Origin of the sequence: Saccharothrix sp. CCNWYY140 (genome assembly GCF_037401995.1) — a bacterium.
In the GTDB taxonomy this organism is placed as follows: Bacteria; Actinomycetota; Actinomycetes; order Mycobacteriales; family Pseudonocardiaceae; genus Actinosynnema.
This window is the reverse complement of record NZ_JBBEGC010000029.1, coordinates 1-56,823: the sequence shown is the minus strand read 5'-3', so window position 1 is coordinate 56,823 and position 56,823 is coordinate 1. Positions and strand designations below refer to the sequence as shown.

At 72.0% G+C, this 56,823-nt stretch carries 51 protein-coding genes and 1 pseudogene (1 of these 52 only partly in view); 26 read left to right on the top strand and 26 right to left on the bottom strand.

Features of this window, described 5'->3' with window-relative positions; all coding sequences use genetic code 11:
* From WBN91_RS16160 to WBN91_RS39175, 3 genes and pseudogenes are all read right to left on the bottom strand, one after another.
* Nucleotides 1-280, bottom strand: partial view of a hypothetical protein gene (locus WBN91_RS16160; RefSeq protein ID WP_337724529.1) — the 5' portion only. It extends 161 nt beyond the left edge of the window; the window shows 280 of its 441 coding nt (coding positions 1-280); the start codon lies at nucleotides 278-280; its stop codon lies off the left edge, out of view.
* A 48-nt stretch (nucleotides 281-328) separates the two neighbouring features.
* Complete coding sequence (locus WBN91_RS16155; RefSeq protein ID WP_337724528.1) at nucleotides 329-1,393, bottom strand: leucine-rich repeat domain-containing protein; 1,065 nt, start codon at nucleotides 1,391-1,393, stop codon at nucleotides 329-331.
* Between the two features lie 682 nt (nucleotides 1,394-2,075).
* Nucleotides 2,076-3,176 (bottom strand): annotated as a pseudogene (locus WBN91_RS39175) (NACHT domain-containing protein); the annotation flags it as partial.
* A gap of 663 nt (nucleotides 3,177-3,839) precedes the next feature.
* On the opposite strand from WBN91_RS39175, the gene WBN91_RS16145 reads away from it, so the two are divergent.
* Entirely contained in the window at nucleotides 3,840-4,445 is a 606-nt protein-coding gene (locus tag WBN91_RS16145) for a Maf family protein (protein WP_337724526.1), read from the top strand.
* Between the two features lie 171 nt (nucleotides 4,446-4,616).
* Nucleotides 4,617-5,936 carry a dicarboxylate/amino acid:cation symporter gene (locus WBN91_RS16140; protein WP_337724525.1) on the top strand — a complete coding sequence of 440 codons (1,320 nt, stop codon included), beginning with the start codon at nucleotides 4,617-4,619 and terminating at the stop codon, nucleotides 5,934-5,936.
* A gap of 493 nt (nucleotides 5,937-6,429) precedes the next feature.
* On the opposite strand, the gene WBN91_RS16135 is transcribed toward WBN91_RS16140, so the two are convergent.
* Entirely contained in the window at nucleotides 6,430-7,101 is a 672-nt protein-coding gene (locus WBN91_RS16135) for a hypothetical protein (RefSeq protein ID WP_337724524.1), read from the bottom strand.
* Nucleotides 7,102-7,215: 114 nt separating this feature from the next.
* On the opposite strand from WBN91_RS16135, the gene WBN91_RS16130 reads away from it, so the two are divergent.
* The 9 genes from WBN91_RS16130 to WBN91_RS16090 all read left to right on the top strand — a co-directional run bounded on the left by WBN91_RS16130 (nucleotide 7,216) and on the right by WBN91_RS16090 (nucleotide 13,805).
* A complete protein-coding gene (locus WBN91_RS16130) occupies nucleotides 7,216-8,982 on the top strand; it encodes an acetyl/propionyl/methylcrotonyl-CoA carboxylase subunit alpha (protein ID WP_337724523.1) in 1,767 nt (588 codons plus the stop codon).
* A gap of 10 nt (nucleotides 8,983-8,992) precedes the next feature.
* Nucleotides 8,993-9,373, top strand: a complete 381-nt coding sequence (locus tag WBN91_RS16125) for a DUF1707 SHOCT-like domain-containing protein (protein ID WP_337724522.1) — start codon at nucleotides 8,993-8,995, stop codon at nucleotides 9,371-9,373.
* Nucleotides 9,370-9,606, top strand: a complete 237-nt coding sequence (locus WBN91_RS16120; RefSeq protein ID WP_337724521.1) for a hypothetical protein — start codon at nucleotides 9,370-9,372, stop codon at nucleotides 9,604-9,606. The genes WBN91_RS16125 and WBN91_RS16120 overlap by 4 nt, the downstream gene beginning before the upstream one ends.
* A 54-nt stretch (nucleotides 9,607-9,660) precedes the next feature.
* The gene (locus WBN91_RS16115; protein ID WP_337724520.1) at nucleotides 9,661-10,191 is read left to right on the top strand and encodes a GNAT family N-acetyltransferase; all 531 of its coding nucleotides are present in this window, start codon (nucleotides 9,661-9,663) and stop codon (nucleotides 10,189-10,191) included.
* A gap of 10 nt (nucleotides 10,192-10,201) precedes the next feature.
* On the top strand, nucleotides 10,202-10,633 hold the full coding sequence (locus WBN91_RS16110) for a GNAT family N-acetyltransferase (protein WP_337724519.1): 432 nt from the start codon (nucleotides 10,202-10,204) through the stop codon (nucleotides 10,631-10,633).
* 6 nt (nucleotides 10,634-10,639) lie between these two features.
* Complete coding sequence (locus WBN91_RS16105; RefSeq protein ID WP_337724518.1) at nucleotides 10,640-11,224, top strand: DUF3558 domain-containing protein; 585 nt, start codon at nucleotides 10,640-10,642, stop codon at nucleotides 11,222-11,224.
* A 102-nt stretch (nucleotides 11,225-11,326) separates the two neighbouring features.
* The gene (locus tag WBN91_RS16100; protein WP_337724517.1) at nucleotides 11,327-11,707 is read left to right on the top strand and encodes a transcriptional regulator; all 381 of its coding nucleotides are present in this window, start codon (nucleotides 11,327-11,329) and stop codon (nucleotides 11,705-11,707) included.
* Nucleotides 11,708-11,733: 26 nt separating this feature from the next.
* Entirely contained in the window at nucleotides 11,734-13,008 is a 1,275-nt protein-coding gene (locus WBN91_RS16095; protein ID WP_337724516.1) for a PPE domain-containing protein, read from the top strand.
* Entirely contained in the window at nucleotides 13,008-13,805 is a 798-nt protein-coding gene (locus WBN91_RS16090; protein ID WP_337724515.1) for an ESX secretion-associated protein EspG, read from the top strand. Before WBN91_RS16095 ends, WBN91_RS16090 begins: the two co-directional genes overlap by 1 nt.
* A gap of 485 nt (nucleotides 13,806-14,290) precedes the next feature.
* On the opposite strand, the gene WBN91_RS16085 is transcribed toward WBN91_RS16090, so the two are convergent.
* On the bottom strand, nucleotides 14,291-14,434 hold the full coding sequence (locus WBN91_RS16085; RefSeq protein WP_337724514.1) for a hypothetical protein: 144 nt from the start codon (nucleotides 14,432-14,434) through the stop codon (nucleotides 14,291-14,293).
* 66 nt (nucleotides 14,435-14,500) lie between these two features.
* Nucleotides 14,501-14,950 carry a gamma-glutamylcyclotransferase family protein gene (locus WBN91_RS16080; RefSeq protein ID WP_337724513.1) on the bottom strand — a complete coding sequence of 150 codons (450 nt, stop codon included), beginning with the start codon at nucleotides 14,948-14,950 and terminating at the stop codon, nucleotides 14,501-14,503.
* 118 nt (nucleotides 14,951-15,068) lie between these two features.
* On the opposite strand from WBN91_RS16080, the gene WBN91_RS16075 reads away from it, so the two are divergent.
* Entirely contained in the window at nucleotides 15,069-16,472 is a 1,404-nt protein-coding gene (locus WBN91_RS16075) for an NAD(P)H-quinone dehydrogenase (RefSeq protein WP_337724512.1), read from the top strand.
* Nucleotides 16,473-16,531: 59 nt separating this feature from the next.
* Here the strand turns inward: WBN91_RS16075 and WBN91_RS16070 are convergent, their stop codons facing one another.
* Nucleotides 16,532-18,034: a carboxylesterase/lipase family protein gene (locus WBN91_RS16070; RefSeq protein ID WP_337724511.1), complete on the bottom strand. Its 1,503-nt coding sequence runs from the start codon at nucleotides 18,032-18,034 to the stop codon at nucleotides 16,532-16,534.
* A 162-nt stretch (nucleotides 18,035-18,196) separates the two neighbouring features.
* Between WBN91_RS16070 and WBN91_RS16065 the strand changes: the two genes are divergently transcribed.
* The gene (locus WBN91_RS16065; protein WP_337724510.1) at nucleotides 18,197-18,805 is read left to right on the top strand and encodes a class F sortase; all 609 of its coding nucleotides are present in this window, start codon (nucleotides 18,197-18,199) and stop codon (nucleotides 18,803-18,805) included.
* A 9-nt stretch (nucleotides 18,806-18,814) separates the two neighbouring features.
* Nucleotides 18,815-19,528 carry a hypothetical protein gene (locus WBN91_RS16060; protein WP_337724509.1) on the top strand — a complete coding sequence of 238 codons (714 nt, stop codon included), beginning with the start codon at nucleotides 18,815-18,817 and terminating at the stop codon, nucleotides 19,526-19,528.
* Between the two features lie 64 nt (nucleotides 19,529-19,592).
* Here WBN91_RS16060 and glpK read toward each other — a convergent pair whose 3' ends face one another.
* Nucleotides 19,593-21,098 (bottom strand): glycerol kinase GlpK, encoded by a 1,506-nt coding sequence (gene glpK, locus WBN91_RS16055; protein ID WP_337724508.1) that lies wholly within the window; start codon nucleotides 21,096-21,098, stop codon nucleotides 19,593-19,595.
* 23 nt (nucleotides 21,099-21,121) lie between these two features.
* On the bottom strand, nucleotides 21,122-21,862 hold the full coding sequence (locus tag WBN91_RS16050) for an MIP/aquaporin family protein (RefSeq protein WP_337724507.1): 741 nt from the start codon (nucleotides 21,860-21,862) through the stop codon (nucleotides 21,122-21,124).
* 189 nt (nucleotides 21,863-22,051) lie between these two features.
* Between WBN91_RS16050 and WBN91_RS16045 the strand changes: the two genes are divergently transcribed.
* Nucleotides 22,052-23,788: a glycerol-3-phosphate dehydrogenase/oxidase gene (locus tag WBN91_RS16045; RefSeq protein WP_337724506.1), complete on the top strand. Its 1,737-nt coding sequence runs from the start codon at nucleotides 22,052-22,054 to the stop codon at nucleotides 23,786-23,788.
* 313 nt (nucleotides 23,789-24,101) lie between these two features.
* Here WBN91_RS16045 and WBN91_RS16040 read toward each other — a convergent pair whose 3' ends face one another.
* The 6 genes from WBN91_RS16040 to WBN91_RS16015 form a co-directional block, all read right to left on the bottom strand.
* Entirely contained in the window at nucleotides 24,102-25,370 is a 1,269-nt protein-coding gene (locus tag WBN91_RS16040) for an amidohydrolase (protein ID WP_337724505.1), read from the bottom strand.
* Nucleotides 25,367-26,533: a M20 family metallopeptidase gene (locus WBN91_RS16035; RefSeq protein ID WP_337724504.1), complete on the bottom strand. Its 1,167-nt coding sequence runs from the start codon at nucleotides 26,531-26,533 to the stop codon at nucleotides 25,367-25,369. Before WBN91_RS16035 ends, WBN91_RS16040 begins: the two co-directional genes overlap by 4 nt.
* Before the next feature lie 245 nt (nucleotides 26,534-26,778).
* Entirely contained in the window at nucleotides 26,779-27,063 is a 285-nt protein-coding gene (locus WBN91_RS16030) for a hypothetical protein (protein WP_147459378.1), read from the bottom strand.
* A gap of 31 nt (nucleotides 27,064-27,094) precedes the next feature.
* Complete coding sequence (gene meaB / locus WBN91_RS16025) at nucleotides 27,095-28,108, bottom strand: methylmalonyl Co-A mutase-associated GTPase MeaB (protein ID WP_337724503.1); 1,014 nt, start codon at nucleotides 28,106-28,108, stop codon at nucleotides 27,095-27,097.
* Complete coding sequence (gene scpA, locus WBN91_RS16020) at nucleotides 28,101-30,272, bottom strand: methylmalonyl-CoA mutase (protein WP_337724502.1); 2,172 nt, start codon at nucleotides 30,270-30,272, stop codon at nucleotides 28,101-28,103. Before scpA ends, meaB begins: the two co-directional genes overlap by 8 nt.
* A complete protein-coding gene (locus tag WBN91_RS16015; RefSeq protein ID WP_337724544.1) occupies nucleotides 30,269-32,038 on the bottom strand; it encodes a methylmalonyl-CoA mutase family protein in 1,770 nt (589 codons plus the stop codon). The genes scpA and WBN91_RS16015 overlap by 4 nt, the downstream gene beginning before the upstream one ends.
* Nucleotides 32,039-32,151: 113 nt before the next feature.
* On the opposite strand from WBN91_RS16015, the gene WBN91_RS16010 reads away from it, so the two are divergent.
* The 3 genes from WBN91_RS16010 to WBN91_RS16000 all read left to right on the top strand — a co-directional run bounded on the left by WBN91_RS16010 (nucleotide 32,152) and on the right by WBN91_RS16000 (nucleotide 37,226).
* Nucleotides 32,152-33,867: a serine/threonine-protein kinase gene (locus WBN91_RS16010; RefSeq protein WP_337724501.1), complete on the top strand. Its 1,716-nt coding sequence runs from the start codon at nucleotides 32,152-32,154 to the stop codon at nucleotides 33,865-33,867.
* 930 nt (nucleotides 33,868-34,797) lie between these two features.
* On the top strand, nucleotides 34,798-35,613 hold the full coding sequence (locus WBN91_RS16005) for a purine-nucleoside phosphorylase (RefSeq protein ID WP_337724500.1): 816 nt from the start codon (nucleotides 34,798-34,800) through the stop codon (nucleotides 35,611-35,613).
* Nucleotides 35,610-37,226, top strand: a complete 1,617-nt coding sequence (locus WBN91_RS16000) for a phospho-sugar mutase (RefSeq protein WP_337724499.1) — start codon at nucleotides 35,610-35,612, stop codon at nucleotides 37,224-37,226. The genes WBN91_RS16005 and WBN91_RS16000 overlap by 4 nt, the downstream gene beginning before the upstream one ends.
* Here WBN91_RS16000 and WBN91_RS15995 read toward each other — a convergent pair.
* A complete protein-coding gene (locus WBN91_RS15995) occupies nucleotides 37,216-37,515 on the bottom strand; it encodes a hypothetical protein (protein ID WP_337724498.1) in 300 nt (99 codons plus the stop codon). The two genes, WBN91_RS16000 and WBN91_RS15995, sit on opposite strands and share 11 nt — an antisense overlap.
* Before the next feature lie 163 nt (nucleotides 37,516-37,678).
* On the opposite strand from WBN91_RS15995, the gene WBN91_RS15990 reads away from it, so the two are divergent.
* Together WBN91_RS15990 and WBN91_RS15985 are read left to right on the top strand one after the other, a co-directional pair.
* Nucleotides 37,679-38,131, top strand: coding sequence for a flavodoxin family protein (locus WBN91_RS15990; protein WP_337724497.1), 453 nt, complete (start codon nucleotides 37,679-37,681; stop codon nucleotides 38,129-38,131).
* A gap of 7 nt (nucleotides 38,132-38,138) precedes the next feature.
* Nucleotides 38,139-38,480 (top strand): RBBP9/YdeN family alpha/beta hydrolase, encoded by a 342-nt coding sequence (locus WBN91_RS15985; protein WP_337724496.1) that lies wholly within the window; start codon nucleotides 38,139-38,141, stop codon nucleotides 38,478-38,480.
* 4 nt (nucleotides 38,481-38,484) lie between these two features.
* On the opposite strand, the gene WBN91_RS15980 is transcribed toward WBN91_RS15985, so the two are convergent.
* The 8 genes from WBN91_RS15980 to WBN91_RS15945 all read right to left on the bottom strand — a co-directional run bounded on the left by WBN91_RS15980 (nucleotide 38,485) and on the right by WBN91_RS15945 (nucleotide 44,273).
* Complete coding sequence (locus tag WBN91_RS15980) at nucleotides 38,485-39,390, bottom strand: aldo/keto reductase (protein WP_337724543.1); 906 nt, start codon at nucleotides 39,388-39,390, stop codon at nucleotides 38,485-38,487.
* A 44-nt stretch (nucleotides 39,391-39,434) separates the two neighbouring features.
* The gene (locus WBN91_RS15975; RefSeq protein WP_121225280.1) at nucleotides 39,435-39,818 is read right to left on the bottom strand and encodes a MerR family transcriptional regulator; all 384 of its coding nucleotides are present in this window, start codon (nucleotides 39,816-39,818) and stop codon (nucleotides 39,435-39,437) included.
* 73 nt (nucleotides 39,819-39,891) lie between these two features.
* Nucleotides 39,892-41,034, bottom strand: a complete 1,143-nt coding sequence (locus tag WBN91_RS15970; RefSeq protein WP_337724495.1) for a serine hydrolase domain-containing protein — start codon at nucleotides 41,032-41,034, stop codon at nucleotides 39,892-39,894.
* Nucleotides 41,034-42,014, bottom strand: a complete 981-nt coding sequence (locus tag WBN91_RS15965) for a DUF6895 family protein (protein ID WP_337724494.1) — start codon at nucleotides 42,012-42,014, stop codon at nucleotides 41,034-41,036. Before WBN91_RS15965 ends, WBN91_RS15970 begins: the two co-directional genes overlap by 1 nt.
* Nucleotides 42,011-42,727, bottom strand: coding sequence for a hypothetical protein (locus WBN91_RS15960; protein ID WP_337724493.1), 717 nt, complete (start codon nucleotides 42,725-42,727; stop codon nucleotides 42,011-42,013). Before WBN91_RS15960 ends, WBN91_RS15965 begins: the two co-directional genes overlap by 4 nt.
* A 34-nt stretch (nucleotides 42,728-42,761) precedes the next feature.
* Nucleotides 42,762-42,947 carry a hypothetical protein gene (locus WBN91_RS15955; RefSeq protein WP_337724492.1) on the bottom strand — a complete coding sequence of 62 codons (186 nt, stop codon included), beginning with the start codon at nucleotides 42,945-42,947 and terminating at the stop codon, nucleotides 42,762-42,764.
* Between the two features lie 307 nt (nucleotides 42,948-43,254).
* The gene (locus WBN91_RS15950; protein WP_337724491.1) at nucleotides 43,255-43,638 is read right to left on the bottom strand and encodes a type II toxin-antitoxin system death-on-curing family toxin; all 384 of its coding nucleotides are present in this window, start codon (nucleotides 43,636-43,638) and stop codon (nucleotides 43,255-43,257) included.
* A gap of 428 nt (nucleotides 43,639-44,066) precedes the next feature.
* On the bottom strand, nucleotides 44,067-44,273 hold the full coding sequence (locus tag WBN91_RS15945) for a type II toxin-antitoxin system VapB family antitoxin (protein ID WP_015105038.1): 207 nt from the start codon (nucleotides 44,271-44,273) through the stop codon (nucleotides 44,067-44,069).
* A 74-nt stretch (nucleotides 44,274-44,347) separates the two neighbouring features.
* On the opposite strand from WBN91_RS15945, the gene WBN91_RS15940 reads away from it, so the two are divergent.
* On the top strand, nucleotides 44,348-44,944 hold the full coding sequence (locus WBN91_RS15940; protein ID WP_337724490.1) for a TetR/AcrR family transcriptional regulator: 597 nt from the start codon (nucleotides 44,348-44,350) through the stop codon (nucleotides 44,942-44,944).
* 67 nt (nucleotides 44,945-45,011) lie between these two features.
* On the opposite strand, the gene WBN91_RS15935 is transcribed toward WBN91_RS15940, so the two are convergent.
* Nucleotides 45,012-46,289, bottom strand: coding sequence for a glycoside hydrolase family 18 protein (locus WBN91_RS15935; RefSeq protein ID WP_337724489.1), 1,278 nt, complete (start codon nucleotides 46,287-46,289; stop codon nucleotides 45,012-45,014).
* Nucleotides 46,290-46,511: 222 nt separating this feature from the next.
* Between WBN91_RS15935 and WBN91_RS15930 the strand changes: the two genes are divergently transcribed.
* A complete protein-coding gene (locus WBN91_RS15930) occupies nucleotides 46,512-47,351 on the top strand; it encodes an SDR family oxidoreductase (protein WP_337724488.1) in 840 nt (279 codons plus the stop codon).
* Between the two features lie 47 nt (nucleotides 47,352-47,398).
* On the opposite strand, the gene upp is transcribed toward WBN91_RS15930, so the two are convergent.
* A complete protein-coding gene (upp, locus tag WBN91_RS15925) occupies nucleotides 47,399-48,022 on the bottom strand; it encodes a uracil phosphoribosyltransferase (protein WP_337724487.1) in 624 nt (207 codons plus the stop codon).
* A gap of 29 nt (nucleotides 48,023-48,051) precedes the next feature.
* On the opposite strand from upp, the gene WBN91_RS15920 reads away from it, so the two are divergent.
* From WBN91_RS15920 to WBN91_RS15905, 4 genes are all read left to right on the top strand, one after another.
* A complete protein-coding gene (locus WBN91_RS15920; protein WP_337724486.1) occupies nucleotides 48,052-53,364 on the top strand; it encodes a trypsin-like peptidase domain-containing protein in 5,313 nt (1,770 codons plus the stop codon).
* 52 nt (nucleotides 53,365-53,416) lie between these two features.
* Complete coding sequence (locus WBN91_RS15915; RefSeq protein ID WP_337724485.1) at nucleotides 53,417-54,076, top strand: DUF1707 SHOCT-like domain-containing protein; 660 nt, start codon at nucleotides 53,417-53,419, stop codon at nucleotides 54,074-54,076.
* A gap of 71 nt (nucleotides 54,077-54,147) precedes the next feature.
* A complete protein-coding gene (locus WBN91_RS15910; protein WP_337724484.1) occupies nucleotides 54,148-54,549 on the top strand; it encodes a hypothetical protein in 402 nt (133 codons plus the stop codon).
* Nucleotides 54,549-56,675 (top strand): bifunctional polysaccharide deacetylase/glycosyltransferase family 2 protein, encoded by a 2,127-nt coding sequence (locus WBN91_RS15905; protein ID WP_337724483.1) that lies wholly within the window; start codon nucleotides 54,549-54,551, stop codon nucleotides 56,673-56,675. Before WBN91_RS15910 ends, WBN91_RS15905 begins: the two co-directional genes overlap by 1 nt.
* The last annotated feature ends 148 nt before the right edge of the window (nucleotides 56,676-56,823 follow it).

Genomic DNA, 56,823 nt, shown 5'->3' with positions numbered 1-56,823 from the left:
CCGCCAACGGCACCCGCGCCGGGTCTCCCTGCGCGCGCGCCGCGCCGGTCACCATCTCCATGACCCGCAGGTCGTCGCGGTCGGACCGGCTCAGGAACGGCCAGAACGCCACCCCGTACCCGACCGGGTCGGTCGACACCACCACCGCCGCCACCGCGACCACCAGGGCCACGGGCGCGGCCAGCCACCACCGCCGACCGCGAGCCCGGTCGGTCCGGCGGACCACCAGAGCCCAGCGCTGCACGTCTTCGAGGTTGCCCAACCCCGGCCGCACGCGCATCGGTAGTTCTACGCAGCGCCGGCGGGACGCGACCGCCGCTCCAGCCGGCTAGCCGACCACCTCGACGACCACCCGGTCGGGTAGTCCCAGGCCGGCCGGGTCCACCGGGGACTCCGGCTGCCGGATCACCAGCCGTTCCAGCGCGGGCAACTCGGCCAGTTCGGCCAGCTCAGCCGGGTGCGGGATGCCGTAGCACTCGACCGTCTTCAGTCCCGGCCAGCGGGACACGCCCAGCAGCGACCGGCCCGGCGGCCGGTTGTCCACGGCCAGCACGCGCAGCGGCAGGTCCGCCGGGATCGCCCCGAGACCGGTCTCCAGCGCCGGGTGCCGCACGTGCAGGGTGTGCAGGCCCGTGCCCTTGAGGGTGCGCAGGTCGGCGGGCGTGAAGTGCAGGGACAGCTCCTCCACGCCGGTGCGCGCCAACGGCGACAGGTCCCGTATCAGCGGGCACTGGGTGAGGTGCAGGGACCGCAGGGAACGCAGGTGCACCAGCGGTTCCAGCGACTTCAGCACGTCGTTCTGCATCAGCTCCAACCGGCGCAGGCCGGGTGCGGCGGCGACCGGGTCGAGCGGCTTCCAGCCGCCCAGGCAACGCAGGTGGTGCAGGTGCTTGAGGTGGTGGACGTGCCGGATGCGGTGCCAGCCGCGCAGGTCCACGCGCTGGTCGCCGAAGTCCACCTCGGCCAGCACGGTCCGGGCGTAGTCCTCGGGGTCGGGCGAGAGCCGCCACGCGCGCAGCAGCTCGTCCAGCACCACGGACTCGTCCAGCTCGGCGAACGGCTTGATCTTCTCCAGCGCGCCCTCGCCGCCGATCATGGCGATCACCCGCACCACGCACGCCGCCTCGATGTCGGTCAGGCCCTCGGGCGTGTCCGGCAGCAGGTCGCGCACGAACGCGCCGGCCGAGGCCAGGGTCTCGGCGTCGGTCATGGTGGTCGGCGGGATGAGCCGGGCCACCGCGCGCCGCACCTCGTCGCGCACGTCGGGCCGCTTGTCGACCCGGCCGACGACGTCGGCGTGCTCGACGGCCGCCGCCGCGAGCAGGTGCAGCAGGTCGGCCACGCGCGGGTCGTGGCGGGCGGCCTCGTTGCCGTCGAGCAGGCCCGCCAGCACCTCGCCGCTCGGCCGGGCGGGCGTGGGCTATGGCCATCACCACCACGTCGTGCCAGTCGTCGCGGTGGGCGTGGTCGATCAGGGGGTCGAGGTCGCCGGAGTCCACGACCTCCTTGGCGGCCAGGTAGTCGCGGAACGTGCGGTGCACGAACTGGACGTCGCCGTGCAGGGACTCGCGCAGCAGCCCGGTGCGTTCCAGGAACCGTTGCAGCACTTGGGAGGGCTCGGCGTCGTGGGGACGCAGACCGCGCATGGCGCTGCCGATCCACTGGTGCGCCTTGGACTTGGACACGAGCTGGCGGCTGTTGCGCACCAGCGAGTACGCGAACCGTTGCAGGACAACGAGTTGCTCCTCCTTGGAAAACCCGTACCGGTCGTGGTCCACGTGCACGCCGCGCTGCTCGTCCCAGCGGACCAGCAGCAGGTCCAGGGCGGCGTCGTAGAGGGACTTGCGGTCGCGGGGCAGGTGCATGCCGCCGTCCTGGTGCAGCGCGCACAGCAGCCCGCACAGCAGCGGGCTGGACGCGAGCCTGCGCAGATCCGCCCGCGTGGCAAGGGTTTCGGCCAGGCGGTGCTCGCAGGAGGTCAGCCACTCGGCGACCTCCGGCTGCTCGGCGCGGGCGGCGTCGTGCCAGGCGGTGAGGAAGTCCCGGACGCCCTTCGCGGACATCGGGAGCAGGTCGTAGGTGGTGAACCCGGCTTCGCCGAGCCAGTTCTCGTCCACCGCCGAGGGCCGGGTGGACACGACGTAACGGGCCTGCGGGTAGACGGCGACGAGGTCCTCCAGCCACTGCTGGGCTTCCGCGCGGCGCTCCGACCCGAGTTCGTCGATGCCGTCCACCAGCAGCAACGCGGCGCCCCCGCGGAACTGCCCGACGATCCACCGGTCGGGTTTCTCCTCGGCGAGGACGGGCGCGGTGGTGTCCAGGATGCGCTCGGGGGTGGGCAGCGGACCTTCGGCGAACTGCCGCAACGGCACGAAGAACGGAACGAGCCCGTCCCGCGCGGCGGTGAGGGCGAGCCACCGCAGGAACGTCGTCTTCCCCGCCCCCGCCGACCCGCGCAGCAGGACACGGCCCGCGTCCTCGAACGCGGTCGCCGCACCGACCCCGGCACCGGTCAAGGCCTCGTCGTCCCGCCCACCACGCCGTGCCACGGCGAGGCTCACGTACGACCGGTCGAACGAGTGCCGCCCCGGCCCCCGGCCGCGCGCGACGCCGAACAGCTCGAAGGAGCTGGTGGTCCGGATGACGTAGTCGGTGTACCGCAGGGCGAAGTCGGAGGCCTCACGCGAGTCGCGCTCCAGCAACTCGACAACCCCGTCACTGACCCCGACGTGCACATCGCGCATGATCCGATCCACGGACCGCGCCAACTCGGCCAACCCCGCACAACACCCGGCCAACAACAACTCGTAGGCCGCCCGCCCGCCCGCGGTGAACTCCTGGTCAGTGGCCGGCACCCTCTTCGCCAACCTCTCCCCGTTGACCAGATCGGCGGGCTCCTTGGCCAACCGCTCCCACGACACGGCGTCCAGCCCATCCCGAACCGCCTCAACCGCCCGCAACCACTCCTGGTCGGACACCCCGGGAAGTTCGGAGCGCCGCAACCCGGCCAGTTCCTCGGCCACCCGCCGAACAACCCGATCGGGCTTGGCCAACGCCCTGATCCGCCGCCGATCGTCAACCCGGTGCACAAGCCCACCCACACCGTGCTGGAGCAACCCGTCGAACGCCGTCCCGAACACAGCGCCCAACGCACCCGATATCGGGTCGACCACCATTCGCGCCTCCCCACGGACTGGTGCCTACCCCAGCGTAAGCCGATCACCACCCCCACCGCCCCCATCCCACCCGCGCTACGACACCAAGCCGCACCCCCCAGCGCTGACCGGCCCACCACCTGCACGCAACCGGTCCCACACACGGCACGACTTCACTCCCTTCGGCCCTTCGTGACGCGGCTTCCGCCGAATCGCTCAGCTCGCGGCACGCGCGGCTTTGTCGGTCCCCGGTGGGAGAATGGAGACGGGGGCCGGAGGCCGCGCCCAGCGGCGCGAATGGGCTCAACCGTGGGCGAATGGGCTCAACGGTGGGCGGCTCGACGGTCGGCGGCTCAACCGTGGGTGGCTCAACTGCGGGCGGGCGGCTCAACTGCGGGCGGGCGGCTCAACTGCGGGCGGGCGGACAGCGCGGGCCGGGCGGACGGCGCGGGATCGGGCCAGCAGCGCGGGGGCGAGCGAGCGCGGCGGATTGAGCTCGGAGTGACGGCGGGGGCGCGGTTGGCGGCGGGCGAGGTCTATCCGAGCGGCGGGCGGCGTGTGGGTGGGCGGGGTCAGGCCCGGGTCGGTGTGTGTGCGGTGGCTGGGGTCCCCTGTGCGCGAAGGCCCCCCGACAGACAGCCAACCACGGCGGTACGACAAAAACGGGGGCGTTAGGGTTCGGCCGTGCGTTTTGTGCTTGCCTCCGCGTCCCCTGCCCGGTTGAACGTCCTCCGCAACGCCGGGATCGAGCCCGTCGTCCGCGTGTCCGGCGTGGACGAGGATGCCGTCGCCGCCGCGCTCAGCGACCCCACGCCCGGCGAACTGGTCACGGCCCTCGCCCGGGCCAAGGCCGAGGTGATCGCCGCCGACGAGGAGGACGCGCTGGTCGTCGGCTGCGACTCGATGCTGCTCACCGCCGACGGCGAGGTACAAGGCAAGCCGGGCACCGTCGAGAACGCCCGCGCCCGTTGGCGCAAGATGGCCGGCACCACCGGCACCCTGCTCACCGGCCACGCGATCCTCAAGGTCGAGAACGGCCAGGTCACCGACAGCGTCGCCGACCACGAAGCCACCCACGTCCGGTTTGGCACCCCGACCGAGGACGAACTCGAGGCCTACCTCGCCACCGGCGAACCGCTCCAGGTCGCGGGCGCGTTCACGCTCGACGGGCTCGGCGGTTGGTTCGTGGACGGCATCGACGGCGACCCGTCCAGCGTCATCGGCATCAGCCTGCCGCTGACCCGCAAGCTGCTCCGCCGACTGGACGTCGTGATTTCCGACATCTGGTAGCCGTTGTCACATTTTCGCTGATCCGGGAAGCTCCACCCAGGGCCATCGCGTTGGGGGAGCCGATGAACGAGCTTTTGACGCGCCGTCGCCACATCGACTTCGGCCGCAGGACGAACACGGGTTGTCACGTGCAGTGACCATCCCCGTCCCTGCACACCCGAAAGAGACGACATGTCGTTCATCCGCACGTACACCAAGCCGAAGGTCTTCGGCGTCACCGTCCTCGCCGCGCTCGTGCTGGGCGCGCTGGCCGGGTGGGTGGCCAAGTCCACCGACCAGACCTGGCTGACCACCACCCTGGAGAAGCTCGGCGACGTCTTCACGAGCCTGCTCCAGTTCACGGTCATACCGCTCGTTTTCACCGCGATCGTTGTCGGGATCACCAGTTTGCGCCGCCTCGGCGGCCAACGCGCCGCGCGCCTGGGCGGCAAGACGCTGCTCTGGTTCGCGATCACGTCGTTGATCGCAGTCTTGATCGGGCTCGCGATCGCGCTGATCTTCAAGCCCGGCACCGGCGTGCAGGTGCAGCCGACGGAGGCCGCGCTGAAGCGGCTCGCGAGCCGTGAGGGCGGGTCGTGGTCGACCCTGCTGGACACGCTCGTCCCGTCGAACCTGTTCTCCGCCTTCACCGAGGGCGAGGTGCTCCAGGTCGTGTTCATCGCGATCCTGGTCGGGTTCGCCGCGTACGCGCTGGGCGAGAAGGCCGCGCCGTTCGTCAACCTGACCCGGTCGGCGTTCGACCTGATCCAGAAGATCGTCGGGTGGATCGTCCTGCTGGCCCCGATCGGCGTGTTCGGCCTGATCGGGACGGCGTTCGCGACCTACGGCAACTCGTTCGTCCGGCCGCTGTTCAGCCTCATCGCGACCGTGTACGGCGGGACGCTGATCGTGCTGTTCGTGGTGTACCCGGTGCTGCTGCGGTTCGTCGGGCGGGTCAGCCCGGTGACGTTCTTCAGCAAGGCGTGGACGGCGATCCAGTTCGCGTTCGTGTCCCGGTCGTCGGGCGCGACCCTGCCGCTGAGCCGCCAGACCGCCGCGAACCTGGGCGTCGACGGCGACTACGCGTCCTTCGCGGTGCCGCTGGGAACGACCACGAAGATGGACGGTTGCGCGGCGGTGTACCCGGCGATCGCGACGGTGTTCATCGCGAACCTGTTCGGCATCGAGCTCGGCTTGTGGCAGTACGTGGCGATCGTGGCGGTGGCGGTGTTCGGCGCCTTGGCGACGGCCGGCACCACCGGTTGGTTCACGATGCTGACCCTGACCCTGGGCGCGGTGAACCTGCCGCCGGAGGTCATCGCGACCGGTGTCGCCGTGGTGTACGCGATCGACCCGATCCTGGACATGATCCGCACCGCCACCAACGTGGCCGGCCAGATCACGGTCCCGGTCCTGGTCGCCCGCTCGGAGGGCCTGCTGGACGACGAGGTCCTCAACACCCCCAGCGCACCCCCGCTGCTGCACGAGCCGCGCGCGGCTGTGCCGGCGTAAGTGCTGGTGAGAGGCTAGGATCGGGTGGCGGGGCGATCTTCGCGAACGCCACCCGATCGAGCGACATGCAGGATCCGCGACCTTTCGCCGACTCGCGCGTCCCGTAAACAAGGAGCGCGGGCCACGGCAGGCAACGCCCAGGAGGAACCCGCTCGGCGGCCGGGGCTAGGAGTGGCGGCCGGGCGGCAGCGGGCAAGTGGCGGGATCGCGCACTGGCGGCGGTGCGGGGGAAGCAGCGCGGCGGCGGCGAGCAAGGGCAGCAGCGCGCGGGAAACGGGATCGCGCGGCGGGGCAGCGGGATGGGCGTCGCGGCGGAGTGGCCGACCGAGCAGCCGGCGGGCTGGCGGGCTGGCGGGCTGGCGGGCTGGCGGGCTGGCGGGCTGGCGGGCTGGCGGGCTGGCGGCAGGGTGCCGCGGCAACCGGGGCAGCGGGCAAGCGGCAGGCGGGCGGCGGGGCGAGCGGCGGGGCGCGGTGCGGGGTGGGTGGCGCAGGGTTACTCGTCGCAGGCGTGGAGTTGGGTGGCGGTTGGGTGGACGGTGGGCCAGCCGGGGAGTTGGGACTGGTCGGGGACGGTTGCGGTGCAGCCCAGGTCGATCTTCGGGTTCACCAGCGAGAACACCTGCGCGAAGCGCCGCGTGCAGTCCACGCCCGGGTCGCACGCCCGTTGCACCGCCACCACGTCGGCCACCCCGTCGCCGTCGGCGTCGTGCAAGCCCAGGTAACCGGCCGTCGACACGTACGGCACCTGGGCCCGTGACCACGCCCCCGACCGCCGCACCAACACCTCCCCCACGACCTCCGTCCCCGCCGGACCCCGCACCAGGCACACCGCCACCTCGGCGTCCACGCACTCCAAGGAGCCGTCGGTGATCGTGGCGCCGTCCGCGGCGATGGTGAGTTCGAAGATGTTGCGGCCGGAGGCGCCGTTCGTGCTGATGCGGCCCGAGCCCTGGCCCACCAGCACCGCCACCGTGTCGCGGCCCACGTCCGCCGTGACCGCCACCTGGCACGCCGTCGTGCCGCAGCGCAACTCGTCCTGAGTGGGGGAAACCCCCCGTTCGGCGGTGTCGTCCGGGCGCAATGACCACGCGAAGACCATCCCCGCTGCGGCGATGACAACGGCACAGCAAGCTGTGAGCAGCGCGGGGAGGTTCGGGCGTGACACGATCGCCGATTGTCCCACCCCGACGTGAGCTGTCTCTCCATCCCGTTATTACTGACCAGTCACTAAACTCCCGACCCATCACTCCACATCAGCGCTGCCAGGAGGTAGGACGTCGTGTCGCTGCGCAAGGTCCTCGTCGCCAACCGCGGTGAGATCGCCGTCCGGGTCATCCGCGCCTGCCAGGACGCCGGTCTGTCCAGCGTCGCCGTCTACGCGGATCCCGACCGCGACGCACCGTTCGTCCGGCTCGCCGACGAGGCGTTCGCGTTGGGCGGCAGCACGCCCGGCGACAGCTACCTCTCGGTGGACAAGTTGCTGGACGTCGCCAAGCGCTCCGGCGCCGACTCCGTGCACCCGGGTTACGGGTTCCTGTCCGAGAACGCCGACTTCGCGCAGGCCGTCCTGGACGCGGGTCTGATCTGGATCGGGCCGACGCCGCAGGCCATCCGCGACCTGGGAGACAAGGTCACCGCCCGCCACATCGCGATGCGCGCCGGCGCGCCCCTGGTGCCGGGCACCAAGGACCCGGTGTCCGGACCGGACGAGGTTGTCGCCTTCGCGCAGGAGCACGGCCTGCCGGTCGCGATCAAGGCCGCGTTCGGCGGCGGCGGGCGCGGGCTGAAGGTCGCGCGGACGTTGGAGGAGATCCCCGAGCTGTACGACAGCGCGGTGCGCGAGGCGGTCACCGCGTTCGGGCGCGGCGAGTGCTTCGTCGAGCGGTACCTGGACAAGCCGCGGCACGTCGAGGCGCAGGTGCTGGCCGACCAGCACGGCAACGTGATCGTCGTCGGCACCCGCGACTGCTCGTTGCAGCGCCGCCACCAGAAGCTGGTCGAGGAGGCGCCCGCGCCGTTCCTGACCGACGAGCAGCGCGCCCGCATCCACACCTCCGCGCGCGCCATCTGCAAGGAGGCCGGCTACCACGGCGCGGGCACCGTCGAGTACCTGGTCGCGCAGGACGGCACGATCTCGTTCCTGGAGGTCAACACCCGCCTCCAGGTCGAGCACCCGGTGTCGGAGGAGACCGCGGGCATCGACCTGGTGCGCGAGCAGTTCCGCATCGCCGCGGGCGAACCGCTGCGCTTCACCGAGGACCCGACCCCGCGCGGCCACTCCATCGAGTTCCGCATCAACGGCGAGGACGCGGGCCGCAACTTCCTGCCCGCGCCGGGCACCGTGACCACGTTCGTCGCGCCGTCCGGCCCGGGTGTGCGGGTGGACGCGGGTGTGGAGAGCGGCACGGTCATCGGCGGCCAGTTCGACTCGCTGCTGGCGAAGCTGATCGTCACCGGCGAGGACCGGACGCAGGCGCTGGAGCGGGCGCGGCGGGCGCTGGACGAGATGGTCGTCGAGGGCATGGCGACCGTGCTGCCGTTCCACCGCCGGATCGTGCGCGACCCGGCGTACGTCGGCACCGGGGACGGCTTCACCGTGCACACGCGGTGGATCGAGACCGAGTTCGACAACACCATCCCGCCGTTCACCGATGGCGCGGAGGCCGAGGAGGACGAGCCGCGCCAGACCCTGGTGGTCGAGGTCGGCGGCCGGCGGCTGGAGGTCTCGCTGCCCGGTGGGCTCTCGGCGGGCGCGCCGGTCGCGAAGGGCGGGGCCGCGAAGGCCAAGCCGCGCAAGCGGGCCGGCGGCAAGGGCGGCGGGGCGACGTCCGGTGACGCGGTGGCGGCGCCCATGCAGGGCACCATCGTGAAGGTCGCGGTCGAGGACGGCCAGACGGTCGAGGCGGGTGACCTCATCGTGGTGCTGGAGGCCATGAAGATGGAGAACCCGGTGACCGCGCACAAGGCCGGTGTCGTGACCGGGCTCGCGGCGGAACCGGGTGCGACCGTCACCCAGGGCACCGTCCTCTGCGAAATCAAGGAATAAGCTCTCGTACGTGGGCGAGCGGGACATCCGGATCGGTGACGCCGAGCGGCAGCGGGCGATCGAGCTGCTCGGCGAGCACCTGTCCGAGGGACGGCTGGACGTCGACGAGTACGGCGACCGCACGGCCCGGGTGACCACCGCGAAGACCCGCGGCGAGCTGCTGGCGCTGTTCGGCGACCTGCCCGAGCCGCACCCGAGGTTCGCGCAGGTCGCACCGCTGCCGTCCGTGCCACCGCCCGCGCTGCCCGGCCAGGACCGCCGGTGGCTGCACGTCGCCGTGCCCCTCGTCGGCCTGTTGACGGTGGCGCTGTTCTTCCTGGTGAAGAACCCGTTCGTGTTCCTGCTCGTGCCCGCGGTCGCGTTGATCGTGGGTCGGATGGGGAACCGGTGATCCTGCTCGTCCTGCACGACCGCGACGAAGCCGAGGGCCTGGCGCGGACGCTCGCGGCGGCCGGGTGGGCGCCGTGCGCGGTGCACAAGGACCTCCTGGCCGGCGAGGACGACGCCGAGGACGCGGACTGGGTGATCGAACTCGCGACCGCCCCGGACGGCACCCCGGCCGACGCCCACCGCGACGAGCTGGAGTCCCTGGCCGACCACCACGACGCCTTCGTCACCGACTGACCACCGCGACAACCCCTGCTGTCGCGCCGCCCCCTCCCCGGCTACCGTCGGAGCATGGAGCCGGTCGACCTCAAGGCGGACGGGTTCGTGCTCGACCAGCTCACCGCCGCCGACGCACCCGCGCTGCTCGCCGCCGTGGACGACGACGCCATCGGGCGGTGGCTGTCCGGCTACCGGCTGCCCGACGAGCAGGCCGCTCTCGCCTTCATCGGCTACCGGGCCTGGCAGTGGTCCGCCGACCAGCGCTGCTCGTGGGTCGTCCGGGACGACGGCGGTGCCATCGCGGGCGAGGTGTGCCTGCGGGACCTCGACCACCACGACCGCAGCGCGCTGGCCGTCTGCTGGACCGCAGCCACCCACCGGGGCAGGGGCGTGGCCGTCGCCGCCCTGACCGCCGCGCTCCGGTACGGGTTCGAGGAACTCGGCCTGCACCGGGTCGGCTACCGGCACTCCGTGGCCAACCACGCCTCCCGCCGGGTGGCCGAGAAGTGCGGGTTCACCTTCGAGGGCACGCTGCGCGGCGCGGAGCTGGTGCACGGCGTCCACCACGACCTCCTCCAGTGGTCGCGGCTGGCCACGGATTAGCCTGCCCGGCATGGAGCCGGTCGAGATCAACGCGGGCGAGCACTACCTCCGGCAGCTGCGGGTGGACGACCGGATCGACGACCGCACGGCCCTGAGCCGGTTCGCGACGCCCGAGGAGGCGCACGAGCACATCAGGCGCCGGGCGAACGAGTGGGAAACCGACGCCGGCTGTTCGTGGGCGGTGTGTGAACAGTTGTCGAACACCGCGGTCGGCGAGGTCGCCGTGTCGGCCACCGGAGAACTGTTCTGCTGGATCAGTCCGCAACACCGCGGAAAGGGCATCGCGACCCACTGCGTCGAAGCCGTCGCCGGGTTCGCGTTCGGTTTTCTGGACCTGGAAAGCCTCACCACCACCCCCTGCGACAAAGCCGCGGAACGCGTTGCGCAAAAATGCGGTTTCAGAGTGGGGGGTGCACACGGCGTGTGGACCCGGCTACGGTAGGTGCGCATGAGGGCTGCTCGCATGATCATCGCGCTGGTCGCGCTGGTCGCCACCGCGTGCACGCCCCTGCCCGAGAAGAAGGCGGACGGGCGGGTCGACGAACCCCTGCCCGCCACCACGACCACGGTCCTCCAGCTGCCACCGCGGCCCCGGGACCTGCCGCTGGACCAGGTGGACCCCTGCGCCGTGCTCAGCCCGGAGCAGCGGCTGCAACTGAGCCTCGACCACGACCCGAGCCCCTACGTGGAGACCAGCTTCGGCAACGCGAAGGCGTGCACCGTGCGCAGCGGGATCAGCGGCAACGTGGTCCGGTTGGCCCTGGTCACCGCCGAGGGCGTCGGCGTGTGGCTCTCCGAGAACGCCCAGGTGGACGCCAGGGCGACGACCGTCGCCGGATTCCCCGCGCTCACCGTGCGGACCCCGGGCCTGGACGAGGTGTGCAACGTCGAGGTGGACGTCGCCCAGGGCCAGTTCCTGGACGTGATGTTCCGCGACGGCGGTAACAAAACGAGGGTGTCCCAAGACATTCTCTGCCAAGGAGCACAACGGGTGGCAGAAGCCGCTGTCGCCGGTTTGCTGCAACGCGGCTGACCCACGCGGGGGAAGTGCGCTCCGCCCACTCCCCGCTGTCGGACCGTGTGGCTAGAGTGACCATGCTGACGCGCTGAAAACGCCAAGACGGGGAGGTCGTCCATGCCGTCGGAAGACCACGGCCAGGGCGCGGACTCCGGCACGCCGCCGGCTGTCCCGTCGCAGACCCTCAGCGTCGAGCCGAACGCGATCCCGGGCCTGCGCAACGCGTTCGCGGGCGCGTTGACGAAGCTGGACAAGCAGATCGAGCTGGCCATCACCGAGGTCCGCGTGCGGCCCTGGGCCGGCGACCCGGTCAGCCAGGACGCGGCGGAGAAGTTCAACGAGCGCTCGCTGGAGTCCGGCGACTCGGCGCTCACCGCGTTGCAGAACTACCAGCAGCAGCTCAAGGCCGCGATGGACGCGCTGACGCTGGTGGAACGGCAGTACCGGACGATCGAAGACGACAACACCGGGTTGATGGGGCAGCAAGGCGGCTGTTGAGCCCGCCGCAGGCGAGGGGAATCTTCATGCCCGAGGGCCACCGCTGGAGCGGGTACAGCCACGAAGAGCTCTACCAGAAGATCAACTCCGGGCCTGGCCCGAAGGCCTCGCACGCCTCGATGGAGCGCTGGGAGGGCGTCTCGGCCGCGTTAGCCGAGATCAACTCCGAGCTGCACTCGGGTGTGCTGGCCTCCGGCGCGAAGTGGGAGGGCGCGGCGGCCGACCAGGCGCGCGGCGGCATGAACCCGCTGGCCGCGTGGGCCGACGAGGCGCGCGGCGGCGCGGAGGTCATGCGCCTGTCCGCCGAACTCCAGGCCGACTACATCGCCAAGGCGCGCGCCGACATGCCGCCGCCGGTCAAGGTGACCGCCGAGGACCCGGGCGTCGTGCTGAGCACCCTCGCCCACCTGGTCGGGCAGCAGACCGACCACGAGGTCCAGGAGAAGGTGCGCAACGCCGCCGAGCAGCGCGCCCGCGAGGTGATGACCACCTACGCCTCCTCCACCACCTCCAACGTGACCACGCTGGGCCAGTTCAACCAGCCGCCGCAGCTCGTGATCACCGCCCCCGACGTGGTGCGCAACGAGGGGGCCGGCGTGGCGCCCTCGCACGGGTTCCACGGCGGTGTGCGCGGCGGTGGACGCTGGGGCCGCTACGGCGGCGGACGCGGCTACAACCGCGGCGGCGCCGCGCCCCAGGGGCGGCCGGCGGCACCGGTGTCCGGCGGCAACTCGACCACCGTTTCCGGCAGCACCCAGACCAGTTCGACCACGCGCCCGACCAGCGCGCCGATCGGTTCCGTGCCGTCCGGGACGACGACGTTCGGCACCGGCGGCGTGATCGGCGGCAGCGCAGACGGCGGCCGGTCGCAGGACCGCCGCGGCAGGTCCACCGCCGACACGACCGCGGACACCACCACCGAGCAGAACAACAGCCAGTCCGCCGCCGAGCAGCAGGGCGTCGGCGGCAACCGGCCCAGCGGCACGACGGTGGCCAGCTCGGCGGAGTTCGGCGCGCTCGCCACCACCGCCAACGCCCAGCACGTGGCGGCCGGGTCCGGTGCGGCCAGCGGTGTCCTCGGCGCGGGCCAGCACGGCGGCGGCGACACGGTCCACAAGCGCGCCACGCCGGTGCCCGTGCAGCAGGCCTTCGACCCGTTCGGCGGGCTCGGCGCGGGCCGCGCGGACGACGAAGAGGATGCCGAGCACGACGGCGCCGACTACCTTCGGGAAACTGACGACATCTACGGACTCGGCGGGCACATCTCGCCGCCGGTGATCGGGGAGAGCACGACCCGCTGATGACGACGTTCGGTCTGGACCTGGGCACGCACGACGTGCGCGAGCCCGTCACCATCTCGGCGCTGGAGTTCGACGTGCTCTGGGAGCACCTGCGGCTGGAGACCATGCCGCTGGTGCTCAAGGTGCCCTCACCGGGCAAGACGCACGCCGAGCGGGCCGACCTGGAGCGGCGGGCGTGGGCGGGTCTGGAGAGCCGGGGCCTGGGCCGCCCGGTCGCGCTGGACCCGATGCTGGAGGACCTGCTGCACCTGCTCAACCGGCCGCAGCGCGAGGTGGACGGCCGGCTGTGGCTGGGCCGCAGCGTGCGGGTGCTGGCGGCGGCCAAGGGCCAGTCGGCGGTGCTCGCGGTGCTGGACGGCGAGCAGCTCACCCTGCGCCCGGCCTCCGCGGAGGGCCTGCCCCGCGAGGCGCTGTCGGTGCTGCCGGCCGCGCCGCCCGGACCGGGCCACTCGGTGACCCTGCCCAGCGCCGACCTGGACGCCGCCGCAGCCGCCGCGGGCACGCCGGACAAGCTGGAAGCGGCGCTGCGGGACCGGGGTGTGCGGGCGGACGACGCCAAGGTGCTCGCGGAGATGTTCAAGGACGCCGGGTTCCGCGGCCAGTTCGGCGCGGCCGTGCGCGACAAGTGGGGCAAGCGGGTGCGGCCCGAGCACGTGGTGGCGTTCTTCGACAACCCCCAGGGCCGTTACGTGCAGCTCCGCCGCGCCACCCCGGGCCAGCAGCCGTGGAGCACGGTGTCCCCCACCGACCCGCGCCGGCTCGTCCAGCACGTCACCGACCTGCTGCCGCCGCCCTGATCGGGTGAATCCGGTACGGGATCGGGGTTTCGCCCCTCGGTTCCGGTGTGACTCCACCGCACGGCGCCCACCGGCGCACCGACCTTGTCCCGTTCGGCCGCGGGGTGCTGGTCGAACGACACCGCGCCCTCGACCCCCGCACCCGCTGCGCGGCGACCTTGCTGCACGCCGGCCCATCGGCGTTGCTGTGCCGGGAAACCGCGCTGTTCCTGCAAGGCATCACGGCGGCCCGCACCGGCACCATGCACCTTCGGGTCCCCGAGGGCGTCCGCGTCGAGCCGCTGCGGGGCCTGACCATCCACCGCGGCCCGACCGACGATCACGTCGAGGTCGACGGCCTGCGCTGCCAACCCCTCGCCGAGGCCCTGACCGAGGTGGTGCGCACAGCGGACCGGCTCACCGCCCTCACGTGCGCCGACGAGGCCCTGAGCCGCGACCCGGGGCTGCGGGCGGTGCTGGACGACCCCTTGGTCCCCGGCGTGGGCTCAGCGCCGGCGTGCGCGTTGCTGCTGTCGCTGGTGGACGCGGGTCTGCCCGCACCGCGCGTCGAGCGGCACGGGCAGCAGGTCCACCTCACCTGGCCCGCGCACCGGACCGCCGTCGTCTACGGCGGGCAGTGGTCGGCGCACGACTGGGTCGTCGTCCCGGCGGACGACGTGGACGTGCGCAACCCCGTTCGGCTCATCTCACGGCTGTCACGGCCCGATGCCCTGGCACGGGCGGGTGCGCAGATCGGCCACGTAGTCGTCCGGCGCGCCGGCGGCCTCGGCCGCGTCGGCCACGACGCCGATGTAGCGGGCCGACGGCAGACCGCCCTCGTAGGCGTCCAGCACGTACAGCCACGCGGTGACCGAACCCTCCAGGGTCTGCACCCGCAATCGGATCTTCTTGTAGAGGCCGAGCGCGCCCTCCCACCGGTCCAGGCGGGACTCGTCGCGGGGGCTCACGTCGTAGAGCACGCAGAAGACCTGGGACTCCTCGTCCTCCACGATGGTGGCCAGCGCGCCCTCCCAGCCGAGGTCCTCGCCACCGAAGGTCAGACGCCAGCCGACGAGCCATCCGGTCCCCGCCATCGGCGAGTACGGGGCTCGCTCCATCATCTGGTTCGGATCCATGTTGGACCCGTACGCGGCATAGAGCGGCACGACGACAGCCTAGCGACCTATCGATCACCCGGAAGCACCAGAAGACCGGACGACACGCCCGCGCACCCGACCGCGTACGGTAAACGCGCCGGAGGAGAACCCTGAGGAAGGACGTGTCGTGACCCGCATCGTCATCATGGGCGGTGGGCCCGCAGGTTACGAGGCGGCGCTGGTCGCGGCGCAGCACGGGGCCGACGTCACGGTCATCGAACGCGAGGGCATGGGCGGCGCCTGCGTGCTCTACGACTGCGTGCCGTCCAAGACGTTCATCGCCTCGGCCGGTGGCCGCAGCGCCTTCCGCAACGCCGGTGAGCTGGGCATCCGCACCTCCGACACGACCGCCGCAGTCGACCTGCCGGTCGTGCACGGCCGCGTGAAGGGCCTCGCGCTGGCCCAGTCGTCGGACGTGCGGGCGCGGTTGCAGCGCGAGGGCGTGCGGATCATCATCGGCAACGCGAAGTTCTGCGACGACGCCCGCGGCCTGGCCCAGCACCAGGTCGTGGCCGAGCTCAAGGACGGCGGCAAAGAGGTGCTGCCCGCCGATGTGGTGTTGATCGCCACTGGCGCCACCCCGCGCGTGTTGCCCGGCGCCGAGCCGGACGGCAAGCGCGTCCTGACCTGGCGCCAGATCTACGACCTGCCCGAGCTGCCCGAGCACCTGGCGGTCATCGGCTCCGGTGTGACCGGCGTGGAGTTCGCCTCCGCCTACACCGAGCTGGGCGTGAAGGTGACGATGGTCTCCAGCCGGGACCGCGTGCTGCCGCACGAGGACGCCGACGCGGCCGTCGTGCTGGAGGACGTCTTCGCCGAGCGCGGCACGGCCGTCGTGAAGCACGCCCGCGCCGACCGCGTCGAGAACGTCGGCGACCAGGTCCTGATTCACCTGGAAGACGGTCGCACGATCGAGGCCAGTCACGCTCTGATGACCGTCGGCTCGGTGCCCAACACGACCGACATCGGCCTGGACAAGATCGGCATCGAACTGGGCCGCGGCGGCTACATCCCCGTGGACCGGGTGTCCCGCACCAACGTCCCCGGCGTGTACGCGGCCGGCGACTGCACCGGCGTGCTGCTGCTCGCGTCCGTGGCGGCCATGCAGGGCCGGATCGCCATGTGGCACGCGCTGGGCGAGGGCGTGAGCCCGATCAAGCTCAAGACGGTGGCCGCGAACGTCTTCACCAACCCCGAGATCGCGTCCGTCGGCATCAGCCAGCAGGCGATCGACTCGGGCGAGGTCCCGGCCCGGACCATCATGCTGCCCCTGGCCACCAACCCCCGCGCCAAGATGGAAGGCCTGCGGCGCGGTTTCGTGAAGCTGTTCTGCCGCCCGGCGACCGGCGTGGTCATCGGCGGTGTCGTGGTGGCACCGAACGCGAGCGAGCTGATCCTGCCGATCGCGCTCGCCGTGCAGAACCAGCTGACCGTCGAGGACCTGGCGACGACCTTCTCGGTCTACCCGTCCCTGACCGGCTCGATCACCGAGGCCGGCCGCCAGCTCATGCGCCACGACGACCTGGACTGACCACTCGGTGACGGCCGGCGGGATCGTGCAGACCCCGCCGGCCGATCACCGGTCATCGATCACCGCAGGATGCGCCAGAAGTCGACCTGGTGGCGGGCGGCGAAGTCCACCGGCCGGTCACCGGACGGCGTGAGCTCCCGGGCGAGCTGCCCGCGCTCGAAGCCGGTCGGGCGGCCGGTGCGCGCGAACGTCGTCCAGTACCCGATCATCCGGTCCCCCAACGCCCGCTGCTCAGTCGTCAGCGGCGTGTCGAAGCCCGTCGTGCGGAACAGGTACTGGAGTTCCGCCGTGTGGTACGCGCCGGTCGGGAAGCTCGGCGCCGGCAAGCCGCTCATCCACGGCGCGGCCGGGTCGGCGAACTCGTAGGCGAAGGTCGGCACCCGCGCGGCGGCCTGGCGGTGGAACTCGGCCGTCGCCTCGCCGTACAGCGCGTCCGTGACGACCGCCGCCCACGCCTCGCTCGGGCTCGCAGTCACCGGGTACCGGTCCAGCACGGCCGGCGCGTCCGACGCGCCGACGAACCTCGCGACCCGCGCCGCGTACTCCTCCGCCGTCACCGGCGGCACGCCGAAGGCCTCGTTCAGGCCGTCGGAGATGCGGTACTCGTCGCGCGTGATCCCGTGCAGCACCGGCACCCGCACCACCCGGCCCGCGACCGCCGGGTCGACCGGCAGGACGGCGGTGCCGTGGGTCGGCGCGAACCACTCCGCGGTGGCGAGCAGCTGCGCCGGAGTCTTCTGCCGCAGGCACGCCACGTCGGCGCAGCCCTGCGCCTGCGCGTACCGCACGCCCTGGCGCTCGGCGACCTCGCGGGACCGGGGGTACCCCGGCGGCTCCGCCTCGGGCGTGCCGTCCGCCGCGGGCCAGTCGGTCATCGTGCACGGCTCGCTCTGCACGACCGCCCGGTGGAACAGCCCTTGCGACCCGGGCGCGACCAGGTGCGCGCACACGCTGCGCGCCCCGGAGGACTCGCCCGCGATGGTGACGTTGCCCGGGTCGCCGCCGAACGCCGCCGCGTTGCGCCGCACCCACCGCAGCGCCGCCTGCTGGTCGGCCAGGCCGTAGTTGCCCGAACCAGCCAGCCCGGGGTGCGCGAGGAACCCGAACACGCCCAGCCGGTAGTTCACCGTCACCACGACCACGTCGCCGAGCGCCGCCATCCGCCGGGCGTCGTAGTCCGACCCGGCCCCGAACTGGAACGCCCCGCCGTGCAGCCACACCACCACCGGCTTGGCCCGGCCGGCGCGCGGCGCGGTGACGTCCAGGTACAGGCAGTCCTCGTGCTCGCTGCCCGCGCTGAAGCCGGCCGACTGAGCGCACGCGTGACCCGACGTGGTCGCGTCCCGGACCCCGGTCCACGGCCGCACCGGCCGGGGCGCGGCCCACCGCTCCGGCGGCTCCGCGTAGGGCAGTCCGCGGTAGACGCGGTGGTCCTCGCCCACCACCCCGCGCACGGCCCCGCTCGCGGTCACCACCACCTCGGGCCCCGACGCCGCCACCGCTGGACTGGCCGTGGACACCACGGCGGCACACACCACCAGCCCGATCAAGACTTTCTTCACAATTCCCCCAAGGTCAGGTATCCACCAGACACAAGGTGTCCACAGGACACTGATGTATACGGTAGACACTGATCGACACCCTCAGCAAGCCCCCACTAGTCCGATCAGGTGGCGGTGACCGATTCACCGCCACAAGCCCGCACATGGGCGGATTCTGGCCACATGGCGAGACTCGGCGCGGGCGTCCTCCTCGGGATGGCGCTCGCCCTCACCGCGTGCTCGACACCCGAGCCGACCACCGGTCCGACCCCGCCACCACCCGCGTCCGCACCGAGCGGCACGACCACGCCGTCCCCGGCCGCGCCGCCCCAGGCCGGCGCGACCCGGATCGACCCGACCGAGGTCGTGATCCCGAAGATCGGCGCGCGCTCCTCGCTCGTCCCGCTGGGCCTCAACCCCGACGAGACCATCGAGGTGCCGCCGGTCGAGCAGCCGATGCAGGCCGGGTGGTACGTCCACGCGCGGGCCCCCGGCGAGCCCGGTCCCGCGATCATCCTGGGCCACGTCGACGGCAACTCGCAGCCGGGCATCTTCCACCGCCTGGCGGAACTCGCGCCCGGCGACGGCATCGACGTGGCCCGCGCCGACGGTTCGACCGTCCGGTTCACCGTCGTGCGGGTCGACCAGGTCCCCAAGGAGCGCTTCCCCACGGACGCGGTCTACGGGGACACGCCCGACCCGGTGCTGCGCCTGATCACGTGCGGGGGAGTGTTCGACCGGTCCGCGCGCAGCTACCAGGACAACGTGATCGTCTACGCGAAAATGACCTGAGGGGGAACGATGAGACGTGTGACGGCCCTCGTGGCCGCGCTCCTCATGACCACAACCGCCGCAACCGCCACCGCCGCCGCCCAGGGCTTCCCGGGCATCAAGTTCACCCTGACGCCGCTCGAGGTCCAGCCGGGCGGCGTGATCACCGCCGAGGCCGCCGCACCGGACTGCAACGCGACCGGCTTCGGCCCGGTGACCTCGCCCGGGTTCGTCGCGCCGATCGAGTGGGGCCAGTACCCCGGCGGCCCGAGCGCCCAAGGCGTGCTGCGGGGCAACACCCGGGTCATCACGACCCCGGGCACCTACACCGCGACCGTCCGCTGCCTCCACAACCCGGACTTCGCGGAAGTCACCTTCACCATCCTCGCACCGCCGCCGCTGCGGGCGTTCAGCCTGGCGCCGCTGGAACTCCAGCCCGGCGGCGAGATCACCGGGAAGATGCCGGTCGAGAACGACTGCACCGGCACCACGATCACCTCGCCCGGCTTCGTCGCCCCGCTGGAACTCACGCCCGGCGGCGGCACCTCCTCCGAACTGGCCGGCAAGACCACGGTGGTGTCCACGCCCGGCGCCTACCAGGCCGTGATGACCTGCCGCGACGGCCCGTTCGCCGTGACCTTCACCGTCCTGGGCCAACCGCCCGCCAACGACCCGCCGCAGACCCAGCCGCCGGTCAAGAAGCCCAAGGGCGCGCCGGAGACCGGCGGGGGCGGTACCGCCTAGAACTTGTTGGACGCTCGCGCAGTTCTCAGCCCGAAAACTGCGCGAGCGTCCAACAGGACAACTACTACTCGACCCAGTCGAACGTCCGGGTCACGGCCTTCTTCCAGTAGTGGTACTGGCGCTCGCGGGTCTCGTCGTCCAGCGCCGGCTCCCACTGCTTGTCCTTCGCCCAGTTCTGGCGGATGTCGTCCTCGGACGCCCAGAACCCGACCGCGAGCCCGGCCGCGTACGCCGCGCCCAGCGCCGTGGTCTCCGCGACCACCGGCCGGATCACCGGCACGCCCAGGATGTCGGCCTGGAACTGCATGAGCAGCTCGTTGACCACCATGCCGCCGTCGACCTTCAGCGACGTCAGCGCCACCCCCGAGTCGGCGTTCATCGCGTCGATCACCTCGCGGGTCTGGAACGCGGTCGCCTCCAGCACCGCCCGCGCGAGGTGGCCCTTGTTGACGAACCGGGTCAGGCCGACGATCGCGCCACGCGCGTCCGACCGCCAGTACGGCGCGAACAACCCGGAGAACGCGGGCACGAAGTACGCGCCGCCGTTGTCCTCCACCGTCCGCGCGTGCTCCTCGATCTCGGCGGCCGTGCCGATCATGCCGAGGTTGTCGCGCAGCCACTGCACCAGCGAGCCGGTCACCGCGATGGAGCCCTCCAGCGCGTAGACCGGGGCGGCGTCGCCGATCTTGTAGCAGACCGTGGTGAGCAGGCCGTTCTCGCTCATCACCTTGTCGTTGCCGGTGTTGAGCAGCACGAAGTTGCCGGTGCCGTAGGTGTTCTTGGCCTCGCCGGGCGACAGGCACGCCTGCCCGAACGTGGCCGCCTGCTGGTCGCCGAGGATGCCCGAGATCGGGACGCCGGCCAGCGAGCCGCGCTCCCGGACCTGGCCGTAGGTCTCCGACGACGACCTGATCTCCGGCAGCATGGACAGCGGGATGCCCATGTCGGCGGCGATGCCCTCGTCCCAGCTCAGCGTTTCCAGGTCCATGAGCAGGGTGCGGGAGGCGTTGGTGGGGTCGGTGACGTGCACGCCGCCGTCCACGCCGCCGGTCATGTTCCACAGCACCCAGGTGTCCATGTTGCCGAACAGCAGGTCGCCGGCCTCGGCCTTCTCGCGCGCGCCGTCGACGTTGTCCAGGATCCAGCGGATCTTGGGGCCGGAGAAGTAGGTCGCCAGCGGGAGGCCGGTCTTGGGGCGGTAGCGCTCCTGGCCGCCGCCCAGGGCCGCCAGGTCCTGGCAGATCTTGTCGGTGCGGGTGTCCTGCCAGACGATCGCGTTGTAGACGGGCTTGCCGGTGGTGCGGTCCCACACGACGGCCGTCTCGCGCTGGTTGGTGATGCCGACGGCGGCGATGTCGGCGGCGGTGAGGTCGGCCTTCGCGAGCGCGCCGGCGGCGACCTGCCGGGTGTTGGTCCACACCTCCTCGGGGTTGTGCTCGACCCACCCGGCCTTGGGGAAGATCTGCTCGTGCTCCTTCTGGTCGACCGAGACCACCCGGCCCGAGTGGTCGAAGACCATGCAGCGGGTGGACGTCGTGCCCTGGTCGATCGCTGCCACGTACTTGGTCATGCGTCAGGTCCTTTCGGGGCGGGTCAGACCGGCAGGGCGAGGTAGAGCAGCGCCGCGAGGGCGCCGCCGACCAGCGGACCGACGACGGGGATCCAGGAGTAGCCCCACTCGGCGCTGCCCTTGTCGCGGATGGGCAGGATCGCGTAGGCGATGCGGGGACCGAGGTCGCGGGCGGGGTTGATGGCGTACCCGGTGGGGCCGCCGAGCGAGTTGCCGATGCCGATGACGACGAACGCGACGGCCGCGTAGCCCAGCGCGGAGTTGCCGAACTGCGGGACGCCGCCCTCCGCCTCCGTGGCGCCGGGGCTGAGCAGGATCCAGATGACCAGCACGAAGGTGCCGATGATCTCCGTGACGAGGTTCCACGGGACCGTCGGGACGGTCGGGCCGGTGCAGAAGATGCCACGGGTGTTGGGCAGGTCGTCGTGGGTGTCGAACTGGGCCTTGTACGCGGCCCAGGCGAGCACCGCGCCGAGGAACGCGCCGACCATCTCCCCCGCGAAGTAGACGGGCACCTTGGACCACTCGACCTTGTCCGAGATGGCCAGTCCGAGGGTGACGGCCGGGTTGAGGTGCGCGCCGCTGGGCGCGGCCACGCTGGCGCCCGCGAACACCGCGAAACCCCAGCCGAAGTTGATCAGGAGCCAGCCGCCGCCGTTGCCCAGCGAGTTCTTCAGGACAACGTTGGCGACGACACCCGCGCCGAGCAGGATCAGGATCGCGGTGCCGAGGGTCTCCCAGACGAAGATCGAGCCATTGCTCATCCGCCGACCTCCTTGCGTTGGCAGGGGACAGCGCTCGTGCCCGGGGTCCGGCGGCGCTGCCCACCCACGATGTTCGTTGACGCTAGTTCGCTTGGTGATCAGTTGTCTACGGTGGCGTACCGGCGAGTAACGTGGTCAAGTCAAGTCCTTGGTCCCGACCAGCCGTCAGTATCAGGGAGGCGTTGCACAGTGGCCACGCGCGAGACGCCCGCCGATCTCCAAGCCCCTGGCCGCCTGGGTCCCCGGGAGCGCGAGTCGACCTGGGACCGGCTGGGCTCGGAGACCTTCGACGTCGTGGTGATCGGCGGCGGCGTGGTCGGCGTCGGCTCGGCGCTGGACGCGGCGACGCGCGGCCTGCGGGTGGCGCTGGTGGAGGCGCGGGACCTGGCGTCCGGCACGTCCAGCCGGTCCTCGAAGCTGTTCCACGGCGGCCTGCGCTACCTGGAACAACTGGAGTTCGGGCTGGTCCGCGAGGCGCTGCGGGAACGCGAACTGATGCTCACCCGCATCGCGCCGCACCTGGTCAAGCCGGTGAGCTTCCTGTACCCGCTGACGCGCCGGATGTGGGAGCGCCCGTACACGGCGGCGGGCCTGATGCTGTACGACACGATGGGCGGCGCGCGGTCCGTGCCCGGCCAGAAGCACCTGACCAGGGCCGGCGCCCTGCGCATGGTGCCCGCGCTGAAGCCCGACGCCCTGATCGGCGGCATCCGCTACTACGACGCCCAGGCCGACGACGCCCGCCACACCATGATGGTCGGCCGCACCGCCGCGCACTACGGTGCCGTCGTGCGGACGTCGACGCAGGTCGTGGGCTTCCTGCGGGAGGCGGACCGGGTGTCCGGCGTCCGGGTCCGCGACGTCGAGGACGGCCGGGAAACCGACGTCCACGCCCACGCGGTGATCAACGCGACCGGCGTGTGGACCGACGAATTGCAACGGCTGTCGGGGTCGCGCGGGCGGTTCCGGGTGCGGGCGTCCAAGGGCGTGCACATCGTGGTGCCGAGGGACCGGATCGTGTCCGAGTCGGGGTTGATCCTGCGGACGGAGAAGTCGGTCCTGTTCGTCATCCCGTGGCGCAACCACTGGATCGTGGGCACCACGGACACGGACTGGAACCTCGACCTGGCCCACCCGGCGGCGACCAAGAACGACATCGACTACGTCCTGAACCACGTGAACTCGGTCCTGGCCACCCCGCTGACCCACGACGACATCGAGGGCGTGTACGCGGGCCTGCGCCCGTTGCTGGCCGGCGAGAGCGAGTCGACCTCGAAGCTGTCGCGGGAGCACGCGGTGGCGCGGGTAGCCCCGGGCTTGGTGGCCATCGCCGGCGGCAAGTACACGACGTACCGGGTGATGGGCGCCGACGCCGTGGACGCCGCGTCCGTCGACCTCCCGGGCCGCCTCCAGCCGTCGATCACCGACAAGGTGCCGCTGGTGGGTGCGGACGGCTACCACGCCCTGGTCAACCAGGCCGATCAGTTGGCCCACCGCTACGGCCTGCACCCATACCGCGTGCGCCACCTGCTGGACCGTTACGGGTCCCTGGTGCACGAGGTGCTGGCGGCGTCGGACCCGGAACTGCTCAAGCCCGTGCCCCACGCGCCGGACTACTTGCAGGTGGAGGTCGTGTACGCGGCATCGCACGAGGGCGCCCTGCACCTGGAGGACGTGCTGACCCGGCGGACCCGCATCTCCATCGAGTACCCGCACCGGGGCGTGGACTGCGCGGACGTGGTGGCCCGGCTGATGGCCCGGGTGCACGGGTGGGACGACGGCCAGGTGGCCCGGGAGGTCGAGATCTACACGGCCCGGGTGGCGGCGGAACGCGCCTCCCAGACCGAACCGAACGACCAGGCGGCGGACGCGGTCCGCTCGGCAGCCCCCGAGGCCCGCCCGAAGATCACCGAACCGCTGAGCTGACCTCCCGTCGATCCGCACGTGCACGTCCGGTCCGGGTCGTCCGTGTCCGGTGTGGACCGACGATCCGCCGCCTAGGCTCCCCGGTCGAGGACTGCTCGCAAAACGTCCGCGAGCGCTCAGCCCAGGGGGGGTACACCGATCCAGAGCGGGCCAGTTCCACTGCGGTGAGGGCATCCACCAGGCCCTGCGCATCATCCGGCAGCCGTCCGGCCACTACGAGCCGGTCTTCCGGCCTAGCCCACGCACTGCCCCGCAACCGGCGAAGGGGCCTGGTCAGGATGCCTGACCAGGCCCCTTCTCGTCCGACGCGGGGTCAGGCCAGCGAGGCGAGAGCCGCGTGGACCATGACCCGGACGCCGACCAGCAACGCGCGTTCGTCCAAGTCGAACCCAGGCTGGTGCAGGTCGCGCTGCTTCTCCACGCCGTTCCACACGCCCAGCCGGGCGAACGAACCGGGCACGTGCTCCAGGTACCAGCCGAAGTCCTCGCCGCCCGACGACTGCTCGGTGCCGGCCAGGGCGTCCTCGCCCAGCGCGGCCTCGATGCCGGCCCTCAGCAGCATGGTGGACTCGCGGTCGTTCACCACCGGGGGGACGCCCCGGCGGTGGTGGAGGTCGAAGCCCACGCCGGTCGGGGCGAGCAGCGCGCCGGTCAGTTCCTTGATCAACGGCTCCAGTTCGGCCCAGATGTCGCGGTCGCCGGTCCGCAGCGTGCCCCGCAGGACGCCGTCCTGCGGAACCGCGTTCGCCGCCTCACCTGCGTGAACCGCTCCCCACACCAGCACGGTGCCGGAGCGCGGGTCCACCCGCCGCGACAGCAGCGTCGGCAGGCCGGTGATGACCGTGCCCAGCGCGTGCACCAGGTCGGCCGTCAGGTGGGGGCGCGAGGTGTGGCCGCCCGGCGACGTGAGCCGGAGTTCCAGCAGGTCGCTGGCCGACGTGATGGCGCCGATGCGGGTGCCGATGCGGCCCACCGGGAGCCTCGGGTCGCAGTGGAGGCCGAAGATGCGTTCCACGCCGTCCAGGCCGCCGGCCGCGAGGACGTCCAGCGCACCGCCGGGCATGACCTCCTCCGCCGGCTGGAACACCAACCGCACCCGACCGGGCAGTTCGGTCGCCGAGGCCAGGGCCAGGGCCGCGCCCAACAGGATCGTCGTGTGGGCGTCGTGCCCGCACGCGTGGGCCACACCGTCCACTGTGGACGCGTAGGGGGCGCCGGTGTTCTCGGTGACGGGCAGGGCGTCGATGTCGGCGCGCAGGGCCACGCACCTCGGGCCGTTGCCGACGTCGCAGACCAGGCCCGTGCCGCCGGGCAGGATCCTCGGCTTGAGGCCCGCCGAGCGGAGCACGTCCGCTATCAGCTCGGTGGTGGCGAACTCCTTGCGGGACAGTTCCGGGTGCGCGTGGATGTGGCGGCGCCAGGCCACCACCTCGGACGCGTTGGCGTTCAGCCAGTCGTCCAGCCACGAGGGGCCGCGCCCCGCTCCCGGATCTTCCACAGGGGCAATGCTCACCCCGCGTTCCGTCAACAGCACCTCGGAGCCCTCCTCACCCGACGGCACGCGCGAGTCGAGAACCGTCATGCCGCACCACCCACGAGCCGGGCACGCTGCGCGTCGTCGGACGCGGCGGCGATTGTTGTCCAGGCCAGGGCGAGTGCTCCGTCGAGCACGGCTCGGTCGGCCGAAGCCGAGGCACAGGCGGTCGCGAACTCGATTTGGTGGTTCACCGCGTCTCCGCAGTCGATGGCGATGGTCGGGTGGATTGCGGGCAGCGCACGGGTGATGTTGCCCATGTCGGTGCTGCCGATCTTGTGGCCGCGTTCTTCCTCCGCGCTCAGCGGGGCGCGGCCCAGCGAGGTGGCCGCGCGCCGGTAGGCGTCGGCCAGCCACGGGTCCGGGGTGAGTTCGGCGTACACGGGCGAGACCTTCACGACCTCGTGCGTGCAGCCGGTGGCCAGGGCGCCCGCCTCGAAGCACCGGTTGATGCGCTCCTCCAGGCGGTGCAGGGACTCCATGTCCTCGGCGCGCAGGTCGAACATCGCCGACGTGCGGTCCGGGACGACGTTGGGCACGGTGCCGCCGCGCGTGACGATGCCGCTGACCATCTGGCCGGGCTCCAGGTGCTGGCGGGCGAGGCCGATGGCGACCTGCGCGACGGTGATGGCGTCGGCGGCGTTCACGCCCAGGTGGGGCGCGGCGGCGGCGTGCGAGGGGCGGCCGGTGTAGTGGACCTCGACGTCGGTGATGGCCAGCGAGCGCGCGGCGATGGCCTCGTAGGGCGCGGGGTGGACCATCATCGACAACGACACGTCGTCGAACACCCCGCGTTCCAGCATGAGGACCTTGCCGCCGCCGACCTCCTCGGCGGGCGTGCCGATCACGCGGACGGTCAGGCCCAGCTCGTCGGCCACGTCCCGCAGGGCCAGCGCGGCGCCGGCGGACGCGGCGGCGATGACGTTGTGTCCGCAAGCATGTCCGACCTCGGGCAGCGCGTCGTACTCCGCGCACAGGCCCAGGACGAGGTCGCCGGAGCCGAACGAGGCCGTGAACGCGGTCTCCAGCTCGGCCACGCCGCGCTCCACCTCGAAGCCCTCGGCGGCGAGCAGGTCGGCCACCTTGGCGGCGCTGCGGTGCTCGGCGAAGGCCAACTCGGGCTCGGCGTGGATGCTGTGCGAGAGCTCTACCAGCGCATTCGAGTACCGCTCGACGGCCGAGCGCGTTCTCACCTCGAAGTCGGTACCCATTTGCGTCCATCCTGCATCACGGTTCGACGGGCCGTGTGCCGGCGAGGTTGATCAACGCCGGCCGGTCGCGCGGCTGCGCCGAGCGGTGCGCGAGTTTCGGTCAGACCGATCAAGACCCGAGCAGCGCTCCTACACGCAGGAGACCATATAACGACCGGTGCGTCCCAACTAATGGGATACAGCCGTGCCCCAGCAGCCTGCGACCGGACCGCTACCCGGCGCCGACCGGACCGACCGACGAGCGGTCAGCCCTTCTTGGCCTTGCGCCACTTGTCCCACCGCTTCTTGTTACGCCAGTAAACGAGGGCGAACAACACCAGCGCGATACCACCGATCCACAACTTCTTGCGGGTCTCGGGGTTCACGCCGGTGTCGGGTTGCTGCGGTGCGTTGATGTCCGGCCCTGGTGAGACCGTGTCGGTCTGCTGGACGGCGGCGACGTGCGCGTGGTCTGTGGCGTTCGCCACTCCCGTCACGGTGAAGGCTCCGGCCAGCACGAAGAGGCACACCGCGAGCACAGTTCGCCACATGGTCACCAAGACTAGCCGATGAGTACCACTCTCAGCGGTCATCCAAACCGGTGCCCGTGTCACGGCCAGTGAAGGCGTCGAGGATGCGCTCAGCGGCCAGCGTGGCGGTCAACTCACCTTCGCGCACCTGGCGTTCCAGCTCCGGGACCAGCGCTTTCACCGCCGGGTTGGTGCGCAGACTCGTCAACAGCTGGTCGTTGACCATCGCCCACGTCCACTCGACCTGCTGACGCCGCCGCCGCTCGGCCAGCTCTCCGGCGTCCCGAAGCGCGGTCTGGTGCTGGACGACCTGCTGCCACACCGTGTCCAGCCCGGCCCCGGTGAGCCCGCTGCACGTCAGCACGGGCGGGTTCCACACGGCGTCCGGCGCGCGCAGCAGCCGCAGCGCGCCCGCCAGCTCGCGGGCGGCCTTGCGGGCGTCCTGCTCGAACGGCCCGTCCGCCTTGTTCACCGCGATCACGTCGGCCAGCTCCAGCACGCCCTTCTTGATGCCCTGGAGTTGGTCGCCGGTGCGCGCGAGGGTCAGGAACAGCGAGCAGTCGGTCATGTTGGCCACGGCGACCTCCGACTGGCCCACGCCGACGGTCTCCACCAGGACCACGTCGAACCCGGCCGCCTCGACCAGCACGATCGTCTCGCGGGTCGCCTTGGCCACACCGCCCAGCGTCCCGGACGTCGGGGACGGCCGGATGAACGCCGCCGGGTCCACGGCCAGCCGCGCCATGCGGGTCTTGTCGCCCAGGATCGAGCCGCCGGTGCGGGTGGACGACGGGTCCACCGCCAGCACGGCGACCCGGTGGCCCTGTTCGGTCAGCATCGAGCCGAACGCGTCGATGAACGTCGACTTGCCCACGCCCGGCACGCCGGTGATGCCGATCCGGTGCGCGCCGCCGGAGGCCGGCAGCAGCTCGACCAGCAGCTCCTGCGCGAGCCGTCGGTGGTCGGCCCGGGTCGACTCGACCAGCGTGATGGCCCGCGCGAGCGTGCTCCGGTCGCCGGCGAGCACGCCCTTCGCGTACTCGCCGACGTCGAGCGTCCTAGGCATGCCCGAGCTGCGCGGACAGCTTCTCCAGCAGGTCACCGGCCGCGTCGGCGATGACCGTGCCGGGCGGGAAGATCGCCGCCGCGCCCGCCGCGCGCAGGTCGTCGAAGTCCTGAGGCGGGATGACGCCGCCGACCACGATCATGATGTCCTCGCGGCCCAGCTCGGCCAGCGCCGACCGCAGCGCGGGCACCAGCGTGAGGTGCCCGGCGGCCAGCGAGGACACGCCGACGATGTGCACGTCCGCCTCGACGGCCTGGCGGGCGACCTCGTCCGGCGTCTGGAACAGCGGGCCGACGTCCACGTCGAAGCCGAGGTCGGCGAACGCGGTCGCGATCACCTTCTGCCCGCGGTCGTGGCCGTCCTGGCCCATCTTGGCGACGAGGATGCGCGGGCGGCGGCCTTCGGCCTCCGCGAACTCCTCGACCACCCGCCGGGTGGCGTCGACGTTGGACACCGAACCGACCTCCTCCCGGTAGACGCCGGTGATGGTGCGGATCTGCGCCGAGTGCCGGCCCCACACCTTGCCCAGGGCCTCGGAGATCTCGCCCACGGTGGCCTTGGCGCGGGCCGCGTCGATGGCCAGCTCCAGCAGGTTGCCGTCCGCGCCGGCCGCGTTGGTCAGGGCGTTGAGCGCACCGTCCACAGCGGACTGGTCGCGTTCTTCGCGCAGGCGCTGGAGTTTGGCGAGCTGCTGGGCGCGCACGCCGGCGTTGTCGACCTTGAGCACTTCGATCTGCTCGTCGAACTCGACCTGGTACTTGTTCACGCCGATCACCGGCTGCCGGCCGGAGTCGATGCGGGCCTGCGTGCGGGCCGCCGCCTCCTCGATGCGCAGCTTCGGGATGCCCGCGTCGATTGCCTGCGCCATGCCGCCCGCGGCCTCGACCTCGGTGATGTGCGCCCACGCCCGGTGCGCGAGGTCGTGGGTCAGGCGCTCGACGAACGCGCTGCCGCCCCACGGGTCGATCACGCGGGTGGTGCCGGACTCCTGCTGGAGCAGCAGCTGGGTGTTGCGGGCGATGCGCGCGGAGAAGTCCGTGGGCAGCGCCAGCGCCTCGTCCAGCGCGTTGGTGTGCAGGGACTGGGTGTGGCCCTGGGTGGCGGCCATCGCCTCCACGCACGTGCGGGCCACGTTGTTGAACACGTCCTGCGCGGTCAGCGACCAGCCGGAGGTCTGGCAGTGCGTCCGCAGGCTCAGCGACTTGGGCGACTTCGGGTCGAAACCCTTGACCAGCTTCGCCCACAGCAGGCGAGCGGCCCTCATCTTGGCCACTTCCATGAAGAAGTTCATGCCGATGGCCCAGAAGAACGACAGGCGCGGGGCGAACGCGTCGATGTCCAGGCCCGCGTCCCGGCCCGCCCGCAGGTACTCGACGCCGTCCGCGAGCGTGTAGGCCAGCTCCAGGTCGGCCGTCGCGCCGGCCTCCTGCATGTGGTAGCCGGAGATGGAGATGGAGTTGAACTTCGGCATCTTCCGCGAGGTGTACGAGAAGATGTCGGAGATGATCCGCATCGACGGCTGCGGCGGGTAGATGTAGGTGTTGCGGACCATGAACTCCTTGAGGATGTCGTTCTGGATGGTCCCCGCGAGCTGGTCCGGCGTCACCCCCTGCTCCTCCGCCGCCACGACGTAGAGCGCGAGCACGGGTAGCACCGCGCCGTTCATCGTCATGGACACCGACATCTTGTCCAGCGGGATGCCGTCGAAGAGCTGGCGCATGTCGTAGATCGAGTCGATCGCCACGCCCGCCATGCCCACGTCTCCGGCCACGCGCGGGTGGTCGGAGTCGTAGCCGCGGTGGGTGGCCAGGTCGAACGCGACCGACAGGCCCTTCTGCCCGGCCGCGAGGTTGCGGCGGTAGAAGGCGTTGGACTCCTCGGCCGTGGAGAAGCCCGCGTACTGGCGGATCGTCCACGGCTGGTTGACGTACATCGTGGGGTACGGGCCGCGCAGGAACGGCGCGATGCCGGGGTAGGTCCCGAGGAAGTCCAGGCCCTCGGTGTCGGCGGCGGTGTAGACGGGCTTGACGCCGATGCCCTCCGGCGTCTCCCACACCAGCGCGTCCGGGCCCTTGCCGGTGGTCTGGTGCAGCGCCTCCTGCCACTGCTCGGCGGTGGCCGTGGTGGGCTCGCCCAGCTCGACGTCGGCGAAGTTCGGGATCATCGCTGTACTCCGAGGAACTCGAAGGTGTGCTCCAGCACCCGCAGCGCCGGACAACCGGTGTAGACGTACTCGTCGATCCGTGCGTCGGACTTCTTGCCCGCCAGGAGCACCCGTTCGGCGCCCGCTGCGCGGAGGGCGTCGGCGACCGGGGCGGCGAGTTCGGCGTAGCTGGTCTCGCTGCCGGCCAGGCAGGCGATCCGGGCACCGCTGGCCTTGAAGGCGTTCACCACGTCCTCGACGGTCTTGGTCGCGCCCGCGGCCGGGGTCTCGATGCCGCCCGCCTGGAACAGGTTCGCGGCGAACGTGGCCCGTGCGGTGTGCGCGGCGACCGGGCCGAGGGTGGCGAGGAAGACCTTCGGGCGTTCCGGCGCGGCGTCGGCGGCGTCCCGGAGCGCTTCGTAGGCCTGCGCGTACCGGATGCGCGGGAGGCCGCCGGACGGCTCCTCCGGGGCCTTCTCGCGCTTGACCGGCTGTTCGGCGAGGTTCGGGAACTCGCTGACACCCGTGATGGCGTCGGTGCGGTCGGCCAGGTTCTCGCTGCGGTGCGCCCAAGTCTCGGCGATCTTGTCCGTGACCAGCGGGAAGGCGTTGAGCAGACCGCCTGCGGCCTCGATCTCGCGGAACCACGCCCAAGCCGCGTGCGCCAGGTCGTCGGTCAGCTTCTCGACGTACCAGGAGCCGCCCGCCGGGTCGATCACGCCCGCCACCCGCGACTCCTCCAGCAGCAGCGACTGGGTGTTGCGGGCGATGCGGCGGGCGAAGTCGTCGGGCAGGCCGATGGCGTGGTCGAAAGGCAGCACGGTCACCGAGTCCGCGCCGCCCACGCCCGCGCCGAACGCGGCGACCGTGGTGCGCAGCATGTTCACCCACGGGTCGCGGCGGGTCATCATCGCGGGTGCGGTGACGGCGTGCTGGACCTGCGGGTTCGGCGCGCCCGCGACCTCCGTGACCCGCGCCCACAACCGCCGCGCGGCCCGGAACTTCGCGATGGTGAGGAACTGGTCCGCGGTGGCCGCGTACCGGAACTCCAGCAGCCGCACGGCGTGCTGCGCGGACAGGCCGAGGTCGGTGAGCGCCCGCAGGTAGGCGACGCCCGCGGCGAGCGAGGCGCCAAGCTCCTGCGCGTCCGAGCCGCCCGCCTCGTGGAACGGCAGGCCGTCCACGACGACCACGCGCAGGTCGGGGAAGTTCTTGGCCTTCTCGACCAGGTCTTTCAGCGCTTCGAGGTCGGCGGGCTGCCCGGTCCGGGCCTGGACGCCGATCGGGTCCGCGCCGACGTTGCCCCGGACCTGGCTCGCGAGCACCGGGCGCTGGTCCCAGATGCGCAGCATCTCCAGGCCGGCGGCGCGGAAGTCGGCGCCGGCGTCCACGACGACCGGCGCGAGGTCCAGGTAGACCTCGGCGAGGACGTCGTCGAGCTTGTCTCCGGGTGTCTTGAGCCAGAGGGACGTGACGCCGTTCTCCAGGTCGGCCATGACCGCGTTGCGGTCGGCGACCCGGTGCAGCTGCCGGACGTCCCAGCCCTCGACCGCGCCCTGCGGCTTGCCACCCCGGGTGAACGGGGCCAGGCCGGGGAAGCCGGCGGCCGGCGCGGTGTCGTCGGCGGTGTAGAGGGGTTGGAGGCGGATGCCGTCGTAGGTCGTGGTCACCAGGGACTCGAACTCCGCGCCGGACTTGCGGAGCACGCCCTGGACCAGTTCCAGCCACTGCTCCCGATCCGGGGCAGGGAATTCGGCGGCCAGCGCCAGTTCGCCAGTCGGCTCCATCATGCTCCGAAGTGTTACTCAGCAGTAGTGCGGCGGCTATGTGAGGTGCACCGCCGTGATCGGTGCAGTCGTGTCTACCAGTGTGTCCTTGAGCCTGTCTTGCGCGGTGAACAATGAGCTTCGTGGAAACCGAGCGCCTGATCGCCGGCCGCTACCGGCTGCACCACGTCCTGGGCCGAGGCTCGATGGGCACCGTGTGGGCCGCTCACGACGAGGTGCTGCGCCGGGACGTCGCCGTGAAGGAGGTCCTGGTGCCGCCGGGCACCCCGGACACCGAAGCGGAGTTGCTTCGGGAACGCACGCTGCGCGAGGCGCGCTCGGTCGCCCAACTCACCCACCCGAACGTGGTCACGATGTACGACGTCCAACAGGTCGACGGCGACCCGTACGTGGTGATGGAACTGGTGCCGTCGGAGTCGCTCGCGGACGTGGTCCGCCGGCGGGGACCTCTGTCCGCATCCCAGGGCGCGGTGGTCGCGGACGCCGTCGCCGCAGCTCTGGAGGCCGCGCACCGGGCGGGCATCACCCACCGGGACGTGAAGCCGGGAAACGTCCTGGTGGCCGACGACGGCCGGGTCAAGCTGACCGACTTCGGGATCGCCCGCAACGTCGCCGAGGCGACCCTGACCAGCCGGGGCATCACCCTGGGCACGCCCGCTTTCATCGCTCCCGAGGTGGCGGCCGGCGGCGCCGTGTCGCCCGCGGCGGACCAGTGGTCGCTGGGAGCCACGTTGTTCGCCGCGATGACCGGCCAGCAGCCGTACGAGGGCGCGAACGTGTTGCAGACCATCAACCAGGTCGTGCACGGCGAGGTCCCGTCTGCGGCGGTGTGCGGCGACTTGGCCCCGGTGGTGGCGGGCTTGATGACCAAGGACCCACGCGCCCGGATGCCCCTGTCCGAGGTCCGCCGCACCGTCCGCCCACTCCTGCCCGAGCCCGGCACGGAGGTCTTCCCGGCCAACGCCGACACCCGCCCGGTGGTACCCATCACCAGGCCCCCGGCAGTCTCGTTCGACCGGCCGCCGGCAGTCTCGTTCGGCCGGCCGCCGGCGGTCTCGTCCGGCGCCTCGACAAAGCCAGTGGTCCCAGCAGACACCCCTCTCGCCGCCGACCCCGGCCCTCTCCCCTTCACCCACACCCCACCGCCCCGGCGCTCACCGTTCTGGGTGGTGGCCGTGTTCGCGGTGGTCCTGTTCCTGATCGGCGGCAGCGCGGGCTTCGCCATCACCCGAACCCTGGCCGGCGCACCACTCCTACCGCCACCCGAGGCGACCGGCCTTTCCCTACCGGCCATCTCGTCCACTGTGTCCCTGCGCCCCACCACCGCGTCGGCGGCGACGGCGAAGGGCGAGCAGGGGGCGCAGTTCAGCATCGAGGTCGGGGCGGACTGGACGAGCTTCCTGGAGCAGCGGACGAACAAGGGTCTGGTGCCGAGCACGGTGGTGCACCTGGTCGCGCCGACCGGGGTGTACGAGGTGACGGTCCAGCGTTTCCCGGACTTCTACCCACGGCGGAAGATCAAGGACTACTTGGCGCTGGTGCGGTCGCGGTGGGCGGAGGACATGTACTTCGGCGAGGTCGTCGAGTCGGCGGAGGGGCTGCCGGTCGGCGGGCCGGAGGGGGCCGTGCAGTTCAGTTACCGGACGGTGGAGCAGTCGACCGTGTCGGATGGCCGCGAAGAGCCGCTGCGACGGTCGAGGTATTCGCGGGTGCTGCCGCGGGGGACGGATTTGTGGGTGGTGGAGGTCGTGTTCCCGACGGAACAGGAGGAGACAGGCAGGGACACCTTGTTCACCCCCATCGCCCGAACCTTCGCAGTATCCCCCTGACCTGCAAAAACACCGCCACCGGAAGATCACCCATTCGAGCGACATACAGAATCCGCGACCAACCGCCCCCTCACGCGTCCCGTGAATATGAGGAACGCGGACCCAGGCCCCACCCCACACCCCGACCCCCCGCCCCCACCACCCCGCCAGCCACCTCCCCCACCGCCTCACCACGCCACACACCGCAACAAGACCCCCGCCGCAGCCACACGCTGCCGCCAGACGCCGCCGCCAGACGCCGCGGCCACACCCGCTCGCCGCCGGCCCCACAGGCCCCAGCCAGCACCCGCGTGCCGGCCCGCCAAGCCCTCCCACCACCCGGCTGCCCGCCAGGCCCTCGCACCGGCCCCGCTGCCCGCCCAGCCGGCCCCGGCCACGCCGCCGCCCGCGCCGCACCGCCCGCGCCCGCCGCCGCCCCACCTGCCCGGCCGCACCCCACCTGGCCAGCCGCGCCCCGCCTGCCCAGCCGCACCCCACCTGGCCAGCCGCGCCCCGCCTGCCCAGCCGCACCCCACCTGGCCAGCCGCGCCGCACCCGCCTGCCCGCCGCGCTGCGCCGCCTGCCCGCTGCTGTCCCGCCCCGCGCCCAACCTCGCCCCACGCCACCCCGCGCCAACCTCGCCGCGCCAACCCGCCACGCCGCGCCCAACCCCGCCACGCCGCGCCCGCCGCGTCCCGCCCAACCCCGCCCGCGCCCGTTCCCGCACCAACGCCCGGGTGGCCCATCGGTCGGCCGGTCGGCCGGCCGGTCGGCCGGCCGGTCGTGTGGGCGGTCGGTCGTGTGGGCGGCCGGGCGAGTGGGCGGCCGGGCGAGTGGGCGGCCGGGCGAGTGGGCGGCGCGCGGCGCGTGTGATGAGCGGGCGCGTGGCGCGTCGATCGGGTGGTCGGGTGGGTGGCGGCGGGGGGCGTTCGGGGCTATTAGGCTCGCGGCGTGACCGCCATCAGTGAAGATCTCACCGGAGACAGTGCCCTTGAGCAGCACGCTGCCGCCGTGCTCGCCGAGAGGACCGGTGTCGCTCGGCATGACATCGCCGTTGTCCTCGGGTCCGGGTGGCGGCCTGCCGCCGACCTCATCGGTGAGCCTGCCGCCGAGGTGCCGATGGGTGACCTGCCCGGGTTCGAGAAGCCGACCGCGTTCGGGCACGGTGGGACGGTTCGGTCCGTGCCCGTCGGGGAGAAGAACGTCCTGGTCCTCCTCGGGCGCACGCACGGGTACGAGGGCAAGGGGGTCGGCAAGGTCGTCCACGGTGTGCGGACCGCGGCGGCGGCCGGGGTGCGGTCGGTCGTGTTGACCAACGCCGCCGGTGGGTTGCGCGACGGCATGTTCGTCGGGCAGCCGGTGCTGATCAGCGACCACCTGAACCTGACCTCCGCGTCGCCGCTGGTGGGTGCGCGGTTCGTCGACCTGACCGACCTGTACTCGCCGCGGCTGCGCGAGATCGCCCGCGAGATCGACCCCTCGCTGGAGGAGGGCGTCTACGCGGGGCTGCCCGGGCCGCACTTCGAGACGCCGGCCGAGATCCGGATGCTGCGCACGCTCGGCGCCGACCTGGTGGGCATGTCGACCGTGCTCGAGGCGATCGCCGCGCGGGCCGAAGGGGTCGAGGTCTTCGGGTTGTCGCTGGTGACGAACCTCGCCGCGGGCATCACGGGCGAGCCGCTCAACCACGAGGAAGTGCTGGAGGCGGGTGCGGCGGCGGCCAGTCGGATGGGCACGTTGCTGCGCGAGCTGGTGGCGCGCGCATGACGCTGACCCCGGCGCTGCGCGACGCCGCGTTCCGGTGGATCGCCGACGACCCCTCGCCCGACACGCGTGCCGAGTTGCAGGCCGTGCTGGCGCGGGCGATGGGTGGTGAGCCGGGCGCGGTCGAGGACCTGGCCGATCGGATGGCCGGGACGTTGACGTTCGGCACGGCCGGGCTGCGCGGGCCGGTGCGGGCCGGGTCGAACGGGATGAACCGGGCCGTCGTGACCCGGACCACGGCCGGGCTCGCGGACTGGCTGCGGGGCCGCGGGCACAGCGGGCTGGTGTTCGTCGGGCGGGACGCGCGGCACGGGTCGGAGGAGTTCGCCGAGGCCGCCGCGTCGGTGTTGGCGGGCGCCGGGTTCACCGTGCGGGTGCTGCCCGGACCGCTGCCGACGCCGGTGCTGGCGTTCCTGGTGCGCAAGCACGGCGCGGTCGCCGGGATCCAGATCACCGCCTCGCACAACCCGCCCGCCGACAACGGCTACAAGCTCTACCTCGCCGGCGGCGGGCAGATCGTGCCGCCCGCGGACCGGGAGATCGAGGCCGCGATCGCGGCGGTGCCGGCGGCCGTGTCGGTGCTGTTGTCGAAGGACTACCTGCCGGTGTCGGACGCCGAGGTCGACGAGTACCTCGAACGAGTGGCGTCGCTGCCCCGCGGCACGGCGCGTGACCTCCGGGTCGTGCTGACCCCGATGCACGGCGTCGGCGGGCAGTTCGCCGTGGACGCGCTGCGCCGCGCCGGGTTCACCGACGTGCGGGTGGTGCGGTCGCAGGCCGTGCCGGACCCGGACTTCCCGACCGTCGCGTTCCCCAACCCCGAGGAGCCGGGCGCGGCCGACGAGCTGCTCAAACTCGCCGCCGAGGAGGACGCGGACCTGGCGATCGCGCTGGACCCGGACGCCGACCGGTGCGCGCTGGGCGTGCGCGAGCGGGACGGGTCGTGGCGGATGCTGCGCGGTGACGAGACCGGTGTGCTGCTGGGCTCCCTGGTTCTGTCCACTGTGGACAAACCGGATCCGTTGGTGGCCACCACGATCGTGTCCTCGTCGCTGCTCAAGTCGATCGCGGCGGCGCACGGCGCGCGGTACGCGGAGACGCTGACCGGCTTCAAGTGGCTGGTGCGCGCGGGCGAAGGCCTGGTGTTCGCGTACGAGGAGGCGCTGGGCAACTGCGTCGACCCCGAGCACGTCAACGACAAGGACGGCATCTCGGCGGCCGTGCTGGCGTGCGACCTGGCGGCGGGGCTGAAGTCGGCCGGGCGGACGCTGCTGGACGCGCTGGACCAGCTCGCCGTCGACCACGGCCTGCACCTGACCGACCAGGTGTCGCTGCGGTTCACCGACCTGAGCCGGATCGGCGCCCTGATGGCCCGCCTGCGCGCCGACCCGCCCGCGGGTTTCGCGTTCGAGGACCTGCTGCCCGAGGCGGACGTCGTGCGGCTGACCGCCGAGGGCGTGCGGGTGGTCGTGCGGCCGTCCGGCACGGAACCGAAGCTGAAGGCCTACCTGGAGGTCGTCGAACCGGTGTCCGGCGACCTGGACGCGGCACGCGCACGGGGCGCGGACCGCCTGGCCGCGCTGCGCGCCCAGGTCTCGGAACTGCTCACACCATAAGCGCGAGCAGCAGGCACAGGACCGCGACGACGAGGGAAACGCCCGCCACCACGTACGGCCGCTTGGTCGGCGGGCTGACCCGGTTCTGGGTGAACGCGGCGACCGCGATCCGCCCGGAGATGTAGCTGACCGTGCTCAGCGAGACACCGAGCGCGAGGATCATCGTGTTGACGTCCCACGGGCTGTGGTCGACCCCCGGCCACAACGCGATGAACACCAACGGCAACCCGATGAGCCCGACCCCGACCGCGACGCCACCACCCCACGTGATCCGCCGGTTCCGACTCATCGTGGCGATGCTACGAGTGTCCATTTCTCCCTCCCGGTCACCAATGAAGACGCGCGACAGCGTTGTCGGTTCCCTCCCTTCACGCTATCGGGTCCCGACCACGGCCCCGACCGTGGACCACGACCGGTGGGCACCGCCTCGCCCGGGCCGGCAGGCTGGCCCGGTGCCGAGGTTGCTGATCGTCCACCACACGCCGTCGCCGGGGATGCAGGAGTTGTTCGAGGCGGTGGTGAAGGGGGCTACCGATCCGGACATCGTCGGGGTCGAGGTGGTGCGGCGGCCGGCGTTGGGGGCTGGGGTGTCGGACGTGTTGGAAGCCGACGGGTTCGTGTTGGGGACGCCGGCCAACATCGGGTACATCAGCGGGGCGTTGAAGCACTTCTTCGACACCGTCTACTACCCCTGCCTGGACGCCACGCGCGGGCGGCCGTTCGGGGCGTACGTGCACGGCAACCAAGGGACCGAAGGCGCGGTGAAGGCGATCCGGGACATCACCGCCGGCATGGGCTGGAAGGAAGTCGTGGAGACCGTCGAGGTGATGGGCGGTGTCGACAAGGGGGCCTTGGAGCGGTGTTGGGAGCTCGGGGCGACGGTTGCCGCGTCCCTGATGGAATGAGCCGCCGGTGCTGGTCGGGCACAGCCTGGGGGTGTTGACGGTCGCGCATTGGGTGGCCGGTGGCGGACGGGCGGTGCGCGGGGCGTTGTTGGTGACGCCGGCCGATGTCGAGCGCAACCCCGACCCCGCCATCCGGGGCTTCGCGCCGATCCCCCGCACGCCGTTCCCGTTCCCCGCGATCGTGGCCGCCAGCCGCACCGACCGGTGGATGACGCCTGAGCGCGCACGCGAGTTCGCGGACGCCTGGGGTGCCGAACTGGTCGACGTCGGACCCGTCGGGCACCTCACCGTCGCCGAAGGTCCCGGCGCCTGGGCGGTGGGCCGGGAACTCCTCGACGCGTTGCGCTAGCCGCCTACCGGTTGGACAGGCGCAGCAACTCGGGCGTGTACCGCTCGCCGGCGGCGGGCGGGGTGGCGTCCTCGATCGCCTTCAGGTCGTCGGCGGACAGCTCGATGCTCGCCGCGGCGACGTTCTCCTCCAGGTACTTCACCCGCTTGGTGCCCGGGATCGGCACGACGTTCCCACCGCGGTGGTGCACCCAGGCGAGGGCCAGCTGAGCGGCCGTGACACCCCGTTCGGCGGCCAGCGCCCGCAGCGCCTCGACGATGCGCAGGTTGCGGTCGTAGTTGTCGCCGACGAACCGCGGCATGCCGCGGCGGTAGTCGTCCTCGTCGAGGTCCTCGCGCTTGACCTCGCCGGTCAGGAAACCGCGGCCCAGCGGCGAGAACGGCACGATGCCGATGCCCAGCTCCACGCACGTCGGCGCCACGGACTCCTCGATGTCCCGCGTCCACAGCGACCACTCGCTCTGCAACGCGGTGATCGGGTGCACGGCGTGCGCGCGGCGGATGGTCGCGGCGCTCGCCTCCGACAGGCCCAGGTAGCGGACCTTGCCCTCGGCGACCAGCTCGGCCATCGCGCCGACGGTCTCCTCGATCGGCACGGTCGGGTCCACGCGGTGCTGGTAGTACAGGTCGATGTGGTCCACGCCCAGCCGCCGCAGGGACGCCTCGCACGCCTGCTTGACGTAGGGCGCGTCGCCGCGGGGGCGGCGGTCGGGGTCGGCGAGGGAGAACTTCGTCGCCAGCACGGCCCGGTCCCGCCGGTCCGCGATGGCCCGCCCGACCAGCTCTTCGTTGGTGAACGGGCCGTACACGTCGGCGGTGTCCAGCAGCGTCACGCCCAGGTCCAGCGCGCGGTGGACGGTGCGGATCGACTCGGCATCGTCGCCGACGCCGTAGGACTGGCTCATGCCCATGCAGCCCAGGCCCTGCGGCCCGACTTCGAGGGCGCCCAGGAAAGTCACGCGGTGATCCCTTCCACGAAGGTGTGCTCGATCTGCTCGTAGTGCGCGATCTTGTACTCCAGCACGTCGAGGCAGGACTGGAGTTCGGCGATGCGTTCGCGCACGGACGCGCGGTGCTCGAACAGCATCTGCTTGCGCCTGCCCGCGGTGGCCGCGCCCCGGTGCCGCAACTGGGCGTATTCGCGCATCATCCGGATGGGCATGCCGGTGGTGCGCAGACGGGTGAGGAAGACGAGCCAGCTCAGGTCGTCGTCGCTGTAGGTGCGCCGGCCGCCGGAGTCCCGAGCAGGGGGGTCGACCAGCCCGATCCGTTCGTAGTAGCGCAGCGTGTCGATCGACAACCCGCTGCGCTCGGCCGCTTGAGCGATCGAGTAAGTCACCCCACGACCGTAGGAGCTGGAGTGCACTCCAGGTCAACCCGATTCCCGCACAACGTCCGCCTGGTTCAGCCCGTCAGGCGGACGCCAGCGCCCGTAGGGCCTCGTAGGACCGTTGGACGAACGGGGTGCGCAGGCCGGGTGCCGAGTTCGCCAGCGCGACCAGGGCTGTGCCGGATTCCGGGCTGTAGCCGGCGAAGGCGGTGAACCCGCGTGTGCCGCCTGCGTGGAAGAGGAGGGTGCGGCCGGGACGGGTGCGGCGGTTCCAGACCAGGCACACGTCGTCCGTGGTGCCGGGGCGTACGAGGCGGGGGCGGGCGACGTCGGCCAGGGCGGCGGCCAGCGGCGACGCGTCCCGGGAGGGCAGGGGCGCGGCGTCTTGGGCGAGTAGGTGGGCGGACGGCGGCGAGGCGTCCTGGGCGGATGGCGGCGTGGTGTTGTGGGCGGGTGGCCGCGCGGCGTCGTGGGCGGGCAGGGGTGAGGGGCCGTGGGCGGGCAGGGGTGTGGTGTGCGGGGTGAGGAGGGCGGTCAGGTAGCGCAGTAGGTCGGGGGCGGTGGATCGGAGTGCGCCGGCTGCGGGTAGGCCCGGGATGTGCCACGGCGGGCGGGGGCGGCCGTGCCAGTGGCCGGTGGCCTGGTGGATGTCGGTGCAGTCGGTGTCGTGCAGGCCCAGCGGGTGCAGGACGCGGTCAGCGAGCAGGTTCGCGTACGGGACGCCGGCGGCGCGGGCCAGTGCCAGGCCCAGCAGGGCGACGCCGTAGTTCGAGTAGCGGTAGGGCGGGCGGGTCCCGGTGTCGCGAGTTCTGGTGCGTGGGAGGGCGTTGAGCAGGTCGTTCGGGCCGAACGCCGCGTAGGGGTTGGTGAACCACCTCGGCAGTGCGGTGCGCAGCAAGCCGGGCGGGAGTCTGGGCAGGCCGGACGTGTGGGTGGCCAGTTGGGCCAGGGTGATCGGGGTGCGCAGGGAGTTCGGCGGGAGGTAGCGGGCCACGTCGTCGTCGTGGGAGACCTCGCCGGCCGCCACCATCTGGGCGAGCAGGAGCGCGGTGAACGTTTTGGTCAGCGACCCGATCTCGAAGCGCGTGCCCGGGGTGAGCGGGTCGCCATCCTGGGAGGTCACGCCGGACAGCAGCATGGTGTGCTCGTGCCGGCGACGGGCGGCGACCGCGACACCGGTCGCGCCGGGTGCGGCGGTCAGCAGTGGGACGAGGTGCTCCTCCATCAGCCGGTGAGCAGGCGGGACAGGGCGAGCGTTCCGGCGATCACCGCCACGACGGCCGGGTGCTGGTGGTCGGCGAACCGGGTGGCCGGGTCATCGGACACGGGGTCGCCGTCGCGCGGGACCAGGCCGTCGTCGTGCTGGACGGACGCCAGGACCTGCCACTCGGCGGGGTCCAGGTGGGGTTCGGGCAGGCACGCGCCGACGATGAGCAGCTCGCCGACGAGGTCCCACTGCGCCACCTCGGTCCAGACGTCGATCCAGACGGGGAGCCAGGCGGTCAGGTAGTCGGCGAGGTCGGGCGGCAGGTCGTGCGGGCGGGCTCCCCAGTCGGTGAGGTGGAAGACGGTGTGGGTGAGGCTGTAGCCGGTCGTCCAGTCGATCGCCCAGGGTTCGGGGGTGCCGCCCAGCCAGGTGGCGCGGGTCAGGGCCGTCCAGTCGGGGGCCGCGCCGATGCCGGTGGTGCGGCGCGCGTTGGCGACGGCGAGCGCCCGGTTGGGCAGGACCTCCGTCGCGGAGCCCACGGCGGCGCTGTGCTCCAGGAGGGCGTGCAACCGGTCGTGCCGCAGGCCGGCCCGGGCGAAGTGGGCGTAGGTCTCCAGCGGGTCAGTGAGCAGCCAGTGCCGCAGTTGGCGCTCGTAGAGCAGGTCGCCGGCGCGGAACTCCGACCAGGTGAAGTCGAGCAGCTCCCGGGCACGGGCGAGGGACGCCGGCCCCGCCACACCCTCGCGCAGGACCAGGGACGCGGCCAGCGCGGTCTCGCCGAGCGGCTTGTAGACGCGGTCCGGGTCGCCGATCTCGGTGGCGCCGGGTGGGAAGGCGCCGAGGTGGCGGTGGGTGTGGAGCCAGTCGAGGGCGGCCGTGGCGAGGCGGTGCGCGTGGTGTGTGGTCGTGTGGTGGGCCGCAGTCGCGTGGGAGTCCGTGGTCGCGTGAAAGTCCGTGGTCGCGCGGTGGTTCGTGGTCGCGTGGGGGTCCGTGGTCACGCCGCCTCCAGGAGCCTGCGGGTGATGGCCAGGTCGAGGGCCGTGCGCGCGCTCGTGCCCGCGTAGAGGCGCAGGTGTTCGGCGAGGAGGTGCGGGTCGAGCGGTTGGTCGATGCGGTCGTGGTGCAGCAGGGCGGTCCAACGGGCGAGCCGTACGGAGGTCGCGTGGTCCCGGCGCAGCAGAGACCGGGTGACACCCCGCGCCAGGGCCAGCGGTTGGCCGAACACCGCGTCCACGACCGGGCCGCCCAGTCCAGGCAGGGCGAGCGGGGCGAGCTGGGCGACGTGCACCGACCAGGTCTGCCACTCGACCGGGTCGCCCAGGACGGTGTCCGCGTCGCCCGGCGGGCCGGGGTCGGCTTCGCCCGGGTCGGCCAGGCGGAGCAGGGCGGTCGCGGTCGCCCAGTCGCGCCAGGCCGTGACGTGCTGCTCGTGCGAGGCGGGCGCGCGGACCACGGGGAAGCAGGCGAAGGAGTCGGACACGACCTCCACGTCACCCGGGTCGAGCAGGTGCCCCGTGAGCAGGTGCGGCGCGAACAGGTCGGACCCGACCAACCGCACCGCACCGAGCACGAGCGTGCGATCACCACACGCGTCGACGTGCGCCACCAACCCGGGCCGCTCCCGCCCGCGCAGGGCGTCGACCACCTGACCGGCGAGCACGTCGGCGGCGCCGGCCAGGGAGGTCTCCGCGACGCGACCGCCGGTCGTCATCGTCCGGTGCCCCTGGGGTTTCTGGTGTTCGGGGTCACCGGTCCTTGGGCTCCTTCGGCACGGGCGGCGAGATGAGCAGGCCGAGCAGGAGGCCGCCGGCGGCGTGCGGTTCGTAGAGGGGCGCGTCGCTGACCGGTGTTTCGGGTGGGGCCATCAGGGCGGTGAACGCGGTGCGCTCTTCCGTGGTGGCGGCGGGGTGGGCGAGGGTGTGGAGGGCCATCGCGGTTCTCCTCGAATCGGGACACCGCTGTCGGTGTCCGGCCGACTACGTGGTTCGAGTGCAACACAGTGGACGGTGGTTGAGCGGTCGAACCATCCGTGTGAGTGACAAGCGTCGAGGCACGCGAGGACCCCGAAAGTGTTGCGCGCCAATGGCTTCCACCACCCACCGCAACCCCGCGTCGGGTTGAGCCACTCAGCGGATGCGGCCGAACAAAGCTTGGCTCGGTGGGTGGGCGTGGCGGAATCAGGGCTCGGCGTTGTGGGGGTGGCGCCGGGTCCTGGGGGTTCCGCTTGGGTTGGGTGGGTCAGTCGTCCTTGGGGATGCTCCACGCTTCCAGGTGCGCTGCCATGCCTGGGACGTCGATCTGTTCCCGGCCCAGTGCGCGGACCAGGTCCAAGGCCTCGTCCTCCTCCGCGTCGATCCACCAGCCGTTGATGTCGCACAGCGTCACCGCCGCCACCCAACCCAGCCGCCAGTTGCCCTCTGTCAGGGGGCGGGTGCGCACGATCGAGTCGAGTAGGGCCGATGCTTTCAGCCAGAGCGTGTCGTAAGCCTCGACGCCGAGCACCGTGGCTCGGGGCCGGTGCGCTGCGGAATCGAGGAGACCTAAGTCGCGCACGACCAGATCTCCGCCGGTGACGGCGGTCGCCAGCACGAGCAAGTCGCCGGCGTCGAGGTAGTTGACCACTGCTTGACGCGCTCCCTGTCCTGAGCGGCGGGGACTTCGGCGCGGCCACGCCTCGTCCGGGATGCCTCCGGCACCTCCGACCACCTCAGGTCCGTGTAACCCGACCGCACCGGTGGCGGCGGGGATGGTGTCGACCGCGCGGCGCACCGAGGTGCACACCCGCCGCGGCCCGATCTTCAACGGCGCACCATACCTGGGCGCCCAACGGCGGCGGGCGCGTTCGCACCGGACGGCGGGGAGCGTGAGCTTGTTACGTCGATTGAGCTGCATGGACTCAGACTATCGAACATGTGTTCGAACGTCAGGGCATCTCACTCGATCGGGAATGAATGGATGTTCGGGCCGAGCCGGGAGGGCGAGCCGGCCTGCGGTTCAGGCCAAGCCCGGGGTCGGTCGGGCCGAACTGGGAGCGCGGGCAGAGCCGGAGCTCAGGCTGAGCCCAAGCGGTCCAGCAAGCCGCGGTACTTGGGCAGTACGCGCCCGAGCACCTCGGACAGCTGCTCCTCCTTCTGCAACCTGGCCCACCGCTCGGCCAGTGCGAGCCGCACGACCTCCTGCTTCGACCGGCCCTCGGCCGCGGCCAGCTCGTCGAGCCGCCGGTTCTCCTCGTCGCTCAGACGCAGGGTCATCGCCATGTCCAGCACGGTACCAACCTGATACCACACTGGCTAGGGCGAGTTTTATAACACTGTTGCGATAGAATGCCCCGGTGCCACGACCGAAGACCCACGACGACGCGCTCCGCGTCCGCCTCCTGGACCGGGCAGGCGAGCTGCTGTCCACCGAAGGACCGGGCGCTTTGAGCTTGCGCAGGCTCGCGTCGGATGTCAACACGTCCACCACGGCCGTGTACTCGCTGTTCGGCGGCAAACCGGCACTCCTGGACGCCCTTTACGAGGAGGCGTTCCGGCGCTTCGGGGACCGGCTCGCGGCACTGCCGGAGACCGGCGACCCCGTCGAGGACATCGTCCGGATCGGCCTGACCTACCGGGACAGCGCCCTGGCCGATCCCCAGTTCTACCTGGTCATGTTCAGCAAGGTCGTCCCGAACTTCACCCCGTCGGAGGAGACCAACGCCGCCGCGGCCGAGACGTTCACGCCGCTGGTGGCCAACGTCCGCCGCGCGGTCGAGTCGGGTCTGTTCGTGGACGCGCCGCACGAGCACATCGCGCTGGCCATGTGGGGCATGGTGCACGGCCTGGTCAGCCTGGAGCTCAACGGCAACCTGCCGCCGGGCGTCGAGATCGCCCCCGCCTACGAGAGCGCCATCCGCGCCCACATCGACGGCTGGCGCAAGCGGTCCTGAGCAAGAGGGTGGGGTCCGGGGAGGAGGCCGCCGCGAAACCTCCCCGGACCCCGGTGGACCGTCCCGGTCAGGACAGCCCGTCTCGGAGGGCGCGGATGAGTTCGCCGTCGGCGGTGTCGCCGTCCAGCGACCAGATCATCGCGCCGCCCAGCCCGCGTTCGGCCACGTAACGACCCTTGCGCTTCATCTCCACCGGGTCGTCCCACGTCCAGAACGTCGTGCCGTCGAACAGCCACGCGTGCCCGGCCTTGGGGTCGCGGTGCACGGTGAACTTGCCCAGTTGCGCCTTTAAGATGCGGTAGTCCTCGTACCCGGCCTCGTAGGTCGCGGGCGCGGGACCAGTAGCGGACTGGAAGAGGCCGTTGTTCTCGTTGCGCACGCCGGTCCAGCCCCGGCTGTAGAACGGCACGCCCAGCACGGTCTTGCTCCTCGGCGCACCGCGGCTCAGGTAGTGGTCGATCGCCACCTGCGTGCTGAACTTCGGCGTCGTCGGGTCGGCCGCCGGGGTGCGCAGCGCGGACTGCTGGTTGGTCAGCGGGTCCCAGGCGCCGTGGTAGTCGTAGCCCTGGATGGTGGCGAACGTCAGCAGGGCGAAGACCTTCGGGATCTCGAAGCCCCGGTCGGCCTGCACCGGGTCGGCGGGCAGGAACGCGGTCAGGTCGTACCGCTTGCCGGTGCGCCAGCTCAACGCCGTCAGCTGCTTGCGGTACTCGACCAGCAGGGCCGTGAAGTTCGCGCGGTCCTCGGGCCGGACGACGTTGCCGGGCGCGCCGGGGCTCGCGGGCCACTCCCAGTCGAGGTCGATGCCGTCGAACACGCCCGCCGCCGCGCCGGGCGCGGTGCCGACCAGGTTGCCCTTGAGCCACAGGTCCAGGCACGACTTCACGTGCGCCGCGCGGGACTCGGGCGTGAGGGCTGCGTCGGAGAAGTGCTTGGACCCGGTCCACCCGCCGAGCGAGATGTTGACCCGGAGCCGCGGGTACTTCGCCTTGAGCTGCTTGAGCTGGTTGAGGTTGCCCAGCAGCGGCTGGCCGGCCTCGTCGGCCTTGCCGCTGACGCTCTGCTCGGCCGAGAACGGCCGCTGGTAGTCGGCCCACGGGTCGGAGCTGACGCACTTGCCGGTCTCGTCGAGGAACCCGAACGCGTAGTTCAGGTGGGTGAGCCGGGGGGCGGTCCCGTTGTCGACCAGGTTCTTGACCAGGAAGTTCCGGTCGTACCCGGCCCAGTTGGTGTAGTAGCCGACGGTCCGCACGCCGTCCCGGTCGTGCGCGCCGGCGTGCGGCGCGAGCGACACCGTGAGCGCGGACGCCAGGAGGGCCGGGAGCACCCATCTCCTGCTCGACATGCTTCTCCTCGCGGGTGGAGGCGGCGGTGATGTGGTCCAGACCACGGTAGGGCTGAGGTCTAGACCACCTCTACGCCCGTTCGGCCGAATCCGGTCATACCGACCACTTCCACTACGGCTTGCCGTTCACAGTTGGTGCAAAAGTTTGCATGTGCGCGGACCGGTCGAGGCGCGCTAGCGTGCCGGTGTTCAAACTTGAATATCGGCTGACTAGGGGGAACCGTGACGATCCTGGTGACCGGCGCGACGGGCAACGTCGGCAGGCACGTGGTGGCGCAACTGGTGAAGGAGGGTGCGGAGTTCCGGGCGTTGACCCGCAACCCGGACAAAGCGGACCTGCCGGCGGGCGTCGAGACTGTGAAAGGCGACCTCGCCCGCCCGGACGAGCTGCCGCTGGACGGCGTGACGGCGGTGTTCCTGCTGGCGGTGCTGGAGTCCGCCGACGCCGCCGGCCTGGCGGGCGCCCTGCTCGACCGGGCGCGCGACCTGCGGCGGGTGGTGTTCCTGTCCAGCGACGCGGTGACGGTCCAGCGGCCGGGCAGCTACGAGCTGCACGAGTCGGTCGAGAAGGTGATCGAGGCGTCCGGTCGCGAGTGGACGCACGTGCGCCCCGGCGAGTTCATGTCGAACAAGCTCATCTGGGCGGGAAGCATCAAGCAGGACAACGTGATCCGCCACGCCTACCCGGACGCGCCCGGCGCTCCCGTGCACGAGGCCGACATCGCCGAGGTCGCCGTGCGGGCGCTCCTGGACGACGGCCACGCGGGCAAGGCGTACCCGCTGAGCGGTCCGGAGCTGCTCACCAACCGGCAGCAGGCGGCGGCCATCGGCGCGGGCCTGGGCCGGGAGATCGGCTTCGAACCGCTGACCTACGGCCAGGCGCGGGCGAGCCTCATCCGGGACGTGGGCCTGCCCTACGACGTGGCGGAGTACATCCTGGGCTACCACACGCAGTTCAACGAGGAGCCGCCGACGGTGTGGCCCACGTTCGAAGAGGTCGTGGGGCGGCGCGGGCGGACGCTGACCGAGTGGGCGGCCGACCACGCGGCCGAGTTGAGCTGACCTTCAGGAGACGCGCTGCGCGAGCACTCGCGCAGCGCGTCGGGTGGTCAGACCGCGCCGTACTGGCGGTCGCCGGCGTCGCCCAGCCCCGGGACGATGAAGCCCGAGTCGTTCAGGCGCTCGTCGACGCTGGCGGTCACCAGGCGCACCGGCAGGCCGGAGTCCTCCAGGTGCTTGATGCCCTCCGGGGCCGCCAGCGCGCACACCGCCGTCACGTCCGTCGCGCCCCGGTCGGTGAGCAGGCGGATCGTGTAGGCCATCGAACCGCCGGTGGCCAGCATCGGGTCCAGCACGAAGACCGGGCGGCCGGCCAGCGACTCCGGCAGCGACTCCATGTACGGGGTCGGCTGGAGCGTCTCCTCGTCGCGGGCGAGGCCGACGAAACCCATCTGGGCGTCCGGGATGAGCTTGTGCGCCTGGTCCGCCATGCCCAGCCCGGCGCGCAGCACCGGCACCAGCAGCGGCGGGTTGGCCAGGCGGTACCCGGTGGTCCGGGCGACGGGCGTGTGGACGCGCTCCTCGGCGACCGGGGCGTTCCGCGTGGCCTCGTAGACCAGCATCACGGTGAGTTCGTGCAGCGCGGCGCGGAAGGCGGCGTTGTCGGTGCGCGCGTCGCGCATCGTGGTGAGCCGTGCCCTGGCCAGGGGGTGATCGACGACGAGGACGTCCATAAGCAGACAGTATGTGGTACAGGTAGGCGGTGCCCGACGGCTCCTTACCGCCCTCCGTGGCCCGGTTCACCCGAGACGGCCTGGTCGTGGGGTTGGGGGTGCTGGTCGGCGCCCGGCAGATCGTGACCTGCGCGCACGTCGTGAACCTCGCCCTGGGGCGGGAGAAGCTCTCCGGTGACCGGCCCGACCGCGTCGAGGTGCAGGTCGGTGGGCACCGCATGGTGGCCGTGGTGGCGCAGTGGGTGCCGCCGCCGGTCCGGGAGGGGGCGCCGGGGGACGACGTGGCCGGGCTCGTGGTGGACGTGGACGTCCCCGTCGCGCCGGCTCGGCTGGTCACCACCCTGCCCGGGGTCGGGCAGGAGGTCCGGGTCTTCGGTTATCCCGGGAAACCGGTGCGGCCCAACGGGTCCTGGGTGACCGCCGTGGTCCGGGGCGAGGTGGACGGCGGGCTGGTGCAGCTGGACTCCGCGTCGGCGATCCACGTCCAGCCGGGGTTCAGCGGCAGTCCGGTGTGGGACGTGGCCGGCGGGCGGGTGATCGGGATCGTCGCCACCGCCGGGCGCGGCGCGGCCGACAGCTACGCCGTGGGGGCCGAACGGTTGCGGCAGGTGTGGCCCGACGTGCTGGACCGGCGTCGGCGGCACGTGGACGACGGGGTGGCGGAGCTGACGATCGTGCAGCCGGCCGGGCCACGGTTCGGCGGCCACGTCCCGCCGGCGACCGAGCGGCTGGTCGAGGACCTGGCCGACGTGCGCCCGGACCTGCTGATCGTTGCTGGGGACCTGACCGAGCACGGGTTGCGCAGCGAGTTCGAGCAGGCGTTCGCGTGGCTGGCCGAGGTGGCCGAGGCGGTGGAGTTGCCGCGTGACCGGGTGGTGGTCGTACCGGGTGCGCACGACGTCAACCGCAAGGCGTGCCAGGCGTACTTCTTGCGGATGGAGGCCGAGGAGCGGGAGCCGCTGCCTCCTTACTGGGCCAAGTGGGAGCAGTACGCGGAGGCGTTCCAGCGGTTTTACCGGGATGTGCCGGTCGCGTTCACGGCCGACGAGCCGTGGTCGTTGTTCGAGGTGCGGGACCTGGCGGTCGCGGTGGCCGGGTTCAACTCCACGATGGCCGACAGCCACCTGGGCGAGGCCGAGCCCGAGTTCGGTGAGGAGCAAGTGACCCGGCTGACGCGCAGGCTCGCCGAGTTCCGCGAGCGGGGTTGGTTCTCCGTTGGAGTCGCCAACCGCACGGACAGCGAGCTGCTGTTCTGGAGTCAGCGCCTGCACCTGATCAGGGACGGCCGACTGGCCCCGAACTCCTACGACGTCCTGCGGATCGACCCGGCCGGTTTCCACCGCCGCACCAGGCGGCTGGTGGACGGCCGCTGGACCTCCGAGACGCACCCCCGTGTGGAGATGCCCTGGTCGTCGGCCGAACGCACCTTCGGATCCACAGTGCGGCGGCACCCGCGGCCCACCGAGGTGCGGCAGGCGGACGGGTTCTTCGAGCGGGTCGTGGAGGCGACGAAGGTCGACCGGCCCGGCGCGACCGTCACGCCCAACCGCGGCAACTCCTACCTGCGGGTCACCGAGCGCAGGCCGGGCGGCGGGATCGAGCAGTGGCCGGTGTTCGTGACGGACGGCCCGGTGACCCGAGAGGTGCTCGACGGGTTCCGGGACACCCACCTGCGGTTCGCCGAGCAGGACCCGCAGACCCGGTCGGAGCTGGTGCACGGCGGTCCGCCCGCGCCCGCCGATGTCGTGGCGCACGCGTTGAGCCTGGGCATCCGGGTCCGCAGCTGGATCGACTACCAGGGCCTGGTGGACCTGCGGGCGTTGGAGGAGCAGCAGCGGCGGACGCTCGCCGACGACGCGATCTACCCGGCGGAACTGTATGTGCCGCAACGGTTCCGCGAGCTGGGGCGGTTGCACTCCGGTGACGTGGCGGACGACCTGTTGGACCGGGTCGTGCGGTGGCTGGCCACGGACTCCGCGCGGTTCGTCATGGTGTTGGGGGACTTCGGGCGCGGGAAGTCGTTCCTGCTGCGGCAGTTGGCGCGCGAGCTGCCGACGCGGTTGCGCGGCCTCACGCCCGTCCTGATCGAGTTGCGCAGCCTGGAGAAGGCCCCGTCGCTGGACACGCTGCTGATCCAGCACCTCTCCCGGGCCGGTGTCGAGGAGATCAGCGCGCCCAAGCTCAAGTACATGATCGACAGCGGCCGGGTGGCGCTGCTGTTCGACGGGTTCGACGAGCTGGAGCTGCGGGTCGGCTACGACAACGCCACCGACTACCTGCGCGTCCTGCTGCACCGGGTGGACGACCGGGCGAAGGTCGTGCTGACCAGCCGGACCCAGCACTTCCGACTGACCAGCGACGTGCTCAACGTGCTGGGCGAGCAGGTCACGTCGATGGCGTCCAGCCGGGTGGCGCTGCTGGAGGACTTCACCGACGAGCAGATCCGCGACTTCCTGACCCGCCACCACAAGGGCGACGCCGACCGCGCCCGCGCGAGGTTCGAGCTGCTCGGGGACGTCCGCGACCTGCTCGGGCTGTCCCGCAACCCGCGGATGCTGTCGTTCATCGCCGACCTGGACGAGGACCGGCTGCGGGCGGTCGAGCGGCAGGAGGGCCGGATCAGCGCGGCCGAGCTGTACCGGGAGCTGGTGGACCACTGGCTGGTCAAGGAGACCGACCGGCAACGCCACCCCTCGGGCCTGCCGTCGCTGGACGAACGGGAACGCCTCGACGTCTGCACCGCCCTGGCCCTGCGGCTGTGGGCGACCACCGCGCCCGCGATCCGCGAATCCGACCTCGGCGCGGCGGCGGCGACCCTGGCCCGGCTCACCGAACGCGGCTACTCGCACGCGCAGGCGCAGCACGCCGTGGGCTCGGGGACGCTGCTGGTGCACACCGAGGACGGGTTCGGGTTCGTGCACCAGTCCGTGATGGAGTGGCTGGTCGCGAACGCAGCGGCCCGCCGGCTGGACGGGATGGAGGACGTCGCGAACCGCGTGATGTCCCCGCTGATGGTCGACTTCTTCTGCGACCTGGCAGGCCACGACGCCGCCCGCGAGTGGGCGCGCGGGGTGCCGGGCGACGCGCCGGAGGCGGTGAAGCAGAACGCGTCCGCGGTGCTGGCGCGGTTGGGCAGTCCCGAACGGACCGACCTGAGCGGGATGGACCTGCGCGGCCGGGACCTGGCCCGGTGGTTCGACCTGCGCGAGGCGAAGCTGGCCCACAGCGACCTGCGCGGGCAGCGGTTGACCGACGTCGTGCTGACCGGGGCGGACCTCACCGGGGCGGACCTCACCGGCGTCCGCGTGACCGGTGGTGACCTGACCGGGGCGGGGCTGGCCGGGAGCACGTGGCGGCGGGCGGCGCTGATCGAGGTGGACGGGGTCGCGGACCAGCCCGAACTGGCAGACGCGGCGGTGGTCGGGCGAGACGCGGCGGAGGTCGTGTTCGGGGCGTCCGGCGGGGCGGAGTCGGTCGCGTACTCGCCGGACGGGGACCTGCTCGCGGTGAGCCGCGGGTCGGTGGTGGAACTGGTCGACGTGGCCACGGACAAGGTGCTGCGGGTGCTGCGCGGCCACACCGACTGGGTCATGGACGTGGTCTTCTCCCCCGACGGCACCCGCGTGGCCACGGCGTCCGCCGACGGCACGGCCCGGGTCCACGCGGTCACGGGCGAACACCTCGCCACCCTCACCGGGCACGACGGCCCGGTCTGGGCGGTGGCGTACTCACCCGACAGCCAGGTCGTCGCTACGGCCGGCGAAGACCACACGACCCGTCTGTGGTTCGACGGCGAGCACTTCGCCACCTTGGAAGGGCACACCGGACCGGTCTGGGCGGTCGACTTCGCGCCGGGCGGGGGCGTCCTCGCCACGGCCTCGGCCGACGGCACAGTGCGCATGTGGCACCTCTCGGGCGCCCCCGCGGGCAGGATCGACGCTGCGCAAGGCCCGCTGCGCGATGTGGCCTACGCGCCGCACTCGACCTACCTCGTCACTGCCGGCGTGGACGGCACCGCACGCCTGTGGACCCCCCGCGGCGCCCCCGTCCGCACGCTCCGCGGTCACACCGGGCCGTTGTGGGCCGTCGCTTTCTACCGGGACGGCCACCACATCGCCACCGCGTCGGAGGATGGCACCGCCCGCGTGTGGGATGTCGTCGGAAACTTGCTCGGGGGGTTCGAGGGACACACCGGACCGGTGCGAGACGTCGCTTTCACGGGCGACACCCTCAGCCTGACCACCACGTCCACCGACGGCACGGTGCGGACCTGGAGCGCGCTCGGGAGCACGCAACTCTCACTGGTGCCGGCCCGCGAGGGCGCGGTGCACTGCGCGATCTACTCGCCGGACGGCAGGCAGTTGGCGACGGCGTCCCACGGTCGAGCGCACATCTGGACCACGACCGGCGCCTCCCCAGTCGGCGACCAGGGTGACCGGGTGACCCGGCTCGCCTACTCGCCGAGCGGCTGGGAACTCGCCGCCGCCGCCACGAACGGCACTGTGCGCATCTCGTCCCCGGACGGCGCGCGCGTGATCCACGCACACAACGGCCCAGTCAACGACGTGACCTTCTCGCCGGGGGGCAGGTTCCTCGCGACGGCGGGTGACGACGGCACCGCCGCCGTGTGGAACCTCGAAGGCGAACTGGTCACCATGATCGGGGGCCACACCGACAAGGTGACCTCGGTGGCCTTCGCACCCGACGGGAGCCACCTGGCGACCGCGTCCTACGACGGCACGGTCCGCACGTGGAGCGTGTCAGGTGGCAGGCAGATCGACCGGATCGAGGGACCTCTCGGCCCGGTGAACGACGTCGTCTACTCGCCGGGCGGCCGTGGTCTCGCGATCGGCACCCGCTTCCCCGCGCTATGGAGACCGTCGCAGCCGCTCACCCACCTGGTCGGCCACTCAAAGCAGGTGTTGGCCGTGGCCTGGTCGCCCGACGGCCGGACCGCCGCCACCGCTTCGGAGGACGGCACGGCCCGCGTCTGGACCACCGAGGGCGAGCCGATCGTCACGTTGGCGGGCCACGACGGTCCGGTGTGGACGGTCGAGTACGCGCCGGACGGGCGGCACCTCGTCACCGGCTCCCACGACGGCACCACCCGGATCTGGTCCCTCGCCGGCGACCTGCTCGTCACGCTGGTCAGCAGCCCCCTGGGCTGGGCGGCGGTGACGCCCGACGGGGCCTATCGGACCGGTGGGGACGTGTCGGACCTGGTGTGGTGGGCGGTCAAGTTGTGCCGGTTCGAGGTGGGTGAGTTGGACGGGTACTACGAGAACGTGCGGCCGATGACGGACGGTGCGCCGATCCCCGGGCTGCGGTCCGGGGCGTGGTGAGAGATCGCCGGTGTGGTCGTCAAACGGGGGCGGCCCTCCTAGACTCACTCTGGTGAGTGACGAGTTGCCGGACCCCAGTCGGATGCGTGCCTCGGACGCCGACCGCGAGCAGGTCGCCAAGGTGCTCCAGAAGGCCCACGGCGAAGGCCGGCTGGACCTGCACGAGCTGGACGAGCGGCTCGGGCAGGTGTACGCGGCCAAGACCTACGGGGAGCTGGTGCCGCTCACCGCCGACCTGGGGATGCCCGGGATCGTCGTCCCGCAGCCGATCCAGCAGGTGCAGCCCTACCAGCAGCACCTGCCGTCGAGCCGCGTGGTGGGCAGTGGCTCCGGGCCGACGACGTCCATCGCGTTCTGGTCGGGGGTCGACCGCAAGGGCGACTGGGTGGTGCCGGCCACGCACAGCGTCGTCGCGATCATGGGTGGCGTGGCGCTGGACCTGTCGCGGGCGCGGTTCGCGCAGGAGCACACGACGATCAACGTGTTCGCGTTCTGGGGCGGCGTGGAGATCTCCGTGCCCGAGGACGTCACCGTGCGGGTCGACGGCACCGGGATCATGGGCGCGTTCGAGGACTCCACCTACAAGACGCCGACCGTGCCGGGTGGCCCGGTCGTGCGGATCACGGGCGTGGCCATCATGGGCGGTGTCGAAGTGCGCCGGCCCAAGCGGAAGAAGATCAAGGGCCACAAGCGGGACGAGCTGGAGGACTGAGGCCCGCTTCTCACCCGGTCGTGTGAGGGGCTAGTCTTCGGCGTCCCCGCCCCCGCCCCTTGCGATGTCGAATGACGACCACCACTGATCAGACCCCGGTCTTCGTCGACCCGAGCGGACGCCGCCGCCGCGTGCTGCGCGTCCTCATCGGCGTCGCGGTCGCCGGTGTGCTCGTCTACGTGGCGCTGCTGGTCGTGGCGCTGTCCGGTGGCCCCGTGAAGCCGTCGTCGCTGCTGCCGATCCCGGCCGCGGAGGACGCGCCCACCGCCACGACGACCGCGCCGCCGACCACGACCCAAGCGGTCACGACGACCGAGACCGCCACCGCGCCGGGCACCCCGGCGCGGACCACCACCGGGGGCACGTCCTCGGTCACCACGACCGCCGAACCGACGCCGCCGAGCACACCGGGCAGCAAGCGGACCGACCCGCCGGGCGCGTCCAACCGGCCCACCCCGCCCGGCAGGGGTTGATGTCCCGCCCGTCGCCGCGCGCCCACTGGGTGCTGCTGTCGCTGTCGATGGTGGTGCTGCTGGCGTTGCTGCTGCTGGACCTGTTCGTGGTCAAGCGGGTCGGCCAGGGCGAGGCCCCGGTCGCCGGCCCCGCGAACATCGTGCCCGACGCGCTGCGCGCCGGCGGCCCGCTGATCGGCACGGACGGCGACAAGCTGGTGTCCCGCGCGGCACCGGAGAAGACCGTCGTGCTGACCTTCGACGACGGCCCCGACCCCCGCTGGACCCCCGAGGTGCTGGACGTCCTGCGCCGCCACGACGTCAAGGCGACGTTCTTCGTCACCGGCGTCGCCGCCGCGCAGCACCCGGACCTGCTGGAACGGGTGGTCGCCGAGGGCCACGAGGTCGGGCTGCACACCTTCACCCACGTCGACCTGGGCCAGATCGGCGAAACCTGCACGAGCCTGGAACTCGACCAGACCCGGCTGGCGCTGGCCGGCGCGGTGGGCCGCGTGAGCACCCTGGTCCGCCCGCCCTACTCGGCCACTCCCGACGCCCTGGACAACGACGACCTGGCGGCCGTGGAGCGGGTCGTGGCGTCCGGCCACCTGGTCCTGCTGTCGGACCTGGACACCGAGGACTGGCGCAACCCCGGCGCGGACGCCATCGCGTCGGCGGCAATGCCCCAGGACGACCGCGGCGCCGTGGTCCTGATGCACGACGGCGGCGGCGACCGCTCCCAGACCGTCGCCGCCCTGGAACAGGTCGTGCCCAAGCTCAAGGAGCAGGGCCGGCAGTTCCGAACGGCGAGCGACGCCCTGGGCCTCGACACGGCGCAGGAGGCCGGCGCCGTCGAACGGTCCGCCGGCGTCGCGGTGTCACTCGCGGTGCGTGCCGCAGGCTTCGCGACCGACATGATGGGCTGGCTAGTCGTCGTGTCCGCGGTACTGGCCCTGCTCCGCGCAGTCCTCCTACTGGCCACCACAGGCATCCACGCCCGCCGCAAACCCGGCCGCCACGCTAGACCCCTGCCGCCACAACCGGTGACCGTGATCGTGCCCGCGTACAACGAGGAAGCCGGCATCGAGGCGACCCTGCGGACCATCCTGTCCAGCACCGCGGACGTCCGGGTCATCGTCGTGGACGACGGCTCGACCGACCGGACCAGCGAGGTGGTCCAGTCCCTGGGCCTGCCACGGGTGGTCCTGATCCGCCAGCCCAATGCGGGCAAGGCAGCAGCCCTGAACACCGGCCTGCGCCACTGCCGCACGGAACTGGTGGTCATGGTCGACGGCGACACCGTGCTGGAGCCCGACACCGTCGCCGAACTGGTCCGCCCGTTCGCCGACCCGAGGGTCGGTGCGGTGTCCGGCAACGCCAAGGTCGGCAACCGAACCGGCCTACTGGGCCGCTGGCAGCACATCGAATACGTGATCGGCTTCAACCTAGACCGACGCATGTACGACGTCATGGAGTGCATGCCCACCGTCCCCGGCGCAGTCGGCGGCTTCCGCCTGAGCGCACTGCGCGAGGTGGGCGGGGTCCCAGAAGACACCCTGGCCGAGGACACCGACCTGACGATGGCACTGGAACGCGCCGACTGGGCCGTGACGTACCAGGAGTCGGCCAGGGCGTGGACCGAGGCCCCGGCATCCCTGGGCCAGCTGTGGCGGCAGCGGTACCGGTGGTGCTACGGCACTTTGCAGGCGATGTGGAAGCACCGAGGCGCTCTGTTCGACCGCGGCTTGGGCGGGCGTTTGGGACGGCGGGGATTGCCTTACCTGGCTCTGTACCAGGTCGTGCTGCCGATGCTCGCGCCTGCCATCGACGTGTTCGCGGTGCTGAGCTTGTTCACCGATCCCGGGCGCGGGGCTTGGGCGTGGTTCGGCTTCCTGATCCTCCAGCTGGTGCCCGCGGTGATCGCGTTCAGGCTGGACCGGGAGAGCCTGCGGCCGTTGTGGGCGGTCTTGTTGCAGCCGATCGTGTACCGGCAGCTCATGTACTTGGTGGTCATCCAGTCGATCGTCACGGCCATCGCGGGCGCACGACTGCCGTGGCAGAAGCTCAAGCGGACGGGAACGGCCGCACAGGCCGCCCCCGAACCACTGCTTGAGGACCCGATCACCACCCCAATCCGCCGCCCCTGACCAGCCCATCCACAACGCCCTTCGCGCACAGCGCTCTCCTTGCCTGCCACGCACCACCCCCGCGCACACAGGCTTTTCACGAAGCTGCCGCACGGCACTCCCCTACCTGGGCTTCTTGCTTGTGTCATCCCCGTATGGCCTGCCCGAA

Excerpts from the sequence above, each read along its gene's own strand:
- WBN91_RS16140 (WP_337724525.1), top strand. The coding sequence starts at position 4,617 with ATGTCGTTCATCCGCACGTACACCAAGCCGAAGGTCTTCGGCGTCACC.
- WBN91_RS16115 (WP_337724520.1), top strand. The coding sequence starts at position 9,661 with ATGGAGCCGGTCGACCTCAAGGCGGACGGGTTCGTGCTCGACCAGCTC.
- WBN91_RS16110 (WP_337724519.1), top strand. The coding sequence starts at position 10,202 with ATGGAGCCGGTCGAGATCAACGCGGGCGAGCACTACCTCCGGCAGCTG.
- WBN91_RS16105 (WP_337724518.1), top strand. The coding sequence starts at position 10,640 with ATGAGGGCTGCTCGCATGATCATCGCGCTGGTCGCGCTGGTCGCCACC.
- WBN91_RS16100 (WP_337724517.1), top strand. The coding sequence starts at position 11,327 with ATGCCGTCGGAAGACCACGGCCAGGGCGCGGACTCCGGCACGCCGCCG.
- WBN91_RS16095 (WP_337724516.1), top strand. The coding sequence starts at position 11,734 with ATGCCCGAGGGCCACCGCTGGAGCGGGTACAGCCACGAAGAGCTCTAC.
- WBN91_RS16090 (WP_337724515.1), top strand. The coding sequence starts at position 13,008 with ATGACGACGTTCGGTCTGGACCTGGGCACGCACGACGTGCGCGAGCCC.
- WBN91_RS16065 (WP_337724510.1), top strand. The coding sequence starts at position 18,197 with ATGGCGAGACTCGGCGCGGGCGTCCTCCTCGGGATGGCGCTCGCCCTC.
- WBN91_RS16060 (WP_337724509.1), top strand. The coding sequence starts at position 18,815 with ATGAGACGTGTGACGGCCCTCGTGGCCGCGCTCCTCATGACCACAACC.
- glpK (WP_337724508.1), bottom strand. The coding sequence starts at position 21,098 with ATGACCAAGTACGTGGCAGCGATCGACCAGGGCACGACGTCCACCCGC.
- WBN91_RS16050 (WP_337724507.1), bottom strand. The coding sequence starts at position 21,862 with ATGAGCAATGGCTCGATCTTCGTCTGGGAGACCCTCGGCACCGCGATC.
- WBN91_RS16040 (WP_337724505.1), bottom strand. The coding sequence starts at position 25,370 with ATGACGGTTCTCGACTCGCGCGTGCCGTCGGGTGAGGAGGGCTCCGAG.
- WBN91_RS16035 (WP_337724504.1), bottom strand. The coding sequence starts at position 26,533 with ATGGGTACCGACTTCGAGGTGAGAACGCGCTCGGCCGTCGAGCGGTAC.
- WBN91_RS16030 (WP_147459378.1), bottom strand. The coding sequence starts at position 27,063 with ATGTGGCGAACTGTGCTCGCGGTGTGCCTCTTCGTGCTGGCCGGAGCC.
- meaB (WP_337724503.1), bottom strand. The coding sequence starts at position 28,108 with ATGCCTAGGACGCTCGACGTCGGCGAGTACGCGAAGGGCGTGCTCGCC.
- scpA (WP_337724502.1), bottom strand. The coding sequence starts at position 30,272 with ATGATCCCGAACTTCGCCGACGTCGAGCTGGGCGAGCCCACCACGGCC.
- WBN91_RS16015 (WP_337724544.1), bottom strand. The coding sequence starts at position 32,038 with ATGGAGCCGACTGGCGAACTGGCGCTGGCCGCCGAATTCCCTGCCCCG.
- WBN91_RS16010 (WP_337724501.1), top strand. The coding sequence starts at position 32,152 with ATGAGCTTCGTGGAAACCGAGCGCCTGATCGCCGGCCGCTACCGGCTG.
- WBN91_RS16000 (WP_337724499.1), top strand. The coding sequence starts at position 35,610 with ATGACGCTGACCCCGGCGCTGCGCGACGCCGCGTTCCGGTGGATCGCC.
- WBN91_RS15995 (WP_337724498.1), bottom strand. The coding sequence starts at position 37,515 with ATGAGTCGGAACCGGCGGATCACGTGGGGTGGTGGCGTCGCGGTCGGG.
- WBN91_RS15980 (WP_337724543.1), bottom strand. The coding sequence starts at position 39,390 with ATGGGCATGAGCCAGTCCTACGGCGTCGGCGACGATGCCGAGTCGATC.
- WBN91_RS15970 (WP_337724495.1), bottom strand. The coding sequence starts at position 41,034 with ATGGAGGAGCACCTCGTCCCACTGCTGACCGCCGCACCCGGCGCGACC.
- WBN91_RS15960 (WP_337724493.1), bottom strand. The coding sequence starts at position 42,727 with ATGACGACCGGCGGTCGCGTCGCGGAGACCTCCCTGGCCGGCGCCGCC.
- WBN91_RS15955 (WP_337724492.1), bottom strand. The coding sequence starts at position 42,947 with ATGGCCCTCCACACCCTCGCCCACCCCGCCGCCACCACGGAAGAGCGC.
- WBN91_RS15945 (WP_015105038.1), bottom strand. The coding sequence starts at position 44,273 with ATGGCGATGACCCTGCGTCTGAGCGACGAGGAGAACCGGCGGCTCGAC.
- WBN91_RS15935 (WP_337724489.1), bottom strand. The coding sequence starts at position 46,289 with ATGTCGAGCAGGAGATGGGTGCTCCCGGCCCTCCTGGCGTCCGCGCTC.
- upp (WP_337724487.1), bottom strand. The coding sequence starts at position 48,022 with ATGGACGTCCTCGTCGTCGATCACCCCCTGGCCAGGGCACGGCTCACC.
- WBN91_RS15910 (WP_337724484.1), top strand. The coding sequence starts at position 54,148 with ATGACGACCACCACTGATCAGACCCCGGTCTTCGTCGACCCGAGCGGA.
- WBN91_RS15905 (WP_337724483.1), top strand. The coding sequence starts at position 54,549 with ATGTCCCGCCCGTCGCCGCGCGCCCACTGGGTGCTGCTGTCGCTGTCG.